This window comes from Bradyrhizobium iriomotense (assembly GCF_018129405.1).
GTDB lineage: Bacteria > Pseudomonadota > Alphaproteobacteria > Rhizobiales > Xanthobacteraceae > Bradyrhizobium > Bradyrhizobium iriomotense_B.
This window is the reverse complement of the sequence record NZ_JAFCLP010000026.1, coordinates 1-56,086: the sequence shown is the minus strand read 5'-3', so window position 1 is coordinate 56,086 and position 56,086 is coordinate 1. Positions and strand designations below refer to the sequence as shown.

General features: G+C 64.8%; 55 protein-coding genes. 23 read left to right on the top strand and 32 right to left on the bottom strand.

All coding sequences use genetic code 11. The features are described from left to right. Positions 1-65: 65 nt before the first annotated feature. A complete protein-coding gene (locus JQ592_RS34345) occupies positions 66-776 on the top strand; it encodes a Crp/Fnr family transcriptional regulator (protein WP_211407135.1) in 711 nt (236 codons plus the stop codon). A gap of 106 nt (positions 777-882) precedes the next feature. Here the strand turns inward: JQ592_RS34345 and JQ592_RS34340 are convergent, their stop codons facing one another. Both JQ592_RS34340 and hemN read right to left on the bottom strand, forming a co-directional pair. Beyond that, positions 883-1,080, bottom strand: a complete 198-nt coding sequence (locus JQ592_RS34340; protein ID WP_011089822.1) for a DUF1858 domain-containing protein — start codon at positions 1,078-1,080, stop codon at positions 883-885. Positions 1,081-1,258: 178 nt separating this feature from the next. Further along, positions 1,259-2,611: an oxygen-independent coproporphyrinogen III oxidase gene (gene hemN / locus JQ592_RS34335; protein WP_211407134.1), complete on the bottom strand. Its 1,353-nt coding sequence runs from the start codon at positions 2,609-2,611 to the stop codon at positions 1,259-1,261. A 161-nt stretch (positions 2,612-2,772) separates the two neighbouring features. Here hemN and JQ592_RS34330 point away from each other — a divergent pair, with 161 nt between their 5' ends. The 3 genes from JQ592_RS34330 to JQ592_RS34320 all read left to right on the top strand — a co-directional run bounded on the left by JQ592_RS34330 (position 2,773) and on the right by JQ592_RS34320 (position 5,247). Beyond that, complete coding sequence (locus JQ592_RS34330) at positions 2,773-2,979, top strand: hypothetical protein (protein WP_211407133.1); 207 nt, start codon at positions 2,773-2,775, stop codon at positions 2,977-2,979. A gap of 241 nt (positions 2,980-3,220) precedes the next feature. Then, on the top strand, positions 3,221-4,315 hold the full coding sequence (gene nirK / locus JQ592_RS34325; protein ID WP_211407132.1) for a copper-containing nitrite reductase: 1,095 nt from the start codon (positions 3,221-3,223) through the stop codon (positions 4,313-4,315). 53 nt (positions 4,316-4,368) lie between these two features. Next, positions 4,369-5,247, top strand: a complete 879-nt coding sequence (locus JQ592_RS34320; RefSeq protein ID WP_211407131.1) for an SUMF1/EgtB/PvdO family nonheme iron enzyme — start codon at positions 4,369-4,371, stop codon at positions 5,245-5,247. 364 nt (positions 5,248-5,611) lie between these two features. Here JQ592_RS34320 and JQ592_RS34315 read toward each other — a convergent pair whose 3' ends face one another. Then, the gene (locus tag JQ592_RS34315; protein ID WP_211407130.1) at positions 5,612-6,262 is read right to left on the bottom strand and encodes a 3-oxoacid CoA-transferase subunit B; all 651 of its coding nucleotides are present in this window, start codon (positions 6,260-6,262) and stop codon (positions 5,612-5,614) included. 68 nt (positions 6,263-6,330) lie between these two features. Further along, positions 6,331-7,038 carry a CoA transferase subunit A gene (locus JQ592_RS34310; RefSeq protein ID WP_028178645.1) on the bottom strand — a complete coding sequence of 236 codons (708 nt, stop codon included), beginning with the start codon at positions 7,036-7,038 and terminating at the stop codon, positions 6,331-6,333. Positions 7,039-7,375: 337 nt separating this feature from the next. Here JQ592_RS34310 and JQ592_RS34305 point away from each other — a divergent pair, with 337 nt between their 5' ends. After that, the gene (locus tag JQ592_RS34305) at positions 7,376-9,304 is read left to right on the top strand and encodes an AsmA family protein (RefSeq protein ID WP_211407162.1); all 1,929 of its coding nucleotides are present in this window, start codon (positions 7,376-7,378) and stop codon (positions 9,302-9,304) included. A gap of 127 nt (positions 9,305-9,431) precedes the next feature. Here the strand turns inward: JQ592_RS34305 and dctA are convergent, their stop codons facing one another. After that, a complete protein-coding gene (gene dctA / locus JQ592_RS34300; RefSeq protein ID WP_211407129.1) occupies positions 9,432-10,817 on the bottom strand; it encodes a C4-dicarboxylate transporter DctA in 1,386 nt (461 codons plus the stop codon). Positions 10,818-10,871: 54 nt separating this feature from the next. Then, entirely contained in the window at positions 10,872-11,945 is a 1,074-nt protein-coding gene (locus JQ592_RS34295; RefSeq protein ID WP_211407128.1) for a 4-oxalomesaconate tautomerase, read from the bottom strand. 118 nt (positions 11,946-12,063) lie between these two features. Here JQ592_RS34295 and JQ592_RS34290 point away from each other — a divergent pair, with 118 nt between their 5' ends. The 4 genes from JQ592_RS34290 (at position 12,064) to JQ592_RS34275 (ending at position 16,628) form a co-directional block, all read left to right on the top strand. Beyond that, the gene (locus JQ592_RS34290; protein WP_211407127.1) at positions 12,064-13,044 is read left to right on the top strand and encodes a LysR family transcriptional regulator; all 981 of its coding nucleotides are present in this window, start codon (positions 12,064-12,066) and stop codon (positions 13,042-13,044) included. A gap of 379 nt (positions 13,045-13,423) precedes the next feature. Next, positions 13,424-14,809 carry an ABC transporter substrate-binding protein gene (locus JQ592_RS34285; protein ID WP_211407126.1) on the top strand — a complete coding sequence of 462 codons (1,386 nt, stop codon included), beginning with the start codon at positions 13,424-13,426 and terminating at the stop codon, positions 14,807-14,809. A 98-nt stretch (positions 14,810-14,907) separates the two neighbouring features. Continuing rightward, on the top strand, positions 14,908-15,780 hold the full coding sequence (locus JQ592_RS34280; protein ID WP_211407125.1) for a carbohydrate ABC transporter permease: 873 nt from the start codon (positions 14,908-14,910) through the stop codon (positions 15,778-15,780). Continuing rightward, positions 15,777-16,628 carry a carbohydrate ABC transporter permease gene (locus JQ592_RS34275; RefSeq protein ID WP_063694052.1) on the top strand — a complete coding sequence of 284 codons (852 nt, stop codon included), beginning with the start codon at positions 15,777-15,779 and terminating at the stop codon, positions 16,626-16,628. Before JQ592_RS34280 ends, JQ592_RS34275 begins: the two co-directional genes overlap by 4 nt. Before the next feature lie 113 nt (positions 16,629-16,741). Here JQ592_RS34275 and JQ592_RS34270 read toward each other — a convergent pair whose 3' ends face one another. The 5 genes from JQ592_RS34270 to JQ592_RS34250 all read right to left on the bottom strand — a co-directional run bounded on the left by JQ592_RS34270 (position 16,742) and on the right by JQ592_RS34250 (position 24,125). Next, positions 16,742-17,554, bottom strand: coding sequence for an ABC transporter permease (locus JQ592_RS34270; RefSeq protein WP_211407124.1), 813 nt, complete (start codon positions 17,552-17,554; stop codon positions 16,742-16,744). 4 nt (positions 17,555-17,558) lie between these two features. Further along, positions 17,559-18,473 carry an ABC transporter permease gene (locus JQ592_RS34265; RefSeq protein WP_211407123.1) on the bottom strand — a complete coding sequence of 305 codons (915 nt, stop codon included), beginning with the start codon at positions 18,471-18,473 and terminating at the stop codon, positions 17,559-17,561. Further along, positions 18,470-19,642: an ABC transporter ATP-binding protein gene (locus JQ592_RS34260; protein ID WP_211407122.1), complete on the bottom strand. Its 1,173-nt coding sequence runs from the start codon at positions 19,640-19,642 to the stop codon at positions 18,470-18,472. The genes JQ592_RS34265 and JQ592_RS34260 overlap by 4 nt, the downstream gene beginning before the upstream one ends. A 200-nt stretch (positions 19,643-19,842) precedes the next feature. Further along, the gene (locus tag JQ592_RS34255) at positions 19,843-21,303 is read right to left on the bottom strand and encodes a glycerol-3-phosphate dehydrogenase (RefSeq protein WP_211407121.1); all 1,461 of its coding nucleotides are present in this window, start codon (positions 21,301-21,303) and stop codon (positions 19,843-19,845) included. 134 nt (positions 21,304-21,437) lie between these two features. Beyond that, positions 21,438-24,125 carry a sensor domain-containing protein gene (locus JQ592_RS34250; protein WP_211407120.1) on the bottom strand — a complete coding sequence of 896 codons (2,688 nt, stop codon included), beginning with the start codon at positions 24,123-24,125 and terminating at the stop codon, positions 21,438-21,440. Positions 24,126-24,327: 202 nt separating this feature from the next. On the opposite strand from JQ592_RS34250, the gene JQ592_RS34245 reads away from it, so the two are divergent. Then, positions 24,328-25,431: an NAD(P)/FAD-dependent oxidoreductase gene (locus JQ592_RS34245; protein WP_211407119.1), complete on the top strand. Its 1,104-nt coding sequence runs from the start codon at positions 24,328-24,330 to the stop codon at positions 25,429-25,431. Between the two features lie 112 nt (positions 25,432-25,543). Here the strand turns inward: JQ592_RS34245 and JQ592_RS34240 are convergent, their stop codons facing one another. Further along, the gene (locus JQ592_RS34240; protein ID WP_025034152.1) at positions 25,544-25,723 is read right to left on the bottom strand and encodes a YdcH family protein; all 180 of its coding nucleotides are present in this window, start codon (positions 25,721-25,723) and stop codon (positions 25,544-25,546) included. Between the two features lie 328 nt (positions 25,724-26,051). Here JQ592_RS34240 and JQ592_RS34235 point away from each other — a divergent pair, with 328 nt between their 5' ends. From JQ592_RS34235 to JQ592_RS34225, 3 genes are all read left to right on the top strand, one after another. Continuing rightward, a complete protein-coding gene (locus JQ592_RS34235) occupies positions 26,052-26,258 on the top strand; it encodes a YdcH family protein (RefSeq protein ID WP_018641547.1) in 207 nt (68 codons plus the stop codon). A 128-nt stretch (positions 26,259-26,386) separates the two neighbouring features. Beyond that, a complete protein-coding gene (locus tag JQ592_RS34230; RefSeq protein WP_211407118.1) occupies positions 26,387-26,605 on the top strand; it encodes a hypothetical protein in 219 nt (72 codons plus the stop codon). Positions 26,606-26,627: 22 nt separating this feature from the next. After that, on the top strand, positions 26,628-26,879 hold the full coding sequence (locus JQ592_RS34225; RefSeq protein WP_018641549.1) for a hypothetical protein: 252 nt from the start codon (positions 26,628-26,630) through the stop codon (positions 26,877-26,879). Positions 26,880-26,881: 2 nt separating this feature from the next. Here the strand turns inward: JQ592_RS34225 and JQ592_RS34220 are convergent, their stop codons facing one another. Beyond that, positions 26,882-27,583: a GGDEF domain-containing protein gene (locus JQ592_RS34220; protein ID WP_211407117.1), complete on the bottom strand. Its 702-nt coding sequence runs from the start codon at positions 27,581-27,583 to the stop codon at positions 26,882-26,884. Between the two features lie 142 nt (positions 27,584-27,725). Between JQ592_RS34220 and purE the strand changes: the two genes are divergently transcribed. Together purE and JQ592_RS34210 are read left to right on the top strand one after the other, a co-directional pair. After that, entirely contained in the window at positions 27,726-28,214 is a 489-nt protein-coding gene (gene purE / locus JQ592_RS34215; RefSeq protein WP_211407116.1) for a 5-(carboxyamino)imidazole ribonucleotide mutase, read from the top strand. After that, complete coding sequence (locus JQ592_RS34210) at positions 28,211-29,317, top strand: 5-(carboxyamino)imidazole ribonucleotide synthase (RefSeq protein WP_211407115.1); 1,107 nt, start codon at positions 28,211-28,213, stop codon at positions 29,315-29,317. Before purE ends, JQ592_RS34210 begins: the two co-directional genes overlap by 4 nt. A 51-nt stretch (positions 29,318-29,368) precedes the next feature. Here JQ592_RS34210 and aqpZ read toward each other — a convergent pair whose 3' ends face one another. After that, positions 29,369-30,091 (bottom strand): aquaporin Z, encoded by a 723-nt coding sequence (aqpZ, locus tag JQ592_RS34205; protein WP_211407114.1) that lies wholly within the window; start codon positions 30,089-30,091, stop codon positions 29,369-29,371. A 258-nt stretch (positions 30,092-30,349) separates the two neighbouring features. On the opposite strand from aqpZ, the gene rpsU reads away from it, so the two are divergent. Next, entirely contained in the window at positions 30,350-30,646 is a 297-nt protein-coding gene (gene rpsU, locus JQ592_RS34200) for a 30S ribosomal protein S21 (RefSeq protein WP_027545547.1), read from the top strand. A 125-nt stretch (positions 30,647-30,771) separates the two neighbouring features. Then, positions 30,772-31,422, top strand: coding sequence for a tetratricopeptide repeat protein (locus JQ592_RS34195; RefSeq protein WP_211407113.1), 651 nt, complete (start codon positions 30,772-30,774; stop codon positions 31,420-31,422). A gap of 11 nt (positions 31,423-31,433) precedes the next feature. Here the strand turns inward: JQ592_RS34195 and JQ592_RS34190 are convergent, their stop codons facing one another. From JQ592_RS34190 to JQ592_RS34130, 13 genes are all read right to left on the bottom strand, one after another. Next, entirely contained in the window at positions 31,434-32,324 is an 891-nt protein-coding gene (locus JQ592_RS34190; RefSeq protein ID WP_211407112.1) for a hypothetical protein, read from the bottom strand. A gap of 102 nt (positions 32,325-32,426) precedes the next feature. Next, positions 32,427-32,711, bottom strand: coding sequence for a cupin domain-containing protein (locus tag JQ592_RS34185; protein WP_211407111.1), 285 nt, complete (start codon positions 32,709-32,711; stop codon positions 32,427-32,429). 27 nt (positions 32,712-32,738) lie between these two features. Continuing rightward, positions 32,739-33,836 carry a calcium:proton antiporter gene (locus JQ592_RS34180; RefSeq protein WP_211407110.1) on the bottom strand — a complete coding sequence of 366 codons (1,098 nt, stop codon included), beginning with the start codon at positions 33,834-33,836 and terminating at the stop codon, positions 32,739-32,741. 49 nt (positions 33,837-33,885) lie between these two features. Continuing rightward, a complete protein-coding gene (locus JQ592_RS34175) occupies positions 33,886-35,364 on the bottom strand; it encodes a sodium:proton antiporter (RefSeq protein WP_211407109.1) in 1,479 nt (492 codons plus the stop codon). Beyond that, on the bottom strand, positions 35,318-36,115 hold the full coding sequence (locus JQ592_RS34170; RefSeq protein WP_211407161.1) for an alpha/beta hydrolase: 798 nt from the start codon (positions 36,113-36,115) through the stop codon (positions 35,318-35,320). The genes JQ592_RS34175 and JQ592_RS34170 overlap by 47 nt, the downstream gene beginning before the upstream one ends. Before the next feature lie 28 nt (positions 36,116-36,143). Then, a complete protein-coding gene (locus JQ592_RS34165; RefSeq protein ID WP_211407108.1) occupies positions 36,144-36,314 on the bottom strand; it encodes a hypothetical protein in 171 nt (56 codons plus the stop codon). A 13-nt stretch (positions 36,315-36,327) separates the two neighbouring features. Beyond that, positions 36,328-37,725, bottom strand: a complete 1,398-nt coding sequence (locus JQ592_RS34160; RefSeq protein ID WP_211407107.1) for an NAD(P)(+) transhydrogenase (Re/Si-specific) subunit beta — start codon at positions 37,723-37,725, stop codon at positions 36,328-36,330. A gap of 39 nt (positions 37,726-37,764) precedes the next feature. Continuing rightward, on the bottom strand, positions 37,765-38,082 hold the full coding sequence (locus JQ592_RS34155; RefSeq protein WP_014492434.1) for a proton-translocating transhydrogenase family protein: 318 nt from the start codon (positions 38,080-38,082) through the stop codon (positions 37,765-37,767). 11 nt (positions 38,083-38,093) lie between these two features. Continuing rightward, on the bottom strand, positions 38,094-39,221 hold the full coding sequence (locus JQ592_RS34150) for a Re/Si-specific NAD(P)(+) transhydrogenase subunit alpha (RefSeq protein ID WP_211407106.1): 1,128 nt from the start codon (positions 39,219-39,221) through the stop codon (positions 38,094-38,096). A gap of 137 nt (positions 39,222-39,358) precedes the next feature. After that, positions 39,359-39,511 carry an aa3-type cytochrome c oxidase subunit IV gene (locus JQ592_RS34145; protein ID WP_008136857.1) on the bottom strand — a complete coding sequence of 51 codons (153 nt, stop codon included), beginning with the start codon at positions 39,509-39,511 and terminating at the stop codon, positions 39,359-39,361. A 97-nt stretch (positions 39,512-39,608) separates the two neighbouring features. Continuing rightward, positions 39,609-40,004, bottom strand: a complete 396-nt coding sequence (locus JQ592_RS34140) for a type II toxin-antitoxin system death-on-curing family toxin (RefSeq protein ID WP_211407105.1) — start codon at positions 40,002-40,004, stop codon at positions 39,609-39,611. Positions 40,005-40,015: 11 nt separating this feature from the next. Then, positions 40,016-40,240 (bottom strand): AbrB/MazE/SpoVT family DNA-binding domain-containing protein, encoded by a 225-nt coding sequence (locus tag JQ592_RS34135; RefSeq protein ID WP_027545558.1) that lies wholly within the window; start codon positions 40,238-40,240, stop codon positions 40,016-40,018. Positions 40,241-40,334: 94 nt separating this feature from the next. Beyond that, positions 40,335-42,242 (bottom strand): M3 family oligoendopeptidase, encoded by a 1,908-nt coding sequence (locus JQ592_RS34130; RefSeq protein WP_211407104.1) that lies wholly within the window; start codon positions 42,240-42,242, stop codon positions 40,335-40,337. Between the two features lie 127 nt (positions 42,243-42,369). Between JQ592_RS34130 and JQ592_RS34125 the strand changes: the two genes are divergently transcribed. The 3 genes from JQ592_RS34125 (at position 42,370) to JQ592_RS34115 (ending at position 48,312) form a co-directional block, all read left to right on the top strand. Then, positions 42,370-43,866 (top strand): sigma-54-dependent transcriptional regulator, encoded by a 1,497-nt coding sequence (locus JQ592_RS34125; RefSeq protein WP_211407103.1) that lies wholly within the window; start codon positions 42,370-42,372, stop codon positions 43,864-43,866. A 338-nt stretch (positions 43,867-44,204) separates the two neighbouring features. Continuing rightward, positions 44,205-46,415, top strand: a complete 2,211-nt coding sequence (locus JQ592_RS34120; protein ID WP_211407102.1) for a L,D-transpeptidase family protein — start codon at positions 44,205-44,207, stop codon at positions 46,413-46,415. Between the two features lie 274 nt (positions 46,416-46,689). Then, the gene (locus JQ592_RS34115; protein WP_211407101.1) at positions 46,690-48,312 is read left to right on the top strand and encodes a DUF882 domain-containing protein; all 1,623 of its coding nucleotides are present in this window, start codon (positions 46,690-46,692) and stop codon (positions 48,310-48,312) included. Positions 48,313-48,445: 133 nt separating this feature from the next. Here JQ592_RS34115 and JQ592_RS34110 read toward each other — a convergent pair whose 3' ends face one another. The 4 genes from JQ592_RS34110 to JQ592_RS34095 form a co-directional block, all read right to left on the bottom strand. Further along, entirely contained in the window at positions 48,446-48,871 is a 426-nt protein-coding gene (locus JQ592_RS34110) for a DUF1801 domain-containing protein (protein WP_211407100.1), read from the bottom strand. A gap of 42 nt (positions 48,872-48,913) precedes the next feature. Further along, a complete protein-coding gene (locus JQ592_RS34105; RefSeq protein WP_211407099.1) occupies positions 48,914-50,680 on the bottom strand; it encodes an adenylate/guanylate cyclase domain-containing protein in 1,767 nt (588 codons plus the stop codon). 115 nt (positions 50,681-50,795) lie between these two features. Then, a complete protein-coding gene (locus JQ592_RS34100; RefSeq protein ID WP_018641571.1) occupies positions 50,796-51,068 on the bottom strand; it encodes a DUF2312 domain-containing protein in 273 nt (90 codons plus the stop codon). Between the two features lie 198 nt (positions 51,069-51,266). Continuing rightward, entirely contained in the window at positions 51,267-51,572 is a 306-nt protein-coding gene (locus tag JQ592_RS34095; protein WP_211407098.1) for a DUF1244 domain-containing protein, read from the bottom strand. A gap of 181 nt (positions 51,573-51,753) precedes the next feature. Here JQ592_RS34095 and JQ592_RS34090 point away from each other — a divergent pair, with 181 nt between their 5' ends. Both JQ592_RS34090 and pyk read left to right on the top strand, forming a co-directional pair. Next, on the top strand, positions 51,754-52,335 hold the full coding sequence (locus tag JQ592_RS34090) for a DUF1036 domain-containing protein (protein WP_211407097.1): 582 nt from the start codon (positions 51,754-51,756) through the stop codon (positions 52,333-52,335). Continuing rightward, a complete protein-coding gene (gene pyk / locus JQ592_RS34085) occupies positions 52,332-53,768 on the top strand; it encodes a pyruvate kinase (protein ID WP_211407096.1) in 1,437 nt (478 codons plus the stop codon). Before JQ592_RS34090 ends, pyk begins: the two co-directional genes overlap by 4 nt. Before the next feature lie 152 nt (positions 53,769-53,920). On the opposite strand, the gene JQ592_RS34080 is transcribed toward pyk, so the two are convergent. Continuing rightward, positions 53,921-54,601: a TetR/AcrR family transcriptional regulator gene (locus JQ592_RS34080; RefSeq protein ID WP_211407095.1), complete on the bottom strand. Its 681-nt coding sequence runs from the start codon at positions 54,599-54,601 to the stop codon at positions 53,921-53,923. 391 nt (positions 54,602-54,992) lie between these two features. Between JQ592_RS34080 and JQ592_RS34075 the strand changes: the two genes are divergently transcribed. After that, positions 54,993-55,976 carry a phosphatase PAP2 family protein gene (locus JQ592_RS34075; RefSeq protein ID WP_211407094.1) on the top strand — a complete coding sequence of 328 codons (984 nt, stop codon included), beginning with the start codon at positions 54,993-54,995 and terminating at the stop codon, positions 55,974-55,976. The last annotated feature ends 110 nt before the right edge of the window (positions 55,977-56,086 follow it).

Genomic DNA, 56,086 nt, shown 5'->3' with positions numbered 1-56,086 from the left:
TGCGCTATCGCAAATTGCAGGACGATTGCAGGTGCCATCACACTCCGGAGCGCCAAGGAGGCAGTATGGCCAAGGTCGACACATCGCTGGTTGTGCATTTGCCGCTGTTTGCCGGGGTCGCACCGGAAGCCCTGGACGAGATCCTGCGCGAGGCCCGTTCGGCGCGCTACCCGAAGAACACCGCCATCTTCGAGCAGGGCGCGGACGCGCAGTCGTTCTTCCTGCTGCTGCACGGCCATGTCCGCGCGGCCAAGACCACACCGACGGGCGAGCAGATCGTGGTGCGCTATGTCGCGCCCGGCGAGACCTTCGGGCTCGCGATGGCGATCGGAGCCGCACGCTATCCGGCCACGGCGATGTCTGTCGACGACAGTGTGGTGCTGATCTGGCCGAATTCGGCCTGGCCGCGGCTGGTCGAGCGGTTTCCGGCGCTCGCCGCCAACACGCTGCAGACCGTCGGCACGCGGCTGCAGGAGAGCCACACCCGCATCCTGGAAATGTCGACGCAGCAGGTCGAGCAGCGCATCGCCCATGCGCTGCTGCGCCTCGCCAAACAGTCCGGCAAGAAGCTCGACCAGGGCATCGAGATCGACTTCCCGATCAGCCGCCAGGACATCGCGCAGATGACCGGCACCACCCTGCACACCGTGAGCCGTATCCTGAGCGGCTGGGAGAGCCAGGGCCTCGTCGAGAGCGGCCGTCAGCGCATCATCCTACGCGAGCCGCACAAGATCGTCGTGCTGGCGGAACGGACTCCCGACAGCGGCGCGGCGTGAGCGCCGCTCCGCTGTCTCAAGATAGGGGTGAGGGCGCTTCCGCTTGCGGCAGAAGCTCAACCCTCACCCGGGAATCCGCACGCGCCCGCGCGAACTCCAGATCGTCTCACGCCGGCACGCAGTCGCAGAGCGCAGCGAGGAATTTGTCGCGGTCGATGCCGTGCTCGCGGCAGGCGTCTTCCACCGTGTGGAACGTTGCGATCGGGCAGCCGACGCAGGCCAGCCTGAAAGCAAGAAACACGCGGATCGTGTGCGGCGCCGTGCGCATGATGTCATCGACCAGATCGTCGGATCCAAAAGGCATGGACAACTCCGTTCCGAGACGACGATAGCGGAGCGGAGTTGAGTTTCTTTGCTGGAGCGCAAGCTGGGCTGTCATTCCGGGGCGCGCGTAGCGCGAGCCCGGAATCCATCACGCAGCAGATGACGTGGAGGAATGGATTCCGGGTTCGCGCCAAGAGGCGCGCCCCGGAATGACGCGGCTACACCGCCCTGCTGTGCAACTGCTTTCTCGGATCCAGATGCGCGTCGAACGCGGCGGCGACGCTGCGGACCAGGAAGCGCGAGTCGTTCGCGACAGCGAGTCGGTCGCCGTCCAGCCTCACGACGCCGTCCGAGATCAGCGGCTTCAGACGCGACGCCGATTTGAGCATCGCGCCAGCCTCGGCACCATGGCGCGCACAGATGTCGCCGAGATCGGCGCTGAACTCACACATGATGCGCTCGATGATGTCGGCGCGCAGCCGGTCGTCGTCGGTGAGGCCATAGCCCTTGGCAGTGGCCAGCCGGCCGCTGGTGATGCTTTGCGCATAGGCGCCGATCTGCACCTCGTTCTGGACATAGCCTTGCGGCAAGTGCCCGATCGCGCTCGCGCCGAAGCCGAGCAGGACTTCGCCCCTGTCGGTGGTATAGCCCTGGAAATTGCGGCGCAGCGTGCGCTCCTCGAAAGCCACGGCCATGGCATCGTCGGGTCGGGCAAAATGATCGAGCCCGATCTGCACGTAACCCGCCTCCTTCAGCGCATTGGCGATCGCGCAAGCCTGGTCGTGACGCGCAAGGCCGTCAGGCAGCACCGCCTCGTTGATCATGCGCTGGTGCTTCTTGAATGCCGGCACGTGCGCATAGCCGAACACCGAGAAGCGGTCGGGTGCGAGCTCGAGCGCGCGCCGCACCGTGTCCAGGCAGGAGGCGACGGTCTGATGCGGCAGCCCGTAGATCAGGTCGAAATTGATTCCCGCGATACCCGCACTCCGGAGCATCTCGACGACGGATGCCGTCTGTTCAAAGCTCTGCACGCGGTTGATGGCGCGCTGCACGACGGGGTCGAAACTCTGCACCCCCAGGCTGGCGCGGTTGACGCCGGAGAGCCGCATGGCCTCGACCATGTCGGCGGTCAGCGTTCTCGGGTCGATCTCGACCGCGATCTCGGCCGACGGCAGCACGAAGAACGACTGGCGCATCGCCGCCATCAACTCGGCAAAAGCCTCCGGCGCCATGATCGTCGGCGTGCCGCCGCCGAAATGGATGTGCTCGACCTTGATGCGGCGGCCGATCGTTTCGGCGACCTGCGCGATCTCGCTGCGCAGCGTCCGCTGGTAGGCCGCGATCAGCTCGTCGCGACGCACGATCTGGGTATGGCAGCCGCAATACCAGCACATCTCGCGGCAGAACGGCACGTGCAGATAGAGCGACGCGCTGGTGCCGGCGGGAAGCTCCGACAGCCACCGGGCGTAGGTATCGGCGCCGATCGCCGGCGAGAAGTGCGGCGCGGTCGGATAGCTCGTATAGCGCGGCAATCTCTCTTCGCCGTAGCTTGCTGCGAGATCAGTCCTCATGTCTTACCCATTCGTAAATTCCGACCGCGATCAATCGCGGCAAGCCTCGGATAATGCTCAATTTACCCGCTTTCGGCGCGATCACATTGCGCTCGCTCAAAGTTCGGGCGCCGGATCGGGGCCATGGTGACGCTTAATCATTGCCCTCTGGGAGATAGGCCATGGCGTCGTTTGCGCTCGATCTCGTTCTCTGGCTCACCGGCATTCGCGGCCATATCCCGCGCCTCGACGACTTCCGTCCTGTCCCTGTTGCGCCCGCGACCGGTGCCGGCCACCTCGCACGAATCCTGGCCCTCATGGCTGCCGTCTTCGCCGCGCTGTCGCTCGCGGTCTGGGGCACGGTCTGGATGGCGATACACCTGCTCTGATCGGGTGCATCCATGCGCTCGCGACCAAATGCAGCTGAACATGCGAACGAGTTGCCGTTGGCGCGGTTGACGCTGCGCGACATCGTATCCCTCGCATGATCGATGCGGCCTTCCACGCATCTCTTAAAGGAATTGACCGGAGGCGAATCCGGCAGAAGCTTGTCGCAGCGCAAACACTCTTGCCGCAACAGGCGCACACTGCATCCGTCATCAAGACCATTTCAGATGAAGGATGCTTCCAATGTTCACCCGCAGAGCCGCATTGATCAGCGCCGCCGCGACCGCCCTGATGCTGGCGACACCCGCCCTGGCCGCCGATGATCTCAAACTGCCGCGTCAAAAGGTAGAGCTGGTCGCTCCGCCGTTCGTGCATGCGCACGAGCAGGCGACCAAGCAGGGCCCCAAGATCATCGAGTTCAAGCTCACGATCGAGGAGAAGAAGGTCGTCATCGACGAGAAGGGCACCACCTTCCAGGCCATGACCTTCAACGGCTCGATGCCGGGCCCGCTGATGGTCGTGCATGAGGGTGACTACGTCGAGACGACGCTGGTCAATCCCGCGACCAACACCATGCCGCACAACATCGATTTCCATTCCGCGACCGGTGCGCTCGGCGGCGGCGCGCTCACCCTGATCAATCCCGGCGAACAGGTCGTGCTGCGCTGGAAGGCAACCAAGACCGGCGTGTTCGTCTATCACTGCGCGCCGGGCGGCCCGATGATCCCCTGGCACGTCGTCTCCGGCATGAACGGTGCCGTGATGGTGCTGCCGCGTGAGGGACTGAACGACGGCAAGGGCCACGCGCTGAAGTACGACAAGGTCTACTATATCGGCGAGCAGGACATGTACGTGCCGCGCGACGAGAAGGGCAATTTCAAGTCCTACGACTCGCCGGGCGAGGCCTTCACCGAGACCGAAGAGGTGATGAAGAAGCTGACGCCGACCCACGTCGTGTTCAACGGCAAGGTGGGCGCACTCACCGGCAAGAACGCGCTGACCGCCAATGTCGGCGAGAACGTGCTGATCGTGCACTCGCAGGCCAATCGCGACAGCCGTCCGCACCTGATCGGCGGCCATGGCGACTATGTCTGGGAGACCGGCAAGTTCGACAATGCGCCTGAAGTCGGGCTCGAGACATGGTTCATCCGCGGCGGTTCGGCGGGAGCTGCGCTGTACAAATTCCAGCAGCCCGGCATCTACGCCTATGTCACGCATAACCTGATCGAGGCCGCCGATCTCGGCGCCACCGCGCACTTCAAGGTCGAAGGCAAGTGGAACGACGATCTGATGATGCAGGTGAAGGCGCCTGCGGAAATCCCGGCCGCCACCAACTAGACGCGACAAGGGGCCGGTGATCACCGGCCCCTTCTTCTTTTCGGGGGACGACCATGCTGATCGCATTCAAGCTGAAACTGCTGCTCGCCTGCGCCGCCGGCCTCGCAGGGCCGATCGCGATGGCGCCCCTGGTCTCGGACATGAGGGTTCACGGCACGGCGGCGGAGCCCGCGATCGTCAGGATCGCGCCGGGTAATTTCTCCTATCGCGAGGCCGGCGACTTCACGCGTGGCGGGCAGCAGGCGGAAGCGCCGCTGCGCGCGATTCGCTTCACAAGGCCGCTGCACATCATGCGGAATCAGGTCTCGTCATCCGACTATCAGATCTGCGTGCAGGACGGCGCCTGCCGCGCGCTCGATCGCGGCGTGGCGGTCGCCATCGATCGTCCCGCGGTGCAGGTGAACTGGCACGACGCCGAAGCCTATGCCGGCTGGCTCTCGCGCAAGACCGGCCAGCACTACCGACTGCCCAGCGACGAGGAATGGGCGTTTGCAGCGGGCTCCAGATTCAAGGACGATGCCGCGCCGGTGGACCAGGACGATCCTTCCAAGCGCTGGATCAGCCGCTATGAGCGTGAGTCCGAGCGCGACCCCTTCGACACCGCAGCCCATCCGTTCGGCAAGTTCGGCGCGAACGAGCACGGCATTGAAGATCTCGCCGGCAATGTCTGGGAATGGACCTCGACCTGCTTCGTGCGCTCGAGGGTCGACGAGGCCGGCAATGCCGGCCGGCCGACCGTGAATTGCGGCGTGCGCATCGCGGAAGGCGCGCACCGCGCCTATGTTACCGACTTCATCCGCGACGCCCGCGCCGGCGGCTGCGCGCAAGGCGTGCCCCCCGCAAATCTCGGCTTCCGCCTGGTGCGGGAGGAGCGAACGTGGATGGCGAACGTGTCGGCGCGGTGGGGCAAGGTGCGGGCCGCGCGGTCGTGATCGCGTAGCCCGGGTGAGCGAAGCGACACCCGGGAAAATAGACCCGCATGTCGCTTCGCTCATGCGGGCTACTCGCCGACTTTGCGGGCACAGCCGCCGTAGATTCCATGGGGCGGTGAGCGTGGCCTTTCCGATAGGTTTGGGTTTCCACACTCGAACCCACGGAGAGCCAGATGCAAGCATCGACTGTAGGCACGCCCACCGCCGGCCATAATGGCACAATTTTCCTTGCGATCGAACTCAGTCAGAAGACGATATGAGGGTGGGCAAAGCGAAGCGTGCCCACCATTCGCACCGCAGATGCGGAATAAGACGGTGGGCACGGCGCTATCGCGCCTTTGCCCACCCTACGAAGAAAGCCCGCTTACGTGTTCTTCAGCGCGACGCGGAATTCGGCTTCGGTCTTGGACTTGACCTCGTCGAGCGAGACGCCGTCGGCGAGTTCGATCAGGGCCATGCCGCCGTCGCCGTGCTTGTCGATGGTGAAGACGGCAAGATCCGTGACGACCATGTCGACCACGCGCTCGCCGGTCAGCGGCAGGTTGCACTGCTTCAGCAGCTTCGGGCCGTCCTTGGCCGAATGCTCCATCACCACGACGACGCGCTTGACGCCGGCGACGAGATCCATCGCGCCGCCCATGCCCTTGACCATCTTGCCGGGGATCATCCAGTTGGCGAGATCGCCGTTCTGGGCGACCTGCATGGCGCCGAGGATCGACAGATCCATGTGGCCGCCGCGGATCATGCCGAAGGAATCCGCCGAGGAGAAATAGCTGGTCGAAGGCAGCTCGCTGACGGTCTGCTTGCCGGCGTTGATCAGGTCCGCGTCCACCTCGTCCTCATAGGGGAACGGGCCCATGCCGAGCATGCCGTTCTCGCTCTGCAAGGAGACGTCCATACCGTCGGGGATGTAGTTCGAGACCAGCGTCGGGATGCCGATGCCGAGATTGACGTAATAGCCGTCACGCAATTCCTTTGCGGCGCGCGCAGCCATCTGTTCACGGGTCCAGGCCATCGTTGTGCTCCTGTCGATTCTTTAGTGGCGCATGATCTGATCGGAAAACCGGTGTCCACTTTTCCGGATCATGCGCTCGGGCGCGGGCGGGTGTTGCGGAATTCGATGCGCTTCTTGGCCGTGCCGACCTCGACGATGCGCTTCACGAAGATGCCGGGCGTGTGGATGTGGTCGGGATTGAGTTCGCCGGCCGGAACCAGATGCTCGACCTCCGCCACCGTGATCTTGGCGGCGGTTGCCATCATCGGGTTAAAGTTGCGCGCGGTCTTGCGATAGATGAGGTTGCCGGCGGTGTCGCCCTTCCAGGCATGCACGATGGCGAGGTCGGCGAACAGGCCGCGCTCCATCAGATACTTCTCGCCGTCGAACTCCTTCACTTCCTTGCCCTCGGCGATCAGCGTGCCGACGCCGGTCTTGGTGTAGAAGGCCGGGATGCCGGCGCCGCCGGCGCGGATGCGCTCGGCCAGCGTGCCCTGCGGGTTGAATTCGAGTTCCAGCTCGCCGGCGAGGAATTGCTGGGCGAACAGCTTGTTCTCGCCCACATAGGACGAGATCATCTTCTTGATCTGCCGGGTTTCCAGGAGGCGGCTGAGCCCGATGCCGTCGACGCCGGCATTGTTGGAGACGACCGTCAGCCCCTTGACGCCGGATTCGCGGATCGCGTCCGACAGCTCCTCGGCAATGCCGCAGAGGCCGAAGCCCCCCGACATGATCATCATGTTGTCTTTCAGAATGCCGTCGAGCGCCGACTTGGCGTCGGGATAGACCTTGTTCATGCAAAAAAACCTCGACTGAACCTTCGGCTTGCAGCCGCCGCACCTTGTTGGCGGCGATTATTAGGCGAAATCCTCCAAAGCCGTCAATGATACGGGGTTCTCCGGTCCGCGGGGCGGTGCTAGAAGCTGCCCACGCCGTGGGCAGAACCGCCCGCGGCCTTGAAAGCGACAAGAAAACCCATCAAGTTGCGGCACTTAACGTAACAGGGCTTGTAAGCTAACAAGACTTGTAACCTGACCAAACTTGTAGCCTAACAAACCTTGGGCGTGGGCGCGCAGGTCTCCCGGCCCGCCCTTCTGGACCAACAACCAACCCGATCAGGACATGCCATTGACCATGGCCCAAGGAATGAAGCGCCTCGGGACGCCGATCGCGGCGCTGCTCGGCGTCGCGCTGATCGCCCTGATCGCAACCTCATGGCTCATCAACCGCGACGCGTTGCGCAAGGCGGTGGAAGCACAGATCCGCGACGTCACCGGCCTGGAGCTCAACGTCGCGGGCAGCATCGACATCTCGGTGCTGCCGGCGAGCTACATCTCCTTCCATGACGTCGGCCTGAAGGGTGGCGGCACCAGCGATCCCGCACTCCATGTCGACGTGCTCACCGCCAATCTGCGGCTGCTGCCGCTGCTGCTGCAGCGGTTCGAGATCGCCGACCTGACGCTGCTCAGGCCGCGCATCCATATCAGCCTCAAGCCGGACGGCGAGAGCAACTGGACGCCCTTCATCCAGACCATTGCCCGCACCATGAAGCCCGGGGCCGACAACCAGGTGTCGTTCTCCGAGATCAGGATCCAGGACGGCATGCTCAATTACGAGGACGCCGCCACCCATTCCATCGAGAAGTTCGAGGACATCGATCTGTCGCTGGCCTGGCCGTCGATCTCGCGCTCCTTCGCCGCGACCGGGCAGTTCGACTGGCGCGGCGAGCGCGTCGACGGCTCGATCAGCTTTTCCGATTTCGTCGCCGCCCTCTCCGGCGACCGCTCGGGGCTGAAGGCGCGGATCGCCAGCGCGCCGCTCAAGCTCGCCTTCGACGGCAGCGTGGCCAACCGCACCAGCCCGATGATGGAGGGCATGCTCACCATCGACAGCCCGTCCCTGCGCAACGCGCTGCGCTGGACCGGACAGCCGCAGCCGGCCAGCGGCGGCTTCGGCCGCTTCGCGCTGAAGGCGCGCGCCAACGTGGTGGGCGCCTCGATCGCGCTCACCAATGTCAATGTCGAGCTCGACGGCAACACCGCCGAGGGCGTCATGACCTACGCCAACAACGGCCGACAGATGCTGCAGGCGACGCTCGCCGCCGACGCGCTCGACTTCACACCTTATATCTCGACCTTCCGCCTGCTCGCGAGCGGCGCCCGCGACTGGAACAGGCAGCTGTTCGATCTCAACGGGCTCTCGACCACCGATCTCGACATGCGCCTGTCGGCCGCGCGGCTGACGGTCGGACCAACGAAGCTCGGCCGGACCGCGATCGGCGCCAATTTGCGCAACGGCACGCTGGCGCTCTCGGTGGGCGAAGCCCAGGTCTATGGCGGCATCGCCAAAGGTTCGTTCGGCATCGCCCGCACCGACAGCGTCGCCGACATCAAGGCGCAGTTTCAGTTCACCGACGTCGACCTGCAGGCCTGTGCAACCGAGCTGTTCGGCCTCAACAAGCTGTCCGGACGCGGCAACATCAACGTCTCCCTCCTTGCCTCCGGCTCGAGCCCGTTCGGCCTCGTGCAGTCGCTCGACGGCAGTGCCACGGTAACCGGGCAGAACGGCGCGATCTCGGGCTTCAACGCCGAGCAGCTCCTGAAGCGGCTGGAGCGGCGGCCGCTGTCGGGCGGCGGCAATTTCCGCAGCGGCTCGACCCCTTACGACAAACTCACCATCGCGGTGAAATTCTCCGACGGCATCGCCACCGCCGAAGACATCCGTGTCGAAGGGCCGGCGGCGAAGATCACGCTCACCGGCACCGCATCGGTGCCGACGCGCGAATACGACATGAAGGGCGTGGCGAGCCTCAACAGTGCGTCGGGCTTCGAATTGCCTTTCGTGGTGCAGGGGCCCTGGGATGATCCCCTGATCTTCCCCGATCCGGAAAGCCTGATCCGCCGCTCGCCGGCTTCCGCGCCGCTGCTCGACATGCTCAAGGACCGCAAGGGGAGCGATGCCGTGCGCTCCGCGATCGAGCGCATCACCGGTGCAGGCAAGCGTCCCGCACCGGCGGAATCGCCGACGGCAGAGAACGCCAAAGAGAACGCCAAGTCGAACTAAAGCATGATCCGGAAAAGTGCGAAGCGGTTTTCCGGAAAGATCACGCGTAAACAACAACCTAAAGCGCGATGACGATTCATCCAAATCTCATCGCGCTTTAGACTGATCGGCGTCGCTTTCTTCGGGTTCAAGCGGCCGATTGCGTCGTCGAAATCCAGCTCTCGTTCTCCTGCACCACTGGTGCTCCGCCGATCGTCGTCCCGGCCGCGACCTCGAGAGTGGCGCCCTGCCCCAGTTCACGGGCCAACACCTCGCGATCACAGGCATCCTCCCACAGCGAAATGGTGATGGATGCGACACAGTTGCTGATCATGCTGGTCAGCGCCCGCGCTTCCGACATGAAGCGGTCGATGCCGACGAGCAGCGCCACGCCAGTCACAGGCAGATCCGGCATGACGGAGAGGGTCGCGACAAGCGCGACGAAGCCGCTGCCGGTGACACCGGCCGCCCCTTTGGACGTCAGCAGCATCAGTCCGAGCATCGCCGCGATCTGCCCCCACGACAGATGAATGTCGCAGGCCTGCGCGATAAAGATGGAGGCCAGGGTGAGATAAATGGCGCTGCCGTCCAGATTGAAGGAGTAGCCCATCGGCAACACGAGCCCTGACACGCCTTTCCGGCATCCGAGCTGCTCCAGCTTGCGCAGGGCGCCAGGCAGCGCCGGTTCGGACGACGACGTGCCGAGCACGATCAGCAGCTCTTCCTTGAAGTAGCGGATCGTCTTCCACAGGCTGAAGCCGTTCAGCCGCGCCAACGTGCCAAGCACGACCACCACGAAAACGGAGCAGGCGATATAGAAGGTCAGGATCAGCAGTCCGAGCGAGCCGATCGAACGGATGCCGTAGCGGCCCACCGTGAACGCCATGGCACCAAAGGCGCCGAGCGGAGCGAGCTTCATGATGAAGCCGAAGGACACGAAAAGCACTTGTGAGAACGAATCGACCGCCTTCGTCACCACAACGCCGCCATCGCCGGCGCGGCTCAGGCCAAAGGCGATCAGAATGGAGATCAACAGGACCGGCAGCACTTCGCCATCGGCAAACGCACCAAAGAAGGAGTGCGGGATGATGTGCAGCATGAAGTCCGTAAATCCGGTCGCCCCTGCCTGCTTGGTGAATTTTGCGGCCACCGACGGATCCAGCGTATTGACCGCAACATGCATGCCGACGCCCGGCTGGATCAGCGATACGGCCATCAGCCCGGCCAGCAGTGCGAGCACCGTCAGCAGGTAGAACAGCGCCATGGACTTCACCAGCGTGCGGCCGACCTCGCGGGAATCGCTGATGCTGTTGATGCCGCTCACAATGGTGCAGAACACGATCGGCGCGATCATCATCTTGACCAGCTTGACGAAGCCGTCGCCAAAGGGCTTCAGCGCGGCGCCGAATTCGGGCCAGAAATGGCCGGTGAGGACACCCAGCATCAGGCCGATCAGCACCTGGACATAGAGAATCAGGTAGAAAGGCTTTCCAGCCTCGGTGTTCGGGTGCCCAACCGGCGCTTCCTTGTGCATTCTCATTTCTCCCATGGCTCTGATTTTTTGTGATGGCTTCGGAAGCGGCGGGGTTCAGGCCGCCAGCACCGAATGAGGCACGTGTGATCGACGGGCGAAGACGTGGCCCTCGAAGATTCGCCGGGCCGTCCGCAGCACCCTGGCAACCGGGCCGGGTTCCAGCCGAACCACGAGATGGCCGGAGGGATGGGCGAGGGTGATCGGCACCGGCGGCGCCAGTGGTCCGACCATCTCTGCCGCGATCGTCCCGGGCGTGACGCATGCCGTCGCGATCGCGACAGCGCCGGTCACCGCCAGCGCGCTATGGCAGTCGTGCGGCATGAAGTATCTGGTGTTCAACGTCGCCTCGCCCCCGCGCGCAATCAGGACCGGCTTCGGGATCACCATTGCCGCGGAATCTGGAAAGCCCATCTGCCGTCCGGCCTCGATGCGCAAAGCTTCGAGACGCGCGCGAAAACGATTGTCGGCGAAGTCGGAGGGAGCCTCGCGGCCGGTCCATCCCAGATCCGCCGCGCGGACCAACATGACGGGCATCGCCGCGTCGATGCAGGTCACATCGATCCCTTCGATGCGATCGACCGGTCGTCCGGTTGGTAGGAGACGACCGGTGCGTGCGCCGGCCGCGTTGGGGAACGACAGCTCGATCGGCGCGGCCGTTCCCGGCACACCGTCAATCCGCGCCTCGCCGTCGTAAGTCACGCGCCCTGCGGGGGTCGGCACGGTCGCGTCAATCAGCTTGCCGGTATTGACGTTGTGGATGCGCACATGGGTGCGATTTGCGGCGGCGCCGACCAGGCCGGCTTCAATTGCGAATGGCCCCACGCCCGCGAGCATATTTCCGCAGTTCGGCGAGGTATCGACGATGCCTTCACGAACACGCACCTGGGCGAACAGGTAGTCGACATCGGCGCCGGGCACCGATGCCGGTCCGACGATCGCGACCTTGTTGATGACGGCATTGCCGCCGCCGATCCCGTCGATTCCAAGATCGTGTCCCCCTCCCATCACAGAGAGCAGGATCGCGTCGCGCAGTTTGGGGTCGGCCGGAAGATCGCGGGCCAGGAAAAACGGCCCGCGCGAGGTACCCCCGCGCATGACCACACAGGGAATGGCAATCTGATCGTTCATGGAGCTCTTCCGTTCGGCGACAACTTCGCCCGAGCCAAAGCATCGTCGACGAGAACTCTTTTGTGAAATGCAAATATCTGAGGTATTATTCCGATTACCGATATAATGGAGCCTTGTCATGAACGCGGAACTGCTCGACCTCAAGGCGTTCATCACCGTGGCGGAGACGGGAAGTTTCGTCCGTACCGCCAGGGCGCTGAACCTGTCGCAGCCGGCGCTCAGCCGACGCATTCAGAAACTGGAGGAAGGCCTTGGTGCGCCGTTGCTCGAACGGTCGACGCGCCACGTCAATCTCACCATGACGGGGCGCGACTTCCTGCCGAAGGTGCGCCGCCTCATCGACGAGTTCGAGACCTCGGTGCTCGCCATCCACGATATCGGCGCGCGAAGTTCAGGCCTGGTCTCGGTGGCTGCGGTGCCGACGGCGGTGTTCTATTTCCTGCCGCGTGCGATCGGCCGGTTTGCCGAAGCGTATCCACGCATTCGCATCCGGATTCTGGACATCGGTGCCAATGAGGGATTGGAAGCGGTCGCGCGCGGAGAAGCCGATTTCGGCATCAATTTCATCGGTGCGTCACATGCCGAAATCGAATTCGAGAAACTGGTCGAGGATCCCTTCGTCCTGGCCTGCCGTCATGACCATCCGTTGGCATCGCGCAAACAGGTCACCTGGTCGGAGATCGTGCCGCACCGGATCATCACGGTCGGTCGCAACAGCGGCAATCGCGCGCTGATCGACAATGCGTTGGCGCGGCATGGCCTGCAGCTGAACTGGTCCTATGAAGTCGCTCACCTCTCCGGCTCGCTTGGCCTCGTCGAAGCGGGACTTGGCATCGCCGTGCTGCCGAGGCTTGCGACGCCCGCCGCCGGTCATCCCATCATCCACACCATTCGGTTGAACGAGCCGGAAGTGTCGCGGACGATCGGAATCGTGCGCAGGCACGGGGCCACACTATCTCCTCATGCGAGCCAGTTTCTCAAGATGCTTCTCGAGGCCTGGCACACGCCTTCCGAGTCGAGCGGGCAAGACAAGCCGCGGTCCCGATCGGCTCAGGCAAATTCGAATGCCGTTTCGGCGGGCCGGAAGGGGAAACGCTGATAGCTCGGCGGCGCAGCGGTGCGAGGACCGTTCCCGTCGACACGGAAGTTCCTCGGATCAGCCCCGCCTTTTCAGAGGCATTTCAGTTCCTCCGGACACAGCCGGCTGCGTTGCGTTCGGTCTTCATACCGCTTACAAAGCCGGGCTTCGCCAGTCGCGAGCAGGTACGGAATTGCACATGGTCAGGCGATCAGAACGCAGAACCCGAATTGATTGCCGCGAATTGATGCGGCGATTGGATCGATGCGCACGTTAAGCATCTCCTCTGGCGCAAGCCCCACGACATAGGTCTGACAAGATGCCGCTAGATCGGCTCACCGCCATGCGCTAGTGTTTTACACGACCGGTTAAAAACACCGGCCGTTTGAGGGAGAAAAACGTGAGATCCAAGGTTATTGGCGCAGTGTCACTGGCGGTCGCTGCGGTTGGGCTGTTCGCGGTCACTGCACCCGCCTTTGCGCAGCAGAAGACGATTACGGTCTGGTGGGGCAAGGGCTTCTATCGCTCCGAAGACGACGCGCTGATCGATACGATCAAGAAATTCGAAGCCAAGACCGGCATCAAGGTCGAATTGTCGCAATACGCGATCCAGGACATGATTCCGAAGACGGTTGCCGCGCTCGATGCCGGCACCGTGCCCGATGTGGCCTATTCCGATTCGTACGACGTGCAGGCGCAGGGCAAGTGGGCCTATGAGGGCAAGCTCGAGGACCTCACTGACGTCATGGACCCGATCAAGGACCGGTTCGTACAGAACACGCTGGACGCCTCGATCCTCTATAACGACGTCGCCAAGAAGAAGGCCTATTACGGCTTCCCGCTGAAGCAGCAGAGCATGCACGTCCAGATCTGGAACGACATGCTGGAGAAGGCCGGCTTCAAGCAGAGCGACATCCCGAACGACTGGACGGGCTATTGGACGTTCTGGTGCGACAAGGTGCAGCCGGCGATCCGCAAGGCGACCGGCCAGCGCATCTACGCCGTCGGCCAGCCGATGGGCGTGGAATCCACCGACGCCTTCCAGTCGTTCTACACCTTCATGGACGCCTACCACGTCAAGCTGGTGGACAACGACGGCAAGCTCCTGGTCGACGATCCCACGGTTCGCGAGAACCTGATCAAGGCGATGAAGGACTACACCGACACCTATATCAAGGGCTGCACGCCGCCCTCCTCGACGACCTGGAAGGACCCGGACAACAACGTCGCCTTCCACAACAAGACCATCGTGATGACCCACAACTTCACGATCTCGATCGCGGCGAAGTGGTTCGAGGACTCCCAGAACCAGGCCCTGACCCAGGAGCAGCGCGACGCCGGCAAGAAGGCCTATGAGCAGGACATCATCACGGCGTCCTTCCCGAAGGCTCCGGACGGCTCGACAATCCGCTACCGCTCCGACGTCAAGACCGGACTGGTCTTCACCGCGGCCAAGAACAAGGCCGAGGCCAAGCAGTTCATCAGCTTCCTGCTCCAGGAAGAGAACGTCCGTCCCTATATCGAGGGCGCGCTCGGCCGCTGGTTCCCGGTGACGAAGGAAAGCCAGGAAAGCCCGTTCTGGCAGGCTGACAAGCACCGCAAGGCCGTCTACACGCAGTTCAAGGGCGGCACCGCGGCGTTCGACTTCACCAAGAACTGGAAGTTCACGATCCTGAACAACGAGAACGTGTGGGCGAAGGCTATGAACCGCGTCGTCAGCGAGAAGGTTCCGGTCGACAAGGCCGTCGACGAACTGATCGCCCGCATCAAGCAGGTCGCGGGCTAAGTGTTGCCCGCCCTCTCCCCGCAAGCGGGGAGAGGTAAGTAAGCAAACAACACCGGCCGCCTCGTGCGGCCGGAAGTCCTTCCAAAGAGTCCGAAAGAATGGCGATCACGCTCTCTGGCGATCAGGCACTCCCCGGCCCGCCCCTGTCGTCGCGGCTGACCCCGGCGCAGGTCTGGGGCATCATCCTGCTCGCGCCCTATCTGCTGGTTTTCCTGGCCTTCGTCGTCTATCCCGTCTGCTACGGGCTGTGGCTGGCGCGGGCCCCCGCGAACTATGTCGCGCTGTACAACGATCCGATCTTTGCGCGCGCTGCGGTCAACACGCTGATCTTCCTGGTCATCGGCATCAACATCAAGATGCTGATCGCGCTGCTCCTGTCCGGATTCTTCGCGCAGCAGCGCACCTGGATCAAATGGCTCTCGGTGATCTTCATCCTGCCCTGGGCGGTGCCGTCGATCCCGACCATCCTGTCGGTGCGCTTCATGCTCAATCCCGAGTGGGGCGTCATCAACCACCTCATCTTCTCCTTCACCGGCGATGACGGCCCTAACTGGCTGAACGACCCGACCGTGGCGCTCAGCATGGCGATCGGCGTGCACATCTGGAAGTCGCTGCCGTTCTGGACGCTGATCCTGATCACCGGACGCCTTGCGATCTCGCACGACCTGTTCGAGGCCGCCGAGGTGGACGGCGCGAGCTGGTGGCAGAAATTCCGCTACATCACCTGGCCGTCGATGCAGACGCTCTACGTGACCTGCACACTGCTCTCGATGATCTGGACGCTGGGCGATTTCAACAGCGTCTACCTGCTCACCGGCGGTGGCCCGGCCGACCTCACGCACGTGCTGTCGACGCTCGGCATCCGCTATCTCCGGCTCGACCAGCTCTCGCTCGCGATGGCCTCCATCGTCTGCGCGATGCCGTTCGTCCTGCCGCTCGTGTACTTCATGATGAAACGGTTGTCGCGATGAAGCTTCCCTCACTCCGTGACGTCGCGACGGAAGCGCGGCTGCTCCTGATCGGCATTCCCGTCTTCCTGTGGACGATGATTCCGATCTACCACATGTTCCTGTTCGCGATCTCGCCGAAGGAGGACGCGTTCTCGGGCAAGCTGTGGCCGGACCATCCGACGCTGCACAACTTCGAGATCGTGTTCAAGCAGCAGCATTACTTCCTGCGCGACTTCTACGTCCAGTTCTGGAATTCGACGCTGATCGCAGCGGCCGTCGGCGTGCTGACGCTGTTCATCGCCACGGCCGCGGCGTTCTCGATCTCGCGGCTGAAAGTGCCGGGCGGGCGCATCGTGTTGAACCTCGCGCTCTTCACCTATTTCATCCCCGCGGCGTTCCTCGCGGTGCCGATGTATCGCACCATGGGCAATTACGGCCTGCTCAACAATCACTGGTCGCTGATCCTGGCCATGGTGACGATCGCCAGCCCCTACGCGATCTGGGTGCTCAAGCAGGCCTCCGACAAGCTGCCGGTCGAGCTGGATGAAGCCGCGGTCATGGACGGCGCAACGACGCTGCAGATCTTCCGCCTGGTCTATCTGCCGCTCATGATGCCCTCGCTGGTCGCGATCGGCACCTATGCGGTGCTGCTGGCCTGGAACGAATACCTCTACGCGTTCCTGCTGCTGTCGAACGACCGCGAGATCACCCTCCCCGTCGCGCTCGGCAACTTCCTCGCCGCCGACGACTCGCCGTGGGAGCTGCTGATGACCACCGGTTTCATCTACGCGCTGCCGCCGGCCGCGGTCTATTACGCCTTCCGCCGCTACATGGTGGGCGGGCTCACGGCGGGTGCGGTGAAGTCGTAAATGACTGTCATTCCGGGGCGATGCGGAGCATCGAACTATGGTGCGCAATTGCGCACCTGGGAATCTCGAGATTCCGGGTTCGCGCTACGCGCGACCCGGAATGACACCTTCTCCTAAAGCGGCGCCGCGCTCTCGCCCTGCGAGCTCGACAGCTTCGAGGCGAGCGAGGCGATGACGATGACGACCGCGATCAGGGCGATCACCAGCGTGCAGATCGCGTTGATCTCGGGCTTCACCCCCAATCGCACCTCAGAATAGATCCGGATCGGCAGCGTGGCCGAACCGGGGCCGGTGGTGAAGCTTGCAATCACGAGATCGTCCAGCGACAGCGTGAAGGCCAGCATCCAGCCGGCAACGATCGCGGGCGCGATCAGCGGCAAGGTCACCGACACGAACGCGCGGACCGGGTTGCAGCCGAGGTCCATCGCCGCCTCCTCCAGCGAGCGATCGAGCGAGCCGAGACGGGACTGCACGACCACCGCGACGAAGCACATCGTCAGCGTGGTGTGGGCGATCGTCACCGTCCAGAAGCCGCGCTCGGCATTCAGCGCCACGAACAGCAGCAGCAGCGACAATCCGGTGATCACCTCCGGCATTACCAGCGGCGCATAGAGCATGCCGGAGAACAGCGTGCGGCCGCGAAACCGCTCGCCGCGCGACAGCGCCACCGCCGCGAGCGTACCGAGCAGCGTGGCGATGGTCGCGGAGGAGGCCGCAACCCGCAGGCTCATCCAGGCCGCCTCGATCATGGCGCGGTCATTGAAGAATTCGCGATACCAGCGCAGCGACCAGCCGCCCCACACCGTCACCAGCCGCGAGGCGTTGAAGGAGTAGAGAACAAGGATCAGGATCGGCAGGTAAAGGAACGCCAGCCCCAGCGCCAGCGAGGCGATGTTGAAGCGGGACAGGCGGGAGACCTTGCGCATCGCCCTACCTTTCCTGTTCGAGTTGCCGCTTCTGCAACCGCTCATACAGCAATAGCGGCACCAGCAGCACCACCAGAAGCACGATGGCTGCGGCAGAGGCGACCGGCCAGTCCTTGTTGGTGAAGAATTCGAGCCACAGGGTCTGGCCGATCATCAGCGAATTGGAGCCGGCCAAGAGATCAGGGATGACGAATTCGCCGACGATGGGGATGAAGCACAGCAGCACGCCGGCACCGACGCCGGGCAGCGACAGCGGAAAGGTGACGAGCCAGAACACTTGCCAGGGCGGCGCGCCGAGATCGGAGGCCGCCTCCTCCAGCACCGGCTCCATCTTGGCGAGCGTGGCGTAGAGCGGCAGGATCATGAACGGCAAATACGAATAGACGATGCCGATATACATCGCGGTGTCGGTGGAGAGCCACACCACGGGCTGGCTGACCAGATGCAGCGCCAGCAGGATCTGGTTGAGCAGGCCATCATGCTGGAGGATGTTAATCCAGGCATAGATGCGGATCAGGAACGAGGTCCAGAACGGCACGATCACCAGCACCATCGCCACCGCCTGCCAGCGTTTTGGCAATCGCGCCATGCCGTAGGCGATGGGATAGCCGATCAGCAGCAGCAGCGCGGTCGCGGTGATCGCGACGGTGAGGCTGCGGACATAAGCAAAGACATAAATGTCGTCGGAGCCGAGCAGCCGGAAATTGTCGATCGACAGCGCGGCAAAGGCGGCCTTGAGCGCTTCCCATCCTGCCGTCAGGTCGAACACCGGCTCGTAAGGCGGCTGGGCGATCGCGGTCTGTGACAGGCTGATCTTGAGCACGAAGGCGAACGGCACCAGGAAGAACAGCGCCATCCAGACATAGGGCGCGATCGCGGCAAAGCGCGCCGGGCGCGCGAAGATGCGGCGCGAGCTCATGACGGCAGCACCACGCAATCATCGGGCGTGAACCAGGCGACGACATGCTGGTTCAGGCTGTAGGCGTCGACGTCGATGCGCGCGCTGTTGGCGACGGAGGCCTGCAGCATCCCGCCGGTGTCGAGCTTCACCTTGTAGGTGGTGGTGCCGCCGAGATAGCAGATGTCGGCGATGACGCCGTCGAGGGTGTTGATCGCCGTCTCACGACCGGCCTCGCTCACGGGAGCGCGGCGCGACAGCTTGACCTTCTCGGGGCGGATCGCGATCGCGAATTTTCCCGCGCCGACCGGCTCGCGCGGCTCGGCCACCACCAGCGCACCCGCGTCACGCGTGCCGATGACCAGACGATGACCGTCGCGCAATTTGGACTCGCCGTCGAACAGATTGATGTCGCCGACGAACTCCGCGATCCAGCGCGAGCGCGGCGCTTCGTAAAGCTCGCGCGGGCTCGCGACCTGGGCGAGCTTGCCGGCCTTCATCACGCCGATCCGGCTCGCCATCGTCATCGCCTCCTCCTGATCGTGGGTGACGATGATGAAGGTCATGCCGAGCCGGCGCTGCAGCTCCATCAGCTCGCCTTGCGTGTTTTCGCGCAACTTCTTGTCCAGCGCGGCAAGCGGCTCGTCGAGCAGCAGCAATTGCGGCCGGCGCGCCAGGGCGCGGGCGAGCGCCACGCGCTGGCGCTGGCCGCCGGAGAGCTGGTCCGGCTTGCGCTTCTCCAGGCCCTCGAGCTTCACCAGCGCGACCATCTCCGCAACGCGCGTGGCGATGTCGGCGCGCGCCATGCCGGCACGCTTCAGGCCGAAGGCGATGTTGTCGCGCACCGACAGATGCGGAAACAGCGCATAGTTCTGGAACATCATGTTGATCGGACGCTCGTGCGGCAGCGCCTGCGCAATATCCTTGCCGCCTAGCAAAATGCGCCCCTCGTCCGGCGCCTCGAAGCCGGCGAGCATGCGCAGCAGCGTGGTCTTGCCGCAGCCGCTGGGGCCCAGCAGGGCGAAGAACTCGCCAGCCTTGATGTCGAGCGACACGCCGGCCACGGCCCGGAACGTCCCAAAGGTCTTGGCGACAGCCTCGATGCGCAGCAGCGGCTGACCCGCCGCGGGAAATGCATCTCCGCCAGCGGCTTCGGCCGCAACGTCCGCTCCGGGCAACTCTTTCGCCATGGTCCCTGCCAACCCCGATTCCGCCGCACGCTAGCGGCCGATCGTCCCTAGCTCAACCGGTTCGGGGAAGATCGTCCCGGATAGGCGTTCGTACATTGCAGCCCTGTAGCCCGGATGGAGCGTCAGCGTAATCCGGGACGGTCCATCGTTGGTAAGACATTCCCGGATTGCGCTTCGCTCCATCCGGGCTACGGCACTGTCTAGCTCACACCCGCCATGAACGCAGCCAGCGCGTCGCGATCCGCCGCAGGCATTGTCAGGCCGAGCTTGGAACGGCGCCATAGAACGTCATCCGGAAAACGCGCCCATTCGTGGGCCATGAGATAGCGCACCTCGGCGCCGGTCAGCTCGGGGCCAAAAGCGGGGCCGAGCTCGTCGCGGCTCTTCGCCTCGCCGAGCACTGCGGGCAACCGTGAACCATAGGCCGCGACCAGACGCTGGGCCTCTGGCTCCGACAGAAAGCGCCAGCGGTCGCGCGCGAGGTCGACCTCGGTGTCGAAACGGTCCCAGGCGAAATCTCCACCGGGCAACGCCGCGCCCGCGGTCCAGGGCGGCGACATCGGGTAGAACGGGGTCAGCTTCGTCACCGCCCGCTCTGCACGGAGGCGCGAGGTGGTGACGTCGCCGCCGAACAACGTGAGCAGCGGCGCCTTGCGCCGGCGCGCATGGAACAGCGTCGTGCCCTCGCGCCCGCGCGCGGACGCCAGCGCCAAATTGACGCCGGAGACCGTGCGGACCACGTCAATCGGGGCGACGCGCTCGCGGAAATAGCGGCTGGCGGCGTCGCAGAGATAGCTGACGTCGGCGCCGGGCATCGCGACGATGGCGGGATCGCCGGTGAAAGCATGGGTGACCGTGCCGATCAGCGTGAAGTCGCGCTCGAGGGGCCGGGCGAAGATCAGCCGGCCATCATTGTGCTGGAAGACATAGACGTTTTCGGAATCGAACAGGCGCGGCACCACGATCTGGCTCATCTGCATGGCCGCCATCGCCGGCTGCGGCTGCCGCAGCACGGTCTCCGCGACCATCGAGGTCCAGGCGCCGGTGGCGTTGGCCAGCGCCCGCGCCGTGACCGCACGGCGATAACCGCGATCGACCACGGCGAGCCGCCAGGTATCGGTTCGATCGGCACGGACGCAGCGCGCCCCGGTCCGGATCGCAGCGCCGCGTTCGGCGGCATCCAGCGCCGTGAGCACCACCAGGCGGGAATCATCGACGACGCAGTCCCAATATTCGAACGCCGTGCCGAATGGACGTTTCAGTGCGTTGCCGACCGGATGATGCGTGATGTCGAGGGTCGCCGAGGGCGGCAGGCCGCCCCGGTTCGTGAGGCCGTCATAAACATAGAGACCGGCGCGCAATAGCCATGGCGGACGCTCCTCGGAATGCGCAGGGATCACGAAGCGCATCGGCCGGACCAGGTGCGGTGCGATCCGGAGCCAGATCCGGCGCTCGGCGAGCGCCCGGCGCACCCGCCAGAAGCCGCGACGCTCCAGCACCGACAGGTCGCCATGGATCAGCCGCGGTGTCGCCGATGACGCGGCGCCGGCGAGATCACCCTGCTCGAACAGAATCACGCGCAGGCTGCGGCCGGCCGCATCGCGCGCGAGGCTGACACCGTTCAGGCCGCCGCCGATGATCGCAAGGTCGTAATCCGCCATGAAACCGTCGAGAGGGAGCGAAGCTCACCATCCCTAGGGCCATTTTCGTTCCGATGAAATCGGAACGGGCTCCAGATTTTTGTTTCGGCGCGTTTTCTTGACGCGAACCGGTATCCACTTCGCTCGAAAACGCTCTAACCGGTCTTGAGCGCAAGCTCCATGGTCTCGGTGCGGCCGACGAGATCGGCATATTTGCCGATCGGCAGGGGCTTGCCGAGCAGATAGCCCTGCACGCCGTCGCAGCCCTCCTTGGCGAGGAAGGTGAGCTGTTCGACCGTCTCGACGCCCTCGGCGATGATCGACATTTCGAGGCCGTGGCCGAGATCGATCACGGCACGCACGATCGCCGCCGATTGCGGGTTGCGGCCGAGATTGATGATGAAGGCGCGGTCGATCTTGATCTTGTCGAACGGGAACGCCTGGAGATAGCTCAGCGAGGAATAGCCGCTGCCGAAATCGTCCATCGAGATGCGAACCCCGAGCGCCTTCAGGCGGCGCAGGAGCGCCAAGCCGCGATCAAAATCTTCGATCAGCACGCCCTCGGTGATCTCGAGCTCGAGCCGGCCGGGCGCAAGGCCCGTCTCGATCAGGATGGAATGGACGAGGCCTACCACGTCGCCGTGCATGAACTGCGCCGGCGACAAATTGACCGCGACCTGGAGCGGCTTCGGCCAGGACGCCGCCTCGCGGCAGGCCTCGCGCAGGATCCACTCGCCCATCTCGACGATCAGGCCGCTCTCCTCGGCGATCGGGATGAATTCGGCCGGCGAGACCTGGCCGCGGACCGGATGCTGCCAGCGCGCCAATGCCTCGAAGCCGATGATCTCGCTCTCTGCGACGCTGAGGCCCGCGGCCCCCTGCGGCTGGAAGGCGAGCGAGAGCTCGCCGTTCTTGATCGCCATCGACAGGTCCTGGTGCAGCACGCGGCGATCGCGGATCTGCTGGTCCATCTCCGGCTGGTAGAGGCTGATCGTGCCGCGCGACTTCTGCTTGGCGCGGAACAGCGCCGCGCCGGCATTAGCGAGCAGCGAGGCGCCATCAGCGCCATTGTGCGGGAAGATCGACATGCCGGTGGTGACGCCGGCACGGACCGGCCGGCCGTCGATCTGGAACTCCTGCGCGACGGCTTCGCCGATCTGCTGCGCCAGCGCGAGGCCCGCCTCCGGCTGCTTGCCGTCGATGATCAGACCGAACTCGTCGCCGGACAGGCGCGCCACCACGCCGCCCCGTGCGGAGTCCTGGAGCCGCTGGGCCACCTCGATCAGGAGCTTGTCGCCGAGCGCATGGCCGAAGACGTCGTTGACCTCCTTGAGCCCGTCGAGGTCGACGCAGAGGACGGCAAATTCCTCGCCGGTGCCTTCGCAGGCCTCGATCATCTGGGTCAGAGCCTGCAGGAAGGCGGCGCGGTTCGGCAGATCGGTGAGACCGTCATGATAGGCCATGTGCGCCATGCGCGACTCGGTCTGCCGGCGGTCGGTGACGTCTTCGTGGGTCTTGATCAGATATTGCGGCTCGCCGGCATCGCTGAGCACCGTGGCGCGGCGGGTCAGGAACAGCCGCAGGCCGTCCTTGGTGGAGATCGGATGCTCCTCGGTGATCATCCCGCGCTTCTTGATCGCCGCCTCGTCGCGGGCGATGATCAGCTTGGCTTCCTTGGGATTGAAGATGTCGGACGCGGTCAGGCCCGTGGCTTCCTCGCGCCGGCGGTTGAGGATCGTCTCGGCGCTGCGGTTGGCGAGGAGATAACGGCCGTCCTTGACCTGCTCCACGATCAGCGCGACCGGGATATTGTCGACCACGAGCTCGAGGAACTTCTTGGTGCTCTCCAGCTCCTGGGATAGCGAGCGGCGGTCGGTGATGTCCTCGAACACCAGCAGCAGGAATCCGGGCCTGTTGGCTTCGTTGCGGACCGCGATGCGGATCGAGGCGACCATGCGCCTCTCCCCACCGCGCTCGACCTCGAACTCGTTGCGGAATTGACCGTCCGGCGAATTGAGTGCCGCCCGGTCGGTCGCCTCGATGCTGGCCGCCGAGACGGGCGCAAACAGCTCGCGTGCATTCTTGCCGACGACGTGATCCCGTGAGAAGCCCCAGAAGCGCTCATAGGCCGTGTTCGCGAAGATGTAACGGCCGTCCTCGATGTTCTTGGCAGCAACGCAGGCCGGCACGTTGTCCAGCACGGTTTCCAGGAACTGCTTGGTCGAGGCGAGCTGCCGCGACAGCCTGCGCTGCTCGCTGACATCAAGATGCGTCGCCACCGAGCCGCCGTTCGGCAGCACGTAATATTTCACCAGGATGGCGCGGCCATCAGGCAGTTCCGTGATCAGGCCGTTGGGGCTCGCCGCCTTCTCGAAGAACTCGTCGTCGGAGGTGCCGCCGAGCACGCCGCGCTTGCGTCGCAGATCGAGGAGCTCGTGGCCGTTCATGTCGGCCCAGAGATCGGACCGCGACAGGCCGTAGATGTCGAGATAGCGGTCGTTGCAGAAGATGATGCGCCGCTGCGCATCCGTCATGACCACGCCCTGGTTGAGATTGTTCATGGCGGAGGAGACGAAGGCATTGCGCCGCAGCTGCAACCGCCGGGTCCGACGCAGCGCCGAATGGACCCACAACGCGACGGCCGCCAGGAACGCGCAGACGACGACGCCCGCGATCAGGACTTCCCAGATCACGTTGGGATCGAGCTTGTCGAAGTAGCTTGGCGCGGCAAGGCTGTCCGAGAGCGCAAAGGCGCGCGCAGGCGCGACCGCGCCGGCCAGGCACAAGACGGCCTGCACAGCAATCGGAAGCGTGCTGCCCACGTGCCAGTTCTTCTCAGCCATCAGCCACCCGCGATTTCAACGTCGGATTGTCTGGCCTCGCGGGTTTGGATCGGGTAAACGCCTGTACGCGCAACAGAAAAATGTGACGCCAAACACGGCAATTGCCCTGACATGATAAATGCTTCCTTAACGGAAAACGGCCCCGCGCCCTCGTTCCCAGGTTCGATGCCACCGGCGCTTCCAGCGGACATCCTGCACAACCATGGATAAGGTCGACTGCATCGTCATCGGAGCCGGCGTGGTCGGGCTTGCGGTGGCTCGGAAGCTCGCGCAGGCCGGGCGCGAGGTGATCGTGCTCGAGGAGGCCGAGGCCATCGGCACCATCACCTCCTCGCGCAACAGCGAGGTGATCCATGCCGGCATCTACTACCGCGCCGGGAGCTGGATGGCGCGGATGTGCGTCAGCGGCAAGCACGCGCTCTATCGCTACTGCGCCGAGCGCGGCATCCCCCACATGAATTGCGGCAAGCTGATCGTCGCGACCAATGCGAAAGAGACCGAGAAGCTGCAATCGATCAAGGCGCACGCCGAGGCCAATGGCGTGCTCGACATGCAGCTGCTCACGGGCGAGGCCGCACGCGCGCTGGAGCCTGCCCTCGCCTGTGACGCCGCGCTGCTCTCACCCTCGACCGGCATCATCGACAGCCACGCCTACATGCTCTCGCTGCGCGGCGAGGCCGAGGAAGCAGGCACCGCCTTCGCGTTTCACACCCCGCTGCTCCGCGCCAAGGCGGCGGCCGGCGTGATCGAGGTCGAGGCTGGTGGCGAGGCGCCGATGACGCTGCAATGCAGCCTCCTCGTCAACGCCGCGGGTCTCTCGGCGACGACGGTCGCGCGCAATATCGAGGGCATGCCGCTGGACCGGATTCCGCCGGCCTATCTCGCCAAGGGAAACTACTTCAGCTGCAGCGCCAGGGCGCCGTTCTCGCACCTGATCTATCCGGTCCCCGAGCCCGGCGGATTAGGGGTGCATTTGACGCTGGATATGGCAGGGCAGGCGCGTTTCGGGCCCGACGTCGAGTGGATCGAGACGATCAACTACGAGGTCGATCCGTCGCGCGCCGAACGCTTTTATCCGGCCATCCGCAAATACTGGCCGACGCTGCCCGACGGCGCGTTGATGCCGAGCTATTCGGGCATCCGCCCGAAGATCGTGCCGCCGGCGGTGGCCACGCAGGATTTCCTGATGCAGGGGCCGCGCGATCACGGCGTCGCAGGTCTGATCAACCTGTTCGGCATCGAATCGCCGGGACTGACATCCTCGCTCGCGATCGCCGATCACGTCGCCGAGCTCGCAGAGATCTAGGCCACGCGCAACGATGATTGCGCGCGGTCTCGCACCTTGCAGCAGGGATGAGCGCAAAGGCTCTCATCCCTGCCTGAAAGGTACGATCAACTCAACACTGTTACGGGGGTTACTAGTGGAGCGTATCGCCTTGCTTCAGACGCTCGATCTGGTCCTTGACCATCAACTTCCGGCGCTTCAACTCAACAATTTGCAGGTCGTCTGTTGAAAGGTGCACGAGAGCTTCGTGCAATTCGTTTTCGAGAAGTTTGTGTTTCCGCTCCAATTCAACAAGATGTGCCTGAATTGTCATTCGAAACCTCCTCGGTAGGGTTGAACCTCAGGATTCGATCCGGACGGCGAAGTCTACATCACCGATTCGTTCTGTCGATGGGTATCCGTCGCCGCAGCGTCATTTTTGAAAATACATATGTAATGAAGCGTGAGTACGGAACCTCGCGGGAAAAATCCATGATATCAATGCGCTTGCGCAGCGCCGCAGCGAACCGTTGAAATATCTTGCGAGAGATCGGTGAGCGACGGCCCGAGATCGCTTGCGGTCACGACGCGCAAGGACGATAATTTCCACAGGGCATCCACAGCCCAGATCACACGCCTTTCGGTTTTCGGCCACCGCAGACATGACCCATGAAGACGAGCGTGAGCTCGAAGCCGAGCTCACCCGGTTGCAGCAGGAACACCGAGATCTCGATGCCGCGATCGATGCCCTGCATCAATCGCCTGCCCCCGACCTATTGCGGCTGCAGCGGTTGAAGAAGCGCAAGCTGTTGTTGCGCGACCGCATCGCGTTCATCGAAGACCAGATCACGCCCGACATCATCGCCTGATCGGCCCCCGCGCTGCCGTGACGCCTCCCCGCGTCTGAATCCGCTTGACTCAAAAAGAACAAAATAGGAACATTCCTGCGCCAGACGCCCCAGGAAACGCCCAAGGAAACTCACAAAGGACAACGCAGATGCCGGCACCCGCCCTTTTGGACAACAGCCACTATGAACAGGCCTGCGATCAGGCGATCGCGATGTGCGACGGCAATCTGCGCAGTACCATCAAGGCACTGATCATGGCCAACGAGTATCTGGAGGCGGAACTGGAGGAATTGCAGGCGGCGATTTCCGCCGGCTGCATTCCCGAAATCACGCGCAGCAAGGTGCGGAGCAAGAGCAGCGCCGCTTAACTTTCAACATTGGAGCAACGCCATGTCGGATGTGACCTACTACGTTGCAATGCCTTTCTTGATCGATGCCGACGGATCTCCCGTCGCAGGCGCGGCGGAGGAGTGTCAGTCCTCGTCGGCAGCACTACGGCGCGCCGAGATTCTGGCGCGCGGCGCCGGCCATATCGGCGCGGTCGCCTTCAGCCGCAGCGGCGATCCCATGACCGGCGAATTCGGCGACGCGACACTGCTGCGCAAATTCGGCAACGTCCCGGAAGATCTCGCCACGCTATAGGATCAGTTACTGACGAGCCTGATCCGCGGCTCGTGCCGGCGGCGCGCCTTGCGCACATACATGGCGGCATCGGCCTCTTCCAGGGCGCGGCCTGCGTCGGAATGCGGACCGAGCAAGGCGATGCCGGCGGAGGCGCCCGCAGTGACCTGCTGGCCGCGGAAGTCGAAGGACAATTCGTCGATCGCCTGCTCGAAGGTCGCGGCCTTCGCCTTGGCATCGGTCTCGTTGAGATTCCACAACAGCAGCGCGAACTCGTCGCCGCCGAGCCGGCCGACCACGTCCGAGGCGCGGACCTGCCGTGTCAGCGTCGCGACAATCGCCTTGAGCACCTCGTCGCCGGCAGCATGGCCGAAGGAATCGTTGATCGGCTTCAGCCGGTCGACATCCAGCACGATCAGCGCGCCGCTGGCGCGATACCGCTTCATGTAGGCAATGGCGCGCGTGAGTTCGCGCTCGAAGCCGCGCCGGTTCGGAATCTCGAGCAGGAAGTCGGTGTCGGCGGCCGCCTCGAGTTCCGAGACCCGCAGCAGGGCCGCCTTGAGCTTGCTACGCAGGCCGCGGATGGTCGCCTTGCTGTCGCCGGCAACCGGCGCTCTGCGCGAGGCCAGCCTGGCCGGGCGATTCGAGACGGCTTTGGATGGGCCGGCGCTGGTCTTCCGGCCCTTTTTGGCCTTCGTAGCGCTCGCCCTTTTTGGTTTCTTCATGGGCATCCTGCTCAATGAAGGCTTGCGGGGATTCACCAAGACAGGATAGTGCATTCCCTTCTCCTTGCCACCGCCTTGCGAGCCGCCGGCCGGAACCGTTAATCTGGCCTATGTTTCTGTTTTCCCGAGCACAATTGACGTCATGACCGCGCCGATCGCCATCATCATGGGAAGCCAGTCGGATTGGGACACGATGCGGCATGCCGCCGAGACGCTCGACGCGCTCGGCGTCGCCGCCGAGACCCGCATCGTTTCGGCCCACCGTACCCCCGACCGGCTGTTTGCCTTCGCCAAGGGCGCCAAGGCGGCAGGTTACAAGGTCATCATCGCCGGCGCCGGCGGCGCTGCGCATCTGCCGGGCATGGCGGCGGCGCTGACGGAACTCCCGGTGTTCGGCGTTCCCGTCGAATCGAAGACGCTCAAGGGCCTCGATTCGCTCTATTCGATCGTGCAGATGCCCGCGGGCATCCCGGTCGGCACCCTCGCCATCGGCAAGGCCGGCGCGATCAACGCGGCGCTGCTTGCGGCTGCCGTGCTGGCATTGTCCGACCCGGCCCTGTCCGGCCGCCTCGCCGCCTGGCGCAAGGCGCAGACCGACGCGGTTGCCGAGCGTCCGGAGGACAAGGCGTGACTGACGCAAAGCAGGTGAAGCTGAAGCCCGGCGACACCATCGGAATTCTCGGCGGCGGACAATTGGGGCGGATGCTGGCGATGGCTGCGGCGCGGCTCGGCCTGCGCTGCCAGGTGTTCTCGCCCGATCCGGATTCGCCGGCCTTCGACGTCGTGCTGAACGCGACCTGCGCCGAATATGCCGACGTCGAAGCGCTGGAGCTGTTCGCGAGCGACGTCGACGTCATCACCTACGAATTCGAGAACGTGCCGGCGGCCGCCGCGATGGTGCTGGACGCGCGCCGCCCGGTGCTGCCCAATCGCAAGATCCTCGAGACCACCCAGGACCGGCTCGCCGAGAAGGATTTCGTGACGAAGCTCGGCATCGGCACTGCGGCCTATGCTGACGTCACCTCCGTCACCTCGCTGCGCGAGGCGATCCTGAGGATCGGCCTCCCGGCGGTGCTGAAGACCCGCCGCTTCGGCTACGACGGCAAGGGCCAGACCATCATCCGCGACGGCGACGACATCGCCAAGGTGTGGACCAGCCTCGCCACCAAATCGGCAATCCTGGAGGCCTTCGTGCCGTTCGAGCGCGAGATCTCGGTGATCGCCGCGCGCTCAGTCGCAGGCGACGTCGAGTGTTTCGACGTGACCGAGAACGAGCATCGCGACCACATCCTGAAAGTATCGCGCGCGCCCGCACCGATCCCGGACGCGCTCGCGGACGAAGCGCGCAATGTCGCGAGCAAGATTGCGACTGCGCTCGACTATGTCGGCGTGCTGGCGGTGGAGATGTTCGTGCTTGCCAACGGCACCGGACCGAAAGTGCTGGTCAACGAGATCGCACCACGCGTGCACAATTCCGGGCACTGGACGCTGGATGGCGCCTCCGTCTCGCAGTTCGAGCAGCACATCCGCGCCATTGCCGGCTGGTCGCTCGGCAAGCCGGTGCGCCACGGCGAGATCGTCACCATGACCAATCTGATCGGCGACGAGATCAACGACTACGACAAGTGGCTGACCGTCCCGGGCGCGACCGTGCACATCTACGGCAAGGGCACGCCGCGCCCCGGCCGCAAGATGGGCCACGTCACCGAAGTCAGGCCGCCCAAAGGCAAGTGAACCAAGGCAAGTGAGGGGACTGCAGCAGAGGCTGCAATCCCCTCACTTCAATCACGCCGTCTTCACGCCCGCGACGACGCCGGTGGGCTCCTCGCTGAGCCAGCGATAGATCACCCCGCCGAGCGCACCGCCGATCAGCGGCGCAACCCAGAACATCCAGAGCTGCGACAGCGCCCAGCCGCCGACGAACAGCGCGGGGCCCGTGCTGCGCGCCGGGTTCACCGACGTGTTGGTGACGGGAATGCTGACGAGATGGATCATCACCAGCGCGAGCCCGATCGCGAGCGGCGCGAAGCCCGCAGGCGCGCGGCCATGGGTCGCGCCCATGATGATGAACAGGAACATCATGGTCATCACCACCTCGGTGAGGAAGCAGACCATCATGCTGTACTGACCGGGCGAATGCGCGTCATAGCCGTTGGACGCGAAGCCCTTGGTGACGTCGAAGCCGGGAGCTCCGCTCGCGATGACATAGAGCAGCCAGGCGGCCACGATCGCGCCGGCCACCTGCGCGACCACGTAAGGCAGGATCTGGCCGGCCGGAAAGCGCCCGCCGGCGGCAAGACCGACCGTGACAGCCGGATTGAGATGACAGCCCGAGATGTGGCCGATCGCGTAGGCCATCGTGACGACGCTCAAGCCGAAAGCCAGGGACACGCCGACCAGACCGATTCCGACCTGCGGGAAGCCGGCCGCGATCACCGCGCTGCCACAACCTGCGAATGTGAGCCAGAAGGTGCCGATAGCCTCGGCAGCATATTTTTTCATATCCATTGTCGTCCCCTCATTTCAAAGATTCCGGAACAAAGCTCCGGTCGCCCCGCCCCGGGCGTCAAACCGCCCAAATCGGGGCCGCACAAAGGTATTTTCGCCGCATTTAATGGCCGAACTTGGCCCGAAAACCCGCTTCGCCGGTGGACATCCCGGGTTTTGTCTGATACATCCGCGCGCTCAAGGTTAAGGGCGCCGGGCTTTTTGCCATCCCCTTTGACTTACCAGAATTCAAATCCGATCCACTGAAGAGGATGCCGCGTGCAGGTTCTCGTTCGCGATAACAATGTCGATCAAGCCCTCAAGGCGCTGAAGAAGAAGATGCAGCGCGAGGGGATTTTCCGCGAGATGAAGCTCCGCGGTCATTATGAAAAGCCCTCCGAGAAGAAGGCCCGCGAAAAGGCCGAGGCCGTGCGCCGCGCGCGCAAGCTGGCCCGCAAGAAGCTGCAGCGCGAAGGCCTGCTGCCGATGAAGCCGAAGCCGGTGTTCGGCGCCGGCCCCGGTGGCGAGCGTGGTGGTCGTGGCGGCCCGGGTGCAGGTCCGCGCGGTCCGCGCTGATCTTTCCGGATTTACCAGACTTCAGTTTTCGATGACGCGGGCCCAGAGCCCGCGTTATTGTTTTGTAGCGGTGCCTTTCTGGGACGGGGCACTACCGATGCGGAACCAGCGCGAGCGAACCGTAGATGGCCTCCCCTCTCCCCGAGCGCCGCTTGGCGCGACGACGCGCGATCTGGCGCCAGCCGCTCGCGCTGACTTTGATGGGAATCGCGCTGTGCGGCTGCTCCTTCGACCTGGGATCGCTGATGCCGGAGAAGGAGAAGCCGCAGGAGGCACCGAAGGCGGCGGCGACTGCCGAGAGCGCGGTCAGCGCCGGCAACGTCACCGAAGCCCAGGCCCACACCGCAAAGGCCCAGTCTCTCGCCAAGTCAGGCGAGACGGCGGCCGCGCTCGACGAGTTCAATCGCGCCGTCGGGCTCGATCCCTACAATGCGCAGGCGCTCTACGGCCGCGCGCTCATCTACCAGGGCAATAACCAGCACGATTTCGCCGTCGCCGATTTCAGCGCGGCGAGCGGGCTCAACCCGCAGAAGGCCGAGCCGCTGCTCGGCCGCGCCACCAGCTATCTCGCGCTCGGCAAGGTCAAGGAAGCGGCGGCCGACCTGGATGAAGCCTCCGAGGCCGATCCGCACAATGCCCAGGTCTGGACCGCGCGCGGACAGGCCTATGAGCGGCTCGGCGACAGGGCCAAGGCGGCGGCGTCCTACAACAAGGCGGTTGCCCTGCGTCCACGCGACGATGCCGCCCGCAGCGGCCTCGCCCGCGTCGGCGGCTGACAGGCGCCCTCTTAGTCGGGGGTGGAGCTTTTCGGCAGGACGGAGTGGAACATCGACTTCATGCCCGACAGCATCTCGTCCGCGACGTTGGTCTTCTTCGGCCGAGGCATGGCCCCACCGGCATCGGCACGCAGGTCGAGCGGCGGCGCGATCACCGGCACGGGAATGTCAGCCGGCGGCGTAATCCGATTCGGATCGTCGTTGCCGACCGAGGCCGTGTAGGACGGCGGCGAGCCGGCATTGCCATACGCCTCGGGTGAGGGCGTGGACACCGTGATCGGCGGCGGCAACGGACGGACCGCGGACGGCTCCGTCGTGACGACACGCGGGGCCTCGGGGACACGGGCGGCCGCGGGCTCGGGGGTCCGCTCGACCGGCCTGGGTTCGGCAGCTTTGGCTTCGGCAGCTTTGCCCTCAGGCGACTTGCGAAGACGCTCGATGGCGGCCCGCGCCAGATCGTTGGCGTCAGGGGTGGCAGCCGGGGACGCAGCGGCCGGCGCGGAATTAGCCTCCACCACCGGAGCGGTGGCTGCCGGGGCCGACTTCGCGGCTGCCTTCTCGCGCACCGGGGGGCGGCCGTGCGAGGCGGTGTCGGCGGGAGCTGTGTCCGCAGCCTTGGTCTCTGGCTTGTCGGCAGGCTTCTCGGCCGCAGCCTTGTCCGTCGCACTCTTCTCGGAAACGCTCTTCTCGGAGACGCCCTTGGCCTTGACGCCGGGCGCGGGAAGGTTGGCGGTGTTCGTCGGCTTGGCGTCCTTGCCGGCCTCGGCAGGCGCAACGACCGCCGCAGGGGTGTCGGCCGCCGGCTTGGCGTTGATGTAGTGGTTAACGATGTAGGCCCCGATGATCGTCGCGAGCACCGAGGGGAAAATATCCATCGAGATTTTAGCGAGGTATTTCAGCATTTCTCGGCCACTCCCCGCGCGACCAGATGCGGGAACTTTGGGGCAATTGTAAGGGATCAACTGCGACGGATCGATGGCAAAGGGTAACGCCGGACCCCGGACTTACGCCTTCAGCTCGATCTCAAGGAACACGATCTCAGTTGAGGTTTCGTTAAGTACGTCGTGTTGGACGCCGGCCTTGCGGAAGTAGGATTTCCCGGCGGCAAGCTGCGCCTTGGACCGCTCGCCATTGGGCGCCACGATGGTCATTTCGCCGGCGACGACGGGAACAATCACATAGTCCATCCCATGGGTGTGGTGCCCGGTCGCGCTGCCCGGGGCGAGCCGCCATTCGGTCACCCGGACCTCTTCGTTGTCGATCTGGACCTCGGACTTGGCGGCAAGCATCGGGAACCTCTCCTGGGACGTAGCGCTTCAGGGCACGAAAACCATGAACACGTAGACGGCAAATACCACCATATGGACCAGGCCGAACAGGACATTGGTCCTGCCTGTGCCGAAGGTCAGCATGCTCAGGAAGAAGGTCAGCAGCAAAAGGACGCTGCCCTGGGCGCTGAGGCCGAGCTCGAGCTCCTTGTCGAGCGCGTAGGTGGCGACGCCGACGGCGGGGATGGTCAGGCCGATGGTCGCCAGGGACGAGCCGAGGGCGAGATTGATGCTCTTCTGGAGATCGTTCTTGCGGGCGGCCGCAATGGCCGCGACACCCTCCGGCATCAGGATCAGCAGCGCGACCAGAAGGCCGGCGAAAGCCGGTGGCGCGCCGATCCTGGCGCCCACGGCATCGACCACCAGCGAGAATTTCTTGGCCAGCAGCACGACCGCCAGCAGCGAGACCAGGAGCAGCGTCACGGTGAGCGCGAGCGCTCCGGCCGACAGGTGCATTTCCCCGCCCTCGCCCTCCGCCCGCCCATGGACGAAGTAATCCTTGTGCAGGACGGTCTGGGTGTAGAGGAACACCGCGTAAAGGGCGAGCGTGACCACATCGACGAAGCCGAGCTGAACGGTCGAATAGACCGGTCCCGGCGTGGTGGTCGTGTAGTTCGGCATGATCAGCGTGATGGTCGCGAGCGCGAACAGGACGCTGAGATAGACGTTGGCGCCGGAAAGCTGAAAGCCCTGCTCGCGATAGCGCAGGCCGCCGATGAAGATGCAGAGCCCGACGAGGCCGTTGCAGACGATCATCACCACCGCGAACACCGTGTCGCGTGCCAGTTCCGGCGCCGGCTTGTCGCCCAGCATGATCGTGGTGATCAGCGCCACCTCGATGATGGTCACCGAGAGCGTCAGCACCAGCGTGCCATAGGGCTCGCCGACCCGTTCGGCGATCACTTCGGCATGATGAACGGCGGCGAACACCGTGCCGAACAGGATGACCAGAAGGACGATGGCGAAGACGAGCCCGGCCAGCGACAGCGTGAAGACGTAATCCGTCACGCTGACGGCCACGAACAACAGTACGGCCAGCGCCGGAAAGATCCAGGCCGACCGGGGCATCGGACTATGCGCGCTCATCAACCGCTTCCATGTGCTCGAGTGAGCAGTATCAAATCAGGCGCGAGATTCAATGCCAGTGCAGGATCGGCGCGATCGGCAGCAAGGTCAGCAGCAGGAATAACGGGATCAGCACGGCGCCGGCGCGCAGCAGATAGCCGAAGAAGCTCGGCATCTCGATGCCGTTCTCGCTGGCGATGCTGCTGACCATGAAGTTCGGCGCATTGCCGATATAGGTGAGCGCGCCCATATAGACCGCGCCCATGGAGATGGAGGCGAGCGTGCCCGGCAGGACATGCATCAGCACTTGCGGGTCCCCACCGGCCAGCTCGAAGAACAACAGATAGGTCGGCGCATTGTCGAGGAACGCCGACATCAGGCCGGTGGACCAGAAATAGGCGACCTCGCGCGGCGCGCCGTCCGGCGCCGTCACGGCCGACAGCAGCCAGGCGAAGGCGCCGTGATGTCCGGCATTGAGCATGGCAATGACCGGAATGATGGCGACGAAGATGCCCGCGAACAGCTTTGCGACCTCGCGGATCGGCTCCCAGGTGAAGCCGTTGGCCTGCCTGTGCTCGTCCGGCGTCAGCCAGACCGACAGCGCCGCAATCGCCAGCAGCGCCACGTTGCGGGCGAGGTCCTCCAGCTCCAGCTTCGTTCCGAGAACGTCGAAGGCGATGCCGGGCTTCCACATCGCCGACACCAGCAGGCTGGCGACGATGGCCGCAATCAGCACCAGATTGACGAGGCCGCGGATCCGCACCGGCTTCCCAGGACCCGCGTCGCCGAGCGGCGGCTCGCTCCTGAAACGCCAGACGTCGACGGCGACGAAGATGACGAGCAGCAGTCCGGCAACGATCACCGTCTGCAGCCAGATGTTCCGCGTGGTCCAGAAGAAGTCGACGCCGTGCAGGAAGCCGACGAACAGCGGGGGATCGCCGAGCGGGCTCAGCGCGCCGCCGACATTGGCGACCAGGATGATGAAGAAGATGACGACATGAGCGTTGCGGCGCCGCGGCCGGTTGGCGCGGATCAAGGGGCGGATCAGGATCATCGCGGCCCCGGTGGTGCCGACGATGCTCGCCCCCAATGTGCCGAGCGCGAGGATGCCGGCATTGGTCACGGGCGTACCCTTGATGTCGCCCGTGATGAGAATGCCGCCGGCCACGACATAGAGCGAGAACAGCAACACGATGAAGCCGAGATATTCGGCGAGCATGGCGTGGACCAGCGCCGCCAGCGTCGCCATGCTCCCTGCGAAGAGCACGAGCGCGCCGAGCGCCAGCAGCGACCACGCCGCGGCGATCTTGCCGTAGTGATGGTGCCAGAATTTCGCGAACAGCAGCGGCCCGAGCGCGATCGACAGCAACAGGCCGGCAAAGGGCAGCGCATAGGGCCAGCGCATCGCCGCACCGTCGATCCCCGACGCCGCCCATGCGGACTGCGGCAACAGTGCGAGGGGCACGGCGATGACCACGCAGCCCCGCCAGGTCGCAAACCGTCTAGGAAGCAATGAAGCGCCTCGCTGTCTCGATCGCGCCGAACGCATCGAGATTGTCGTGTCCGCCGCCCGCAAAGCGAACGAACTGCTTCGGTTCATGCGCGAGCGCGAACAGACGCTCTCCGAACATGATCGAAATGGCAAGGTCATTGGTGCCATGCATCACCAAGAGCGGCACCGTGACGCGCGCGATCCGCTCGTCGGAGCGAAACTGATCGCGCATCAGGAGGCGGACCGGAACGAAGCGGAACGCCGCGGCAGCAACATCGACCGTCGAGGTGTACGGCGCCTCCAGAATCAATTTGCCGACGGGATGTTCGGAGGCGATGGCAACCGCGACGCCCGTCCCCAGCGAAAAGCCCCAGGCGACGATTCGGTCCGCGGCATAGCGGGCGGTGGTGAAGGCGTAGGCGGCCGCGGCATCGCGCAGCAGCCCCTGTTCGCTCGGCGCTCCGCTGGAGCCAGCATAGCCGCGATAGGACAGCGCGACGAGGCCAGTGCCGTCGGCCGTCATCGCCCTGAAGCGATCGACGCGACCGGCGAGGAAATCGCCGTTGCCCGGAAAGAACAAGACCACGGGACGGCCGGGCTTGGCCGGTACGTGCCAGACGATGACCGTCTCGCCATCGGACGTGGTCAGGACATGCTCTTCCGCCTCGGGAATGCCTGCGGCATCGGGTGCGGTGCGGCCGACGGGCGGGATCGGAAACAGCATCTCGCGCTGGCGGACATACAGCACGACGAGACCGACGCAGTAGACGGTCACGAGCAGGATGGCGATCCATTTGACGATGGTCATCATGTGCGCGGCCGTCCCCCAATCCAGACTAGGGCTTGCGACGGCTCCGCAGCAATTTCATGACGTCAGGCCGGAGACTTGCCGGAACGTCGCGACAGCCGCACGCCGCCTTGTGGGCGGCGTGCCAGGCGATGCGCTGCTCGCGCGTCGCCTTGGGCGGCATGCGATGGGACCGGTGCCAATCCTTGTTGATGGCCACGGTCCCTCCCGCGTTACATCGCCTTGACGATGTTCTCGGTGACCTTCTTGGCGTCGCCGAGCAGCATCATGGTGTTGTCCCGGTAGAACAGCGGATTGTCGATGCCGGCATAACCCGACGCCAGCGAGCGCTTGATGAACATCACCGTGCCGGCCTTCCAGACCTGGAGCACCGGCATGCCGTAGATCGGCGAGGACTTGTCCTCTTCGGCAGCCGGGTTGGTGACGTCGTTGGCGCCGATCACGAAGGCGATGTCGGCCTGCGCGAATTCGGAGTTGATGTCCTCGAGCTCGAACACCTCGTCATAGGGCACGTTGGCTTCGGCGAGCAGCACGTTCATGTGGCCGGGCATGCGGCCCGCGACCGGGTGAATGGCGTATTTCACCTCGACGCCTTCCTTCTTCAGGATGTCGGCCATCTCGCGCAGCGCGTGCTGGGCCTGCGCCACCGCCATGCCGTAGCCGGGCACGATGATGACCTTGGAGGCGTTCTTCATGATGAAGGCGGCATCGTCCGCGGAGCCCAGCTTGGCGGGCTTCTGCTCGCCTGTAGCCCCGCCGGCCGCAGCGGTCTCGCCGCCGAAGCCGCCGAGGATGACCGAGATGAACGACCGGTTCATCGCGTGGCACATGATGTAGGACAGGATCGCGCCCGAGGAGCCGACCAGCGCGCCGGTGATGATCAGCGCGGAATTGCCCAGCGTGAAGCCGATGCCGGCCGCGGCCCACCCCGAATAGGAGTTCAGCATCGAGATCACGACCGGCATGTCGGCGCCGCCGATCGGGATGATCATGAGCACGCCGAGCGCCAGCGCAAGGATAACGATCAGCCAGAAGTCGAGCGCACTGCCGCTCATCACCAGCCCGACGATGAAGACGACGAGCAGAACGGCGAGCACGATGTTGATGACGTGGCGGAACGGCAGGATGATCGGAGCGCCGCTCATGCGCGCGGACAGCTTCAGGAACGCGATCACCGAGCCGGTGAAGGTCAGCGCGCCGATGGCGACGCCGAGCGACATCTCGACCAGGCTCTGCGGATGGATGTTGCCGGGGGTGCCGATGTCGAAGGCCTCGGGCGCGTAGAATGCGCCGGCGGCGACCAGCACCGCGGCCATGCCGACCAGCGAGTGGAAGGCCGCGACGAGCTCCGGCATCGACGTCATCGGCACGCGCCGCGCAATCACCGCGCCGATCGCGGCGCCGATCGCGATGCCGACGATCACCAGCACCCAGGCGAGACCGTCTGCCGGCGGATGGTTGGCAAGCGTGGTGGCGACCGCGATCGCCATGCCGATCATGCCGAACAGATTGCCCTGGCGCGACGAAGCCGGGCTCGACAACCCGCGCAGCGACAGGATGAACAGCACTCCCGCCACGAGATACAGAAATGCAGAGAGGTTGGCGCTCATCTCAGGTCCCCATTGATCCCATCAGCCCGAGGTGGCCGCTTACTTCGACTTCTTCTTGTACATCGCCAGCATGCGCTGGGTGACAAGGAAGCCGCCGAAGATGTTGATGCAGGCAAAGATCAGCGCAACGAAGCCGAAGGCGCGCGCCCAGCCCGAGCCGCTCGAAACATTGGCGACGCCGCCGGCAAGCAGCGCGCCGACCACGATCACCGAGGAGATCGCGTTGGTCACGCTCATCAGCGGCGTGTGCAGCGCGGGCGTCACCGACCACACCACGAAATAGCCGACGAAGACGGCGAGAACGAAGATCGACAGCCGGAAGATGAAGGGGTCGACGACCTGTGCAGCATGCTCCATGGCGGCTCTCCTTAAACCTTCGGCTGGAAGTTCGGGTGAATGACGGCGCCGTCCTTGGTCAGCGCCGTGGCCTTGACCAGCTCGTCGTCCCAGTTCACGGCGAGCTTCTTCTCCTTCTTGTCGACCATGGTCTCGATGAAGGAGAACAGATTGCGCGCATAGAGGCTGGAGGCCGAAGCCGCGACGCGGCCGGCGACGTTGGTGTAGCCGACGATCTTGATGCCATCGAGGTCGACGACCTCACCGGCCTTGGCGCCTTCGACATTGCCGCCGCGCTCGACGGCGAGATCGACCAGCACCGAACCGGGCTTCATCGACTTGACCATCTCGCTGGACACGAGCTTGGGCGCCGGCCGGCCCGGGATCAGCGCCGTGGTGATCACGATGTCCTGCTTCTTGATGTGCTCGGCGGTGAGCGCAGCCTGCTTGGCCTGGTATTCCCTGGACATTTCCTTGGCGTAGCCGCCGGCGGTCTGCGCGTTCTTGAACTCCTCGTCCTCCACGGCGAGGAATTTCGCACCGAGCGATTCCACCTGCTCCTTCGTCGCCGGCCGGACGTCGGTCGCGGTGACCACCGCGCCGAGACGGCGCGCGGTCGCGATCGCCTGGAGGCCGGCAACGCCGACGCCCATCACGAACACCTTGGCGGCAGGCACGGTGCCGGCCGCGGTCATCATCATCGGGAAGGCGCGGCCGAACGCCTCGGCGCCCTCGATCACGGCGCGGTAGCCGGCGAGGTTGGCCTGCGAGGACAGCACGTCCATCACCTGCGCGCGGGTGATGCGCGGCATCAGTTCCATCGCGAAAGCGGCGACACCGGCATCGGCCATCGTCTTCAGCGCGGCCTCGTTGCCATAGGGATCCATGATGGCGATGACGAGCGCGCCGCGCTTGTACTGCGGAAGCTCGGAGGCCTCGGGGCGCTTCACCTTGATGATGATGTCGGCGTCCTTCAGTGCATCGGCGCTGACGGTGGCACCCACGGCGGTGAATTCGGAATCCGGCAGGCCCGACTTGATGCCGGCGCCCGGCTCGACGGCGATCTCGGCGCCCAGCGCCTTGAACTTCTTCACCGTATCAGGCGAAGCGGCCACGCGCGGCTCCGACGGATCGATTTCCTTGGCAACGGCAATCTTCATAGGCCCTCCGGCGGCGCGGGAAAAAGCGCGCACGCGAACTTAGCGTTACTCCCGCAACGTTGGATACCGGTTTTAGAACCGGCTTGAATGCAATTTTTATGGGCACCGACGACGCTGGCGGTGCGGCAGGCGATGGATCAGGTGAGGAAGATCGCCATCAGGATCACGATGAGCGCGACCGAGGCCGTGCCGTATTTCACCAGCTTGATGAAGCCTTCATAGGTCTGCTCGTGGGCAACGTAGTCGTTGCCGTCGGCAGTGGTGTACGCCACTTCGCTATGGTCAGCCATGGATTGTCCCCAGTCGAAAGTCGAATTCTCGGGCTGGGATACCTTAATCTTTCAGGCAGGGCAACGGCAGGCAGACGCGGTTTTCCCGCAAATCGGGTCATTTGGAATCCCAATTGTCGCGGATCCAGCGCGTGAGGCTCTGCTCGCTGACTTCGCCGGCGGCGAGAGAGAGGATGATGGTTGTCGCTTCCGCCGGATCGGGACTGAACGCCACGCCGTTCTTGTGCAGAAAGATCATCATCGCCATGAAGGCAATGCGCTTGTTTCCATCGACAAAAGCATGATTCTTCGCGAGCCCGAATGCATAGGCTGCGGCAAGCTCGTCCAGCGGCGCCTGCTCGTAGCGCCATTTATTGATCGGGCGATCGAGCGCCGACCGCAACATGCCGTCGTCACGCAGTCCAGGCGCACCTCCGAAGCGTCGGAGTTGCCGACTGTGAATGGCGACGGCCTGCTCGTAAGTGATCCAGAGCGGCTGCGGAGGATCGCTCATTGTATGGCCAACTATTTCGCAAGCGCGGCGAGCGTATCGCGATATTTGTCCATCACCTCGTCGGCGATTTCCATCGTCCGCTCAAAGTCGGGATCGTAGGGCAGCGCTTGGAAGCCACCGCCGGGCAATTCCACGATGTGCAGTTGCTGCCCGCGCTTGAGATCGAGGCGCTGCATCAATTCGCGCGGCAGCAGCAGTCCGTCGGAATTGCCGATCTTCTTGATCTCAATTTTCATGACCTTGGCTCCAGGACGTTATACATATGTATAACATCGCCGGAGACTTGGTTCAACACATGTTTTACGTGCCGCGAGAAGGCGCCTGTCTGCCTCAGCCCATCGCCTCCAGCTCGTCGATCATCCCCGCGATGACCGAAAGACCGCCGTCCCAGAATTTGGGATCCTTGGCATCGAGCCCGAACGGCCGCAGCAGCTCGGAATAGTGCTTGGTTCCACCGGCGGCGAGCATGTCGAGATAACGCTCGGCAAAGCCTTCGGCCGCGTTCTCGTAGACCGCATAGAGCGAGTTCACGAGGCAATCGCCGAAGGCATAGGCGTAGACGTAGAACGGCGAATGGATGAAGTGCGGAATGTACATCCAGTAGTTCTCGTAGCCCGCCTTGATCTCGATCGCGGGCCCCAGGCTCTCGCCCTGCACCGACAGCCAGATCTCGCCGAGCCGCGTCGCGGTGAGCTCGCCGTTCTTGCGCTCGGTGTGGACCGCGCGCTCGAACGAATAGAACGCGATCTGCCGCACCACGGTGTTGATCATGTCCTCGACCTTGCCGGCGAGCAGCGCCTGGCGCTGTTTTGCGTTTTTGGTCTGGGCCAGGAGCCGCTTGAAGGTGAGCATCTCGCCGAACACGCTCGCGGTCTCCGCCAGCGTCAGCGGCGTCGGCGCCATCAGCGCGCCGTTCTTCGCGGCCAGCACCTGGTGCACGCCGTGGCCGAGCTCGTGTGCGAGCGTCATCACGTCGCGCGGCTTGCCCTGGTAGTTCATCAGCACGTAAGGGTGCGCCGATGGCGTGGTCGGATGCGAGAACGCGCCCGGTACCTTGCCCGGCCGCACCGGCGCATCGATCCAGCGATCGGTGAAGAAGCGCTCGGCGATGTCGGCCATTTTGGGCGAGAAGCCCCGATAGGCCGTCAGCACCATGTTGCGCGCATCGGGCCAGCCGATGACGTCGGTCGCCGCAAACGGCAGCGGCGCGTTGCGATCCCAATAGGCCAGCCGCTTCTTGCCGAACCACTTCGCCTTCAGCGCGTAATAGCGATGCGACAGCTTCGGATAGGCGGCGCGGACCGAGGCGACCAGCGCATCCACCACCTCGCGCTCGACACGGTTGTTCAGATGGCGGGAATCCGCGACATCCTTGAAACCGCGCCAGCGGTCGGAGATGTCCTTGTCCTTGGCGAGCGTGTTGGTAATCAGCGCGAAGGTGCGCTCATTGGCCTTGAAGGTTTTTGCCAGCGCTTCGGCCGCCGCCTTGCGCTTGGCGCCGTCGCGGTCCTGTAGGAAATTGAGCGTCGGCTCGATTGCCAGTTCTTTCGCACCGACCTTGAAGCGCAGACCCGAGATGGTCTGGTCGAACAGGCGGTTGAAGGCGGAATAGCCGGTCTGCGCCTTCTCCAGGAAGAGTTGCTCGAGCTTGTCGTCGAGCTGGTACGGCTTCTCCTTGCGCAGATCCTCGATCCACGGACGGTAATACGCCAGCTCCACAGCCTGCATCGCGCGGGTCAAAATATCGTCATCGATACGGTTGAGCTCGAGCGCGAAGAACAGAAGGTGCGTGGACGCCGCCGTCAGGCGTTCGGACACATCGCCGTAAAACTTTGAAATCTTGGGATCAACGCTGTCGCCGGCATGAACGAGACCGGCATAGGAGCCGAGACGGCCGGCGAGATCGTCGATAGCCTCATAGCGTCGCACGGCCTCGGCGAGCCATTTTCCGCCATCTTCGTTTGCTGTCCCTGTCGCGAGCTTGCCCTTGTAGTCGGTCTCGAACGCGACGCAATCGGCATCCATCTTTTCGAGATCGCGCGCCACTTCGGGCGCATCGATCCCTGAATAGAGATCGGCGAGGTTCCACTCCGGGAGCTTGCCGGTCTTGCTCGCGGGCTTTGCGAGTGAAGTTTTGGAGGGCTTTGCCTTGACGGCGGATTTCTTGGCGGCGGATGTCTTGGTGGCAGGCTTGCGGAGAGCGGGCTTTTTGAGAGCGGGCTTGGAACGCGAATTCATTGTGTGGGAAACCTGTGTTCAACAATCGCGACGACGGGCGGGGGCATCAAGGTTTAAGAGTGCGTTAATCGGCTTCGGCCAGAGTGCCCCGATTCGAGACAGATAGTTGTAGCGTGCGGGGAACACCATGGCTGCCAGTATTTTGATCGCCGACGACGACGCTGTAGCCCGCCGGCTGGTCGAGAACATGGTGCAGAAATGCGGCTATGAAACGATCGTCGTGGAATCCGGCGACGCCGCGATCGCCGCCCTCACCGCACCCGATGCGCCTGCCATCGACGGCGTCATCCTCGATCTCGTGATGCCTGGCCTCGACGGCATGGGCGTGCTGGCGAAAATCCGCGAAGCGGGCCTCTCCGTACCCGTCATCGTGCAGACCGCTCATGGCGGCATCGACAACGTGATCTCGGCGATGCGCGCAGGCGCCGCCGATTTCGTCGTCAAGCCGGTCGGCATGGAACGGCTCCAGGTCAGCTTGCGCAACGCGCTCAACACCTCCGCGCTCAAAGGCGAATTGCAGCGCATCCGTCACAGCCGCGAAGGACGGCTGACCTTCTCCGACATCATCACCCGCGCCGAGGCGATGGCGCCGGTCATGCGCGCCGCGCAGAAGGCGGCGAATTCCTCGATCCCTGTGCTGATCGAGGGCGAGTCCGGCGTCGGCAAGGAGATGTTCGCGCGCGCCATCCATGGCAGCGGCGAGCGCAAGGCAAAGCCCTTCGTCGCGGTCAATTGCGGCGCAATCCCCGACAATCTCGTCGAGTCCATCCTGTTCGGCCACGAGAAAGGTGCCTTCACCGGCGCCACCGAACGTCACACCGGCAAGTTCGTCGAGGCCCATGGCGGCACGCTGTTCCTCGACGAGGTCAGCGAGCTGCCGCTGACCGCTCAGGTCAAGCTGCTGCGCGCACTCCAGGAAGGCGCGGTCGAGGCGGTCGGCGGCCGCAAGCCCGTCAAGGTCGACGTCCGCATCGTCTCCGCGACCAACCGCAAGCTGCTGGAGCGAGTGAAGCAGGGCCACTTCCGGGAAGACCTGTTCTACCGTCTCCATGTGCTGCCGCTGACGATCCCCTCGCTGCGCGCCCGTCGCGAGGACATTCCGCATCTGCTCCGGCATTTCCTCGCGCGCTTTGCCGCCGAGGAGAACCGCCCCATCACCGGCATCAGCGGCGAGGCCGTGGCGCACCTCGCCCAGCTCAACTGGCCCGGCAACATCCGCCAGCTCGAGAACGCGGTCTACCGCGCCGTGGTGATGAGCGACGGCGACCAGCTCGGCCTCGCCGACTTCCCCCTGCTCACCGCCCAGCCGCATCCCGCGACCGAAATTCCGACCGCACCGCTGATGCTGGAGCCGATCGCGGCGCCTTCGGTGGTATCGGGTAGCGAAATACCGATCGCACCGCTGCCCCTGGCGGGAAGCCTGTCGATGCTGACGCCGACCGGCGACGTCCGCCCGCTGGATGACATGGAGAACGAGATCATCCGTTTCGCGATCTCGCATTATCGCGGACAGATGTCGGAAGTCGCTCGCCGCCTCAAAATCGGCCGGTCCACCCTCTATCGGAAACTCGACGAAGCCGGGGTTCCCGGCCATGGCGGGAAAAGCGGCGAGGAGACGCACTGAGCCTCATGCGAACGGAGGTTCGCGCGAGGCCCTAAGCCGTTCGCATGACGGCAAAATTCGGCTGCGACTTGAACCGTGACTTGGAAGTGACAGACAGAGGGAAAAGAGCGTGCTGCAAGCGCACAATCCGTTGCCAAGAGGCTCCCTTGAAGTCAGTTTGTCGTGAGTTGTCCCCGGTAGCGCTGGCTGCAAAATCGGGGCCTGTATATCGTCTGGCGTAGGGAATCGTTGCGTGCAGGCGTGCGACTTTCGAGAGGCCGGCGCGATCTAGCCGAAACTCAATTAGGCGATAACGAAGCTGTTCCACGAGGGACAGTTCACCCGAGGGGTGTGACACAATGCGTGACTGTTTGAACCACCGTGCAGGCTTTGACCGTGTCTTGATGACGGTCGCGGCAACCTTCCTCACGGTGTCCGCCGGCTCGGCGCTGGCGCAGGATCAGGCGCGCAGCAGCGCTGCCGAACTCGCGATCGAAGCCGCGATCCCGCGCCCCGAACCCGCCAACGTCCCGCCCCCGACCGCCGCCGACATCAAGCCCGACACCACCGCCACGGTCCAGGATCCGGCGAAGGAAACTGCCAGGGAAACTGCCAAGGAGCCGGTCAAGGCCGACGCCGCGCCCGCGCCGGACAAGGTCGAGACCAAACCGTCCGACGTCGCCACCACGCCCGCGCCCGAGGCGCCGAAGAGCGAGACGGCCAAGACCGAACCTGCAAAGACCGAGCCTGCAAAGTCTGACACCGCGACCGCCCCGTCGGCCGCGCCCGCAGCGCCTGCCACTGCAGCGGCTCCGGCAGCCGAGCCGGTCAAGGCCGCCAGCAACGTTCCCGCTGCCGACCAGCCGGTCGCCGACAAGCTCAAGGATATCATCGGCGCCAAGGCCTCGCGCCATTTCGACCGCAAGAACGAGCGTGCGGCGATCGAGAAGTTCTACGGGGCGCGCGACTTCGCGCCGGTGTGGACGCAAGGCGGCAGCCTGACCACGGCTGCCAAGGGCGTGATCGCGCGGCTCAAGGATGCCGCCTCCGACGGCCTCAATCCCGCCGACTATCCGGTGCCGGATTTCGCTGCCGCGACGACGCCCGATGCGCTCGCCGACGCCGAGCTGAAGCTCACCGCCAGCATGTTCGACTATGCGCGCCAGGCGCAGAGCGGCCGCATGCACTGGTCGCAGGTCAGCGGCGACATCCTCTATCCCGAGCATCCGATCGACCCGGGCGAGGTGCTGACGAAGGTCACGACCGCTTCTGACGCTTCCGCGGCGCTCGACAGCTACAACCCGCCGCAGAAGCTCTACAAGGAGCTGAAGGCGAAGCTCGCGGAACTGCGCGGCCAGGGCAACGGCCCGGTGATCGAGATCGCCGATGGCCCTGCGCTGAAATACACCCCCGCCGGCAAGAAGCAGGCTGAGATCGTCGTCGAAGATCCGCGCGTGCCGCAGCTGCGCGCCAAGCTCGGCATCACCGAGAACGCCAGCGACACCCGCTATGACGCTGCGGTCGCCGAAGCCGTGCGCAAGTTCCAGAACGGCGCCGAGATGAAGCCGACCGGCATCCTCGACGACAAGACGGTGAAGGCGCTCAACACCCCCAAGCGCGACAGGCAGATCGACACCGTGCTGGTGAACATGGAACGCTGGCGCTGGCTGCCGCGCGACCTCGGCGTCCCCTCGCTGGGCGATGCCTATGTCATCCTCAACATTCCCGACTACACGCTGAAGGTGATGCAGCGCGGCCAGCAGGTCTGGACCACCCGCGTCGTCACCGGCAAGCCGGGCCAGCACGCCACCCCGCTGCTGACCGAGACGATGAAGTACATCACGGTCAACCCGACCTGGAACGTGCCGCCGTCGATCGTCTACAACGAATATCTGCCGGCGCTTCAGCAGGACCCGACCGTGCTCCAGCGCATGGGCCTCAAGCTCGAGCAGAACCGCGACGGCTCGGTGCACATCTCGCAGCCGCCCGGTGAAGCCAACGCGCTCGGCCGCATCCGCTTCAACTTCCCGAACAAGTTCCTGGTCTATCAGCACGACACGCCGGACAAGAACCTGTTCGCCCGGGAAGACCGCGCCTTCAGCCATGGCTGCATGCGCGTGCAGAACCCGGATCAGTACGCCTCCGTGCTGCTCAACATCGCCATGCCGAACGAGAAGTACACGCCCGAGCGCGTGCGCAGCATGTACGGCAAGAGCGAGATCGACCTGAAATTCCCCACGCCGATCCCGGTCAACATCACCTACCAGACCGCGTTCGTGGACGATGCCGGCAAGCTGCAATTCCGCAAGGACGTCTATGGCCGCGACGCGACCATGCTCAACATCCTGAAGAACGGCCGCGGCAAGGACCTCGAGAATGTCGTGGCGCACTCGCAGCCGAGCTATTCGCGCCCGGCGACGACGCTGCCCTCGGGCGTGGCGGTGGCCAACAATGGCGGCGGCTTCGGCTCGTCGGGTCCGAACTTCTTCGAGCGGCTGTTCGGGGCCCCGACCCCGACCCTGCCGCCGGCTCCGGTCGGCCGCCGGCCGCAGCGAGTGTTCACCCGCTGAGGCCCGCCCGGCGCCTCATCGCCTGAAATTCCGCAATGAAATCAGTGCCCCCATCCCCCAGGATGGGGGCACTTAACGTTAACCATCCTCCAACCTGCCCTCGGGCAGCGGGCGTTTTTTTGCCACACTCAACCGTTTAGGATTGTACTCTGACTTGGTTTGGGGGCGGGAAGGTCAACCTCAAATTAACCTTCTCGCTTTAAGAAAGCGTTCACCCTCTTTCGCGCGCTAACGGGGTTGGCGGGAGAGTCCATTTTGAACGCTCGTCGACTGGGTGGGCTCATACGTGCTGACTGGTCTCGCACGCCAATTCGTTGTGCTGTCGTTGTCCCATGCGGGAGTGAAGGTCGGATCCAGGATCGGCCTCGCTTCCGTGTTGCTGCTTGCTGCCGCAGGTTCAGTCCATAACGCCGCCGCGCTGAACGAGACCAAGACCCTCTCCTTCCACCACACCCATTCCGGCGAAGACCTCACCGTCACCTTCAAGCGCGACGGGCGCTATGACGAAGCCGCCCTGAAGCAGCTCAACCATTTCCTGCGCGACTGGCGCACCCAGGACGAGACGGTCATGGACCGTCACCTCTTCGACATCCTCTGGGAAGTCTACCGCGACGTCGACGGCAAGCAGCCGATCCAGATCATCTCCTCCTACCGCTCCCCCGCCACCAACGCCATGCTCCGCCGCCGCTCCTCCGGTGTGGCGCGCTTCAGCCAGCACATGCTGGGCCATGCGATGGACTTCTACATTCCGGGCGTGCCGCTGGAGCAGATCCGCTTCGCCGGCCTGCGCCTGCAGCGCGGCGGCGTCGGCTTCTACCCGACCTCGGGCTCGCCCTTCGTGCATCTGGACACCGGCAGCATCCGGCACTGGCCGCGCATGACGCATGACCAGCTCGCCCGCGTCTTCCCGGACGGCAAGACGGTGCATCTGCCGACCGACGGCACGCCGCTGAAGGGTTATGAGCTCGCCAAGGCCGAGATCGAGCGTCGCGGCAGCGGCGATGACGGCGCCAGCAAGCCGAACTTCTTCGCCGCCCTGTTCAAGAGCAAATCGGCACCGGCCGCCGCCAGCAGCGACGAGGATGACGAGGGCGCGCAGGCCCCGGCCGCGAAGTCGTCCGGGCCGACCGTGGTCGCCGCCGCAGCCAGGCCGGCCGATCCGGTACCGACGCCGCGCGCCAAGCCGCAGGTCGCAGCCACCCTTCAGCTCGCCTCGGCCGATGCGCAGCTCGTCGCGCCGCCCAAGCCGAAGCCCGCGCCCGTGGCTGACAAGCCTGCCGCGAAACCTGCCGAGGCCAAGCCGGAGACGCCGGCCGACATCATCAACGCCCGCGGCTTCTGGGATGCCCCCGCCACGCCGCAGCAGGCGACGCCGGCACAGGTCGCGGCGCTGAAGGCCCGCCAGGCGCTTGCCTCCGCGACCGATCCGCAACCAACTGCGAGCGTGTCCAGCGCAACTCTTCAGGCGCTGGCCTACGCGCCTGCCGCCTCCCCGGTCGACCGCGCCAAAGTCGTGGCCGCTTCCGCGCCGGTCCCGCGCTCTGCCCGTCCCGGCGCGCGCAGCGCTGCGGCCGCCACCGAGATCAACAGTGTGGTCGGCAAGAGCGTCGACGGCATGGTCGCGACCGCGACCCGCCTCTCCGCGGCCAAGAACGAGAGCATCTGGCTCAAGATCGTCATGCTGTCGCCGAGCGCCAGCCGTGCAATGTCGGTCACGCTGATGGGCGAGCTCGATACGGCGGCGCTGCGCGGCTATTTCGTCAAGCCGCAGACGGTGATTGCGATGGGCTTCGCCGACGATCCGATGCCGGGCCTGTCCTGCGACAGTTTCTCGGGCAGCGCGACCGCGAAGCTCGAGACGACGTCCTTCGTCATGCGCACCGCGGCGCTGCGCTGAGGCTGGTAGCCCCTCTCTCTATCCACGAACTCAGCCTCGTAGCCCGGATGAGCGCAGCGACATCCGGGAAAGCGGCGCGCGCTGAAACATCCCGGATATCGCTTCGCTCATCCGGGCTACAGGTCCACAGCTTCTATTTCGCTTTCGCGCCCCGCCGATCCAGATGATAGGTCAGCGCCAGCGACAGACAGACCGCGAGCTCCCGCTTCGGCAATTTGCCCGCCACCGGCAGCAGCAACGCCCTGGTCTGCCGATACTCGAACTGATCGGGAAAGCGCTCGCGAAAGGTGTCGACCAGCGTCGTCTTGCAGTTGAAGAGAATGGCGGCGTGCTCGGAGTCCTTGAGGCGGCCGAGCCGGATCGTTGAGCCGCTGCCCGTCTCTTCGGTCAGATAGGCGGGCTCGCCCCATTTCAGGGTTTCGCTGAGCCGGCCGACCTCCTCATGCGCTGCGGCGGTCGCAAAGATCAGATCGCGCACCTGAAGAAGCCGCTTGCGCATCGGCGCCGGAAAGGCGTCGAAGGCCCGGCTCACCTCGCGCGGCAATATCGGCTCGGTCACAGTCTCACTCTCGATGGATCGGCAATCGGTCTCCGCGGCGGATCAAGCCGGCAGGCCTGCCCGGAGAAGCCCTGCTTCATAGCGCTGACGATCGACCTGCCGCTTATAATGCTGGGTAGCAAGATGATTGGCCACCGAAAATGCCGGCTCGCGCTTGAGTACTTCGGCCGCGTGCGCGCCGGCAGCCACTGCATTGCCCATCTGCGCGAAGATCCCGGCAAGGAATGCATGATGGGTGTGATCGGGGCGTGAGATCCTCGAGAAGGCTTCGGCGGCTTCGGCGTATTTCTCGGCACAGTAATAGGCGCGCCCGAGATGGCTCCAGAATCGTTCCGGGTGATACGGGTTGAGCCGCATCGCCTTCTTGATCCAGTCGATGCCTTCCTCCGGCCTCCCCAGCCAGGTCAGCAGCTCGCCCTGCTGCACGACCACGAGGTCATAGTTCGGGTTGAGCGCAAGCGCACGCTCCTGATGGTAAGTGGCCTTGTCATGGTCGTCGCGGTTCAGATTGAGCGCCGCGAGGATGCGGTGGACGTCGCTGTCATTGTCGTCGAGGCCCAGCGCGGTCTCCAGCTCTGCAGCCACCTGCTCAAAGGTAGCGTCGCGATCCGCGCACCAGTTATAGACCCAGGTCTGGCCCAGAACGCACGCCTTCCACGCGTGTGCGTGCGCATAGTTGCCGTCGAGTTCGAGCGCCCGGTCGAGCAGAAGTTGCGCCCGCGCATTGTCTTCGCGATTGGAGCGATGGTGCAAGACCTTTGCGGCCAGCACGCATTCATAGGCTGCCATGTTGTCCGTCGGCTTGCGGTTCGCCCGATCGTGCGTCGCCGCCTCGACACGGCCGGGCAGCGTGGCGGCGATCGCCCGGGTCATCTCGTCCTGGATGGCGAAGATGTCCTTGAGCTCACCGTCATAGCGCTCGGCCCAAATATGCCGATCCGTCTCCGCATCGATCAGCTGCACGGTGACGCGGACGCGATCCCCGGCCTTTCGCACGCTTCCCTCGATGACGTAGTCGACACCGAATTCGCGGCCGACATCCTGCACCTTGACCGACTTTCCCTTGTACACGAAGGTCGAGTTGCGCGAGATCACCAGCAGGTCGTGGAAGCGTGAAAGCTCCGTAATGATGTCCTCGGTCAAGCCGTCCGCAAAGAACTCCTGCTCCGGATCGCCGCTCATGTTGGCGAAGGGCAGCACGGCGATTGACGGCTTCTTCGACTTGCCGGTCGCCTTTGCAGCGGCCGTCGTGCCGGCTGGCGCGCTTGCCAGCCCATCCTCCAGTCGAATCCGGTAGACGCGGATGGCGCGCGCGATGTTCTTGACGTTCTGCTCGCCGATGTCCTCGAATGCGACGCCATCGAGACGCTGGCCCAGCTGGTCGCGCACCGCGCTGGAGATGCAGATGCCTCCAGGCTCGGCCAGTGCCTCCAATCGTGCCGCGACGTTGACGCCGTCGCCGAAGATGTCGTTCTGATCGACGATCACGTCGCCCAGATTGATACCGATGCGGAATTGTATCCAGCGCGGCGGCGGGACATCGGCGTTGCGGCGCCCCATCCGGCTCTGAATTTCAGCAGCGCACAATACTGCGTCGACGACGCTATGGAATTCGACGAGCATGCCGTCGCCCGTCGTCTTGATGATGCGGCCGTGATTTTTGGCAATCGCCGGATCGATGAGCTCGATCCGGTGGGTCTTGAGGCGCGCGAGGGTGCCACCCTCGTCGACCTCCATCAGCCGACTAAAGCCGACCATGTCAGCCGCGAGGACCGCGGCGAGCCTGCGCTCTGGTCCAGGCACATCCATTGCTCGGTCCCTTCACCGAGCATTCTAGCAGACCAGCGGATTTTGCCCAAGCGCGGGCCGCCGCAAATTGCGGCCGGCGAGGTACTCTTACGGGTGAGGCGCGTTCCTGTCGCCTTCAGAGCATTCCCAGCGCCTGCATGTAGGTCTCGAGGATGGTCTCGGCCTCGGCGCGCTCGTTGGGGTCCTGCTTGCGCAGGCGCACAATGGTGCGCAGCGCCTTGACGTCGTAGCCGTTGCCCTTGCTCTCGGCATAGACGTCGCGGATGTCGTCCGAGATCGCCTTCTTCTCTTCCTCCAGCCGCTCGATGCGCTCGATGATGGATTTGAGCTGGTCCTTGGCAAATTTCGTCGCGGGCTCGTCGTCGCGGACGGCGGCGGAGGTGGCCATCTTGGTACTCCCAATGGAACTGGCAAAACGAGGTGACGCCGGCATCCCTCACCGCGCGTGCTGGGTAGACCCTTAGGGTCGGCGCTCCCAGCGTTCAAGCAAGCATCGCGCTCGTCCACAGCGCGCCCACACCTTCCTGCGGCGGTCTGAAGAAAGCTGTTGTGTTGTGCGACTCAAGGCGACGCGTGGCGGGGCCGTTCAGTGCCCGTGGGGATGGACCTTCTTCATCGCCTCGAGCTGCTCGGGCGTGGCCGCGCCCTGGTACTTCGCCTTCCAGGTCTCGTAGGGCATGCCGTAGACGGCCTCCCGGCTCTCGTCCTTGCTCAAGGCGACGCCCTGGGCGTCCGCGGCGTCCTTCAGCCAGTTGGACAGGCAGTTGCGGCAGAAGCCGGCCAGATTCATCAGGTCGATGTTCTGGACGTCCGTCCGGCTCCGCAAATGATCGACCAGGCGCCGGAAAGCGGCGGCCTCGAGTTCCGTTCTGGTTTTGTCGTCGATTGCCATACCTGAATTCCTTTAGAGCTCCGGCCCCGATGGCGGTCACCCTTACGGGATCAGGTGGGGTCCTGTCACAGATTTTGCCATATCGCGGCGCAAACGGGCGGCAAACGGGCGGTAAGCCACTTTGGGGCGGTTCCCCGGCCCTACGCCAAATCGTCAATGATCTGGTATACCTTCCGCGACAATGATTGCCGAATCTCCCCGCTTCCCCCTTCGCCTGCTCGCCCGGTTGGTCCCGGTGCTGGCGGTCGCCCTGCTGTGCCTCTGGAGCAGCCCGGCCTCGGCCGATTTCCGCCTCTGCAACAATACCTCGAGCCGGGTCGGCATCGCGCTCGGCTACAAGGACGCCGAGGGCTGGACCACGGAGGGCTGGTGGAACATCTCGTCCCGCTCCTGCGAGACGCTGCTGCGGGGCACGCTGGTCGCCCGCTATTACTACATCTACGCCATCGACTATGACCGCGGCGGCGAATGGTCGGGCCAGGCCTTCATGTGCTCGCGCGACAAGGAATTCACGATCCGCGGCACCGAGGATTGCCTGGCGCGCGGCTATGACCGCACCGGCTATTTCGAGGTCGATACCGGCGAGCAGCGCGCTTGGACGGTGCAGCTCACCGATGCCAACGAACAGCCGGCGCAGCAGCGCGTGCCTGGCCTGCCCGGACCGGTTGGCCCGGGCGGCGTTCCGGGTTTGCCCAATGGCCCGCCCGGTGCTACGCCCCCGGGCTCGCCCGGCCTGCCACCCCCGTCTGGAAATAAGCCATGAGGCGTCTTCGCCGTATCAAGATTCTCGCGACCCTGGGACCCGCCTCTTCAGACCTCGCGATGATCCGCCGCCTGTTCGAGGCCGGCGCCGATCTGTTCCGCATCAACATGAGCCACACCCCGCATGACAAGATGCGGGAGCTGGTGGCGACGATCCGCAATGTCGAAAGCAGCTATGGCCGGCCGATCGGCATCCTGGTCGATCTCCAGGGCCCGAAGCTCCGGCTCGGCGCCTTCGCGGAAGGCTCGGTCCAGCTCCAGAACGGCCAGACCTTTACCCTGGATTCCGACAAGGCGCCGGGCGATGCCACGCGCGTCCATCTCCCGCATCCGGAGATCCTGGCCGCGCTCAGGCCCGGCCATGCGCTGCTGCTCGATGACGGCAAGGTGCGGCTGATCGCGGAGGAGACCTCCAAGGAGCACGCGGTGACGCGCGTCGTGGTCGGCGGCAAGATGAGCGACCGCAAGGGCGTCAGCCTGCCCGACACCGACCTGCCGGTCTCGGCGATGACGGCGAAGGACCGCGCAGACCTCGAGGCGGCGCTGGTCACCGGCGTCGACTGGATCGCGCTGTCCTTCGTGCAGCGTGCCGACGACGTGATCGAGGCCAAGAAGATGATCCGCGGCCGCGCCGCTGTCATGGCCAAGATCGAGAAGCCGCAGGCGATCGACCGCCTCGCCGACATCATCGAGGCCTCGGATGCGCTGATGGTGGCGCGCGGCGACCTCGGCGTCGAGCTGCCCCTTGAGCGCGTGCCGAGCCTGCAGAAGCAGATGACGCGGATGGCGCGCCGCGCCGGCAAGCCCGTGGTGATCGCGACCCAGATGCTGGAATCGATGATCCAGTCGCCGGTGCCGACCCGCGCCGAAGTCTCCGACGTCGCCACCGCCGTCTATGAAGGCGCCGACGCCATCATGCTGTCGGCGGAATCGGCGGCCGGCAAATTCCCGGTCGAGGCGGTCTCGACCATGAACCGCATCGGCGAGGAGGTCGAACGCGATCCGACCTATCGCTCGGTGATCACCGCCCAGCGCCCGGCGCCGGAATCCACCGCAGGCGATGCCATCGCCGACGCCGCGCGGCAGATCGCCGAGACGCTGGACCTGCCGGCCCTGATCTGCTGGACCAGCTCGGGCTCGACCGCGATACGCGTGGCGCGCGAGCGGCCGAAGCCGCCGATCGTGGCGATCACGCCGAACATCTCCGCCGGCCGCCGGCTCGCCGTCGCCTGGGGTGTGCATTGCGTGGTGGCGGAGGACGCGCGCGACCAGGACGACATGGTGAGCCGCGCCGGCCAGATCGCCTTCCGGGATGGCTTCGTCCGCGCCGGCCAGCGCGTGATCATCGTCGCCGGCGTGCCGCTCGGCATCCCCGGCACCACCAACATGGTGCGCATCGCCTCGGTCGGCCCCGAGGGCGACGCGAACATCTAGGCCCGCCAGCACGGCCAAAACAAAAAAAGTCTGAAAACAACCCCATGCACAGTAGCCGGCCGGTCTGGCTGATATGCTGCGGTTTCGCAAAAAGGCGCGCTCAGGCAATGACCTGAGCGCGATCAGGGCGCCACCTCGGTCGCGGCGCGATTTTACGCCCCGACCAGTGCCTTCGTCGTCGGCAGCAGCGTCTGCTGGACCACGAGGCCACGGGCGCGGGCGTCCATGACGCCGACGGCGCGCAGCGCCAGCAGCGTCACGGTCTGCACCGCATCGCGCATCTTGGCGGGATCTTCGAGATTATCGGGCGCGAGCGGCCCGACGAGGGCTTCGTGCAGCGCCCCGAGCAGCGCGGTGGCGGCAAGGGCGGTATCCTGCGCCGGCAGATGACCGGCGCGCACGGCGGCGTCGATCCGGCTAGCGATCTCGCCGGCGATCTCGCGCCGGCTAGCCAGCCTGGAGGCGCTGACATCGACATCGACAGGCTCGGCCAGGATGCCCCAGGCCAGCCGCCGCTGCGACAGGGTATGGACCGCCACCGTGGTGACTGCCGCGGCCAGCGCCGAGGACGGGCCCGGCGCGGCGTCGGCCGCCCGGCGGATCGCCGCAAGCTCGTCGCGGGAGACCTCGGCGATCAATTCGGAGATCAGCTCGGCCTTGGAGGGGAAGTAGCGGTAGACCGTGCCCGCCGCGACATTGGCCCGGACCGCGACCGGCGCGATCTGCACCGCCGCCATCCCGCCTTCCGCCGCCGCCTCCCGCGCCGCCGCCAATATCGCACTGCGCCGGGCCGCAAGGCGCTTAACCACTTGATGCGTCCGCCGATAAACCATGGCGCGCTTCCTGTCCCACACGCCAACCGCACGCCCTGCGGCCGAACGCTTCGTCACTCAATTCGATGCAAATCGCCCCGCAAGGACTGAACAACTATTCAGGAAGGAAGACAAGATGCATTTGCGTAAAGCGTCACGCCAAAGCCGCAGGCGACAAATGCGCAAAGTGCGAGAGCCGGTTGATAGACGGCTAACCACGATTGTTACCGTCATCTTAAAGCGGGTCCGCGACCTTACCGCCGGACTGCGATCCCAGGGCGCGATGAGATTTCGTTGAATTCGTCATCGCGCTCCAGGTTGCTGTATGCGCATGATCTTTTCGGAAAACCCGCTTCGCACTTTGCGCTGACGCGGCCCTCCGGGTCCGGATCATACTTTAGCTCGGTGCAGCATGCTCGATTCGAACGCCCGAACCGCCTGGCGGCTCTTCCACCTGAACTGGCTTCCCATCGTTGCCATGGGTAGCCTGCTGGCGCTCGGCCTCCCCGCGACCGGTCTGAGCCTCGAGCCCGTCGCCTACGGCATCACGGTGGCAATCGCAGCCATCCTGGTCGGCGTCGCCTGTGGCCACCGGATGGTCAAGGGTGAGCTTGCCGATCCGAAGCTGGTGTTCTCGCTCGGCACGATCGGACAGGTCATTCTCACCTGCGCCATCGTCGGACCGCTGAGCTATGTCGCGGCCAGGCTGAACTGGCCGCTCCAGGACGAGGCGCTGCTGGCGATCGACCGCGCGCTCGGCCTCGATCCCGAGCCGATCGCGCGTTACATCAACGACCATCCCTGGCTCGCGGACGTCCTGGCGCGCGGCTACGGGCTGATCAAATGGCCGCTGCTCGGCGTTCCCGTCGTGCTGACCCTGACGGCGCGCCATGTGCGGCTGCAAATGTTCATGCTCGCGATGAGCCTCGCGCTCGCGGTCACCATCGCGATCTCCGCAATGGTGCCGGCGATCGGCACCTATTACGGGCTGCAATTGCCGGCCGCGCATTTTCCCGAGATCAACACCGCAATCTATGCCGGTCAGTTGCGCGACATCCTCGCGCTGCGCGACGGCAGCCTGCATGAGCTGCGGCTGTTCTTCCTCTCCGGCATCGTCTCGTTTCCGAGCTTTCACGCCGCGTCCGCCGTGCTCTACATGTGGGCGCTGTGGCCGGTGCGCGGCATCGGCGGAATCGCGGCTGCGCTCAACCTGTTGATGATTGCGGCGACGCCGGCGATCGGCGCGCACTACCTCATCGACGTCGCCGGCGGCATCGCCCTCGCCGCAGCCTCGATCTGGGTGACGAAATTCTATGTTGAACGGCTCGGCCGCACGGCGCCGGCGTCCGCCACACATGCGCTACCGCCGGTGTGGCAGCCCAGCCTCGCGGAGTGACGGCGGTCGCTGGCGCTGCCACAAGCACGCTGCCGTAGCAACCATTAAGGCGATGCCCGTCTGCCGGCGCAGCATGACGCCGTGCTTGCGGTCGTCAAGGCGTGGCCTGG

Bases quoted from the DNA above. Each gene is read 5' to 3' on its own strand.
- JQ592_RS34130 (WP_211407104.1), bottom strand. From the start codon at position 42,242: ATGAATTCGCGTTCCAAGCCCGCTCTCAAAAAGCCCGCTCTCCGCAAG.
- JQ592_RS34220 (WP_211407117.1), bottom strand. From the start codon at position 27,583: ATGAAGAAACCAAAAAGGGCGAGCGCTACGAAGGCCAAAAAGGGCCGG.
- JQ592_RS34180 (WP_211407110.1), bottom strand. From the start codon at position 33,836: ATGAGCGCGCATAGTCCGATGCCCCGGTCGGCCTGGATCTTTCCGGCG.
- purE (WP_211407116.1), top strand. From the start codon at position 27,726: ATGACCGCGCCGATCGCCATCATCATGGGAAGCCAGTCGGATTGGGAC.
- JQ592_RS34140 (WP_211407105.1), bottom strand. From the start codon at position 40,004: ATGAGCGATCCTCCGCAGCCGCTCTGGATCACTTACGAGCAGGCCGTC.
- JQ592_RS34225 (WP_018641549.1), top strand. From the start codon at position 26,628: ATGTCGGATGTGACCTACTACGTTGCAATGCCTTTCTTGATCGATGCC.
- JQ592_RS34185 (WP_211407111.1), bottom strand. From the start codon at position 32,711: ATGCTTGCCGCCAAGTCCGAGGTCCAGATCGACAACGAAGAGGTCCGG.
- JQ592_RS34125 (WP_211407103.1), top strand. From the start codon at position 42,370: ATGGCTGCCAGTATTTTGATCGCCGACGACGACGCTGTAGCCCGCCGG.
- JQ592_RS34245 (WP_211407119.1), top strand. From the start codon at position 24,328: ATGGATAAGGTCGACTGCATCGTCATCGGAGCCGGCGTGGTCGGGCTT.
- JQ592_RS34330 (WP_211407133.1), top strand. From the start codon at position 2,773: ATGGCGTCGTTTGCGCTCGATCTCGTTCTCTGGCTCACCGGCATTCGC.
- JQ592_RS34080 (WP_211407095.1), bottom strand. From the start codon at position 54,601: ATGGTTTATCGGCGGACGCATCAAGTGGTTAAGCGCCTTGCGGCCCGG.
- JQ592_RS34315 (WP_211407130.1), bottom strand. From the start codon at position 6,262: ATGGCCTGGACCCGTGAACAGATGGCTGCGCGCGCCGCAAAGGAATTG.
- JQ592_RS34280 (WP_211407125.1), top strand. From the start codon at position 14,908: ATGGCGATCACGCTCTCTGGCGATCAGGCACTCCCCGGCCCGCCCCTG.
- JQ592_RS34290 (WP_211407127.1), top strand. From the start codon at position 12,064: ATGAACGCGGAACTGCTCGACCTCAAGGCGTTCATCACCGTGGCGGAG.
- JQ592_RS34230 (WP_211407118.1), top strand. From the start codon at position 26,387: ATGCCGGCACCCGCCCTTTTGGACAACAGCCACTATGAACAGGCCTGC.
- aqpZ (WP_211407114.1), bottom strand. From the start codon at position 30,091: ATGGATATGAAAAAATATGCTGCCGAGGCTATCGGCACCTTCTGGCTC.
- JQ592_RS34345 (WP_211407135.1), top strand. From the start codon at position 66: ATGGCCAAGGTCGACACATCGCTGGTTGTGCATTTGCCGCTGTTTGCC.
- JQ592_RS34075 (WP_211407094.1), top strand. From the start codon at position 54,993: ATGCTCGATTCGAACGCCCGAACCGCCTGGCGGCTCTTCCACCTGAAC.
- JQ592_RS34310 (WP_028178645.1), bottom strand. From the start codon at position 7,038: ATGAACAAGGTCTATCCCGACGCCAAGTCGGCGCTCGACGGCATTCTG.
- JQ592_RS34145 (WP_008136857.1), bottom strand. From the start codon at position 39,511: ATGGCTGACCATAGCGAAGTGGCGTACACCACTGCCGACGGCAACGAC.
- JQ592_RS34090 (WP_211407097.1), top strand. From the start codon at position 51,754: ATGATTGCCGAATCTCCCCGCTTCCCCCTTCGCCTGCTCGCCCGGTTG.
- JQ592_RS34265 (WP_211407123.1), bottom strand. From the start codon at position 18,473: ATGAGCTCGCGCCGCATCTTCGCGCGCCCGGCGCGCTTTGCCGCGATC.
- JQ592_RS34100 (WP_018641571.1), bottom strand. From the start codon at position 51,068: ATGGCCACCTCCGCCGCCGTCCGCGACGACGAGCCCGCGACGAAATTT.
- JQ592_RS34095 (WP_211407098.1), bottom strand. From the start codon at position 51,572: ATGGCAATCGACGACAAAACCAGAACGGAACTCGAGGCCGCCGCTTTC.
- JQ592_RS34305 (WP_211407162.1), top strand. From the start codon at position 7,376: ATGGCCCAAGGAATGAAGCGCCTCGGGACGCCGATCGCGGCGCTGCTC.
- JQ592_RS34295 (WP_211407128.1), bottom strand. From the start codon at position 11,945: ATGAACGATCAGATTGCCATTCCCTGTGTGGTCATGCGCGGGGGTACC.
- hemN (WP_211407134.1), bottom strand. From the start codon at position 2,611: ATGAGGACTGATCTCGCAGCAAGCTACGGCGAAGAGAGATTGCCGCGC.
- pyk (WP_211407096.1), top strand. From the start codon at position 52,332: ATGAGGCGTCTTCGCCGTATCAAGATTCTCGCGACCCTGGGACCCGCC.
- JQ592_RS34275 (WP_063694052.1), top strand. From the start codon at position 15,777: ATGAAGCTTCCCTCACTCCGTGACGTCGCGACGGAAGCGCGGCTGCTC.
- JQ592_RS34340 (WP_011089822.1), bottom strand. From the start codon at position 1,080: ATGCCTTTTGGATCCGACGATCTGGTCGATGACATCATGCGCACGGCG.
- JQ592_RS34260 (WP_211407122.1), bottom strand. From the start codon at position 19,642: ATGGCGAAAGAGTTGCCCGGAGCGGACGTTGCGGCCGAAGCCGCTGGC.
- JQ592_RS34135 (WP_027545558.1), bottom strand. From the start codon at position 40,240: ATGAAAATTGAGATCAAGAAGATCGGCAATTCCGACGGACTGCTGCTG.
- JQ592_RS34270 (WP_211407124.1), bottom strand. From the start codon at position 17,554: ATGCGCAAGGTCTCCCGCCTGTCCCGCTTCAACATCGCCTCGCTGGCG.
- JQ592_RS34320 (WP_211407131.1), top strand. From the start codon at position 4,369: ATGCTGATCGCATTCAAGCTGAAACTGCTGCTCGCCTGCGCCGCCGGC.
- JQ592_RS34240 (WP_025034152.1), bottom strand. From the start codon at position 25,723: ATGACAATTCAGGCACATCTTGTTGAATTGGAGCGGAAACACAAACTT.
- nirK (WP_211407132.1), top strand. From the start codon at position 3,221: ATGTTCACCCGCAGAGCCGCATTGATCAGCGCCGCCGCGACCGCCCTG.
- JQ592_RS34150 (WP_211407106.1), bottom strand. From the start codon at position 39,221: ATGAAGATTGCCGTTGCCAAGGAAATCGATCCGTCGGAGCCGCGCGTG.
- JQ592_RS34190 (WP_211407112.1), bottom strand. From the start codon at position 32,324: ATGCTGAAATACCTCGCTAAAATCTCGATGGATATTTTCCCCTCGGTG.
- JQ592_RS34170 (WP_211407161.1), bottom strand. From the start codon at position 36,115: ATGACCATCGTCAAATGGATCGCCATCCTGCTCGTGACCGTCTACTGC.
- JQ592_RS34235 (WP_018641547.1), top strand. From the start codon at position 26,052: ATGACCCATGAAGACGAGCGTGAGCTCGAAGCCGAGCTCACCCGGTTG.
- JQ592_RS34175 (WP_211407109.1), bottom strand. From the start codon at position 35,364: ATGCGTTCGGCGCGATCGAGACAGCGAGGCGCTTCATTGCTTCCTAGA.
- JQ592_RS34105 (WP_211407099.1), bottom strand. From the start codon at position 50,680: ATGGATGTGCCTGGACCAGAGCGCAGGCTCGCCGCGGTCCTCGCGGCT.
- JQ592_RS34155 (WP_014492434.1), bottom strand. From the start codon at position 38,082: ATGGAGCATGCTGCACAGGTCGTCGACCCCTTCATCTTCCGGCTGTCG.
- dctA (WP_211407129.1), bottom strand. From the start codon at position 10,817: ATGCACAAGGAAGCGCCGGTTGGGCACCCGAACACCGAGGCTGGAAAG.
- JQ592_RS34255 (WP_211407121.1), bottom strand. From the start codon at position 21,303: ATGGCGGATTACGACCTTGCGATCATCGGCGGCGGCCTGAACGGTGTC.
- JQ592_RS34195 (WP_211407113.1), top strand. From the start codon at position 30,772: ATGGCCTCCCCTCTCCCCGAGCGCCGCTTGGCGCGACGACGCGCGATC.
- JQ592_RS34160 (WP_211407107.1), bottom strand. From the start codon at position 37,725: ATGAGCGCCAACCTCTCTGCATTTCTGTATCTCGTGGCGGGAGTGCTG.
- JQ592_RS34250 (WP_211407120.1), bottom strand. From the start codon at position 24,125: ATGGCTGAGAAGAACTGGCACGTGGGCAGCACGCTTCCGATTGCTGTG.
- JQ592_RS34120 (WP_211407102.1), top strand. From the start codon at position 44,205: ATGCGTGACTGTTTGAACCACCGTGCAGGCTTTGACCGTGTCTTGATG.